The organism is Massilia sp. H6, assembly GCF_024802625.1.
Classification (GTDB): domain Bacteria; phylum Pseudomonadota; class Gammaproteobacteria; order Burkholderiales; family Burkholderiaceae_D; genus Telluria.
Genome location: NZ_CP103372.1, coordinates 1 through 57,671 on the forward strand (window position 1 = coordinate 1; position 57,671 = coordinate 57,671).

Annotated in this window: 50 protein-coding genes and 1 pseudogene (1 of these 51 running past the window's edge); 26 read left to right on the plus strand and 25 right to left on the minus strand. The window is 59.4% G+C overall.

All coding sequences use genetic code 11. The features are described from left to right. The first annotated feature begins 182 nt into the window (after positions 1-182). The 3 genes from NRS07_RS19090 (at position 183) to NRS07_RS19100 (ending at position 1,788) form a co-directional block, all read left to right on the plus strand. On the plus strand, positions 183-692 hold the full coding sequence (locus tag NRS07_RS19090; RefSeq protein WP_259213709.1) for a JAB domain-containing protein: 510 nt from the start codon (positions 183-185) through the stop codon (positions 690-692). A 248-nt stretch (positions 693-940) separates the two neighbouring features. Next, positions 941-1,393 carry a hypothetical protein gene (locus NRS07_RS19095; protein WP_259213710.1) on the plus strand — a complete coding sequence of 151 codons (453 nt, stop codon included), beginning with the start codon at positions 941-943 and terminating at the stop codon, positions 1,391-1,393. 95 nt (positions 1,394-1,488) lie between these two features. Further along, a complete protein-coding gene (locus tag NRS07_RS19100) occupies positions 1,489-1,788 on the plus strand; it encodes a hypothetical protein (protein WP_259213711.1) in 300 nt (99 codons plus the stop codon). Here the strand turns inward: NRS07_RS19100 and NRS07_RS19105 are convergent. Together NRS07_RS19105 and NRS07_RS19110 are read right to left on the minus strand one after the other, a co-directional pair. Further along, on the minus strand, positions 1,785-2,141 hold the full coding sequence (locus NRS07_RS19105; RefSeq protein ID WP_259213712.1) for a hypothetical protein: 357 nt from the start codon (positions 2,139-2,141) through the stop codon (positions 1,785-1,787). The two genes, NRS07_RS19100 and NRS07_RS19105, sit on opposite strands and share 4 nt — an antisense overlap. Positions 2,142-2,411: 270 nt before the next feature. Next, positions 2,412-2,801 carry a hypothetical protein gene (locus NRS07_RS19110; RefSeq protein ID WP_259213713.1) on the minus strand — a complete coding sequence of 130 codons (390 nt, stop codon included), beginning with the start codon at positions 2,799-2,801 and terminating at the stop codon, positions 2,412-2,414. A 1,375-nt stretch (positions 2,802-4,176) separates the two neighbouring features. On the opposite strand from NRS07_RS19110, the gene NRS07_RS19115 reads away from it, so the two are divergent. The 5 genes from NRS07_RS19115 to mobF are packed head-to-tail and all read left to right on the plus strand — an operon-like array spanning position 4,177 to position 10,775. Beyond that, the gene (locus NRS07_RS19115) at positions 4,177-4,581 is read left to right on the plus strand and encodes a hypothetical protein (protein WP_259213715.1); all 405 of its coding nucleotides are present in this window, start codon (positions 4,177-4,179) and stop codon (positions 4,579-4,581) included. Then, a complete protein-coding gene (locus NRS07_RS19120) occupies positions 4,571-4,966 on the plus strand; it encodes a hypothetical protein (RefSeq protein ID WP_259213716.1) in 396 nt (131 codons plus the stop codon). Before NRS07_RS19115 ends, NRS07_RS19120 begins: the two co-directional genes overlap by 11 nt. Next, positions 4,956-6,971 carry a type IV secretion system DNA-binding domain-containing protein gene (locus NRS07_RS19125; RefSeq protein WP_259213717.1) on the plus strand — a complete coding sequence of 672 codons (2,016 nt, stop codon included), beginning with the start codon at positions 4,956-4,958 and terminating at the stop codon, positions 6,969-6,971. Before NRS07_RS19120 ends, NRS07_RS19125 begins: the two co-directional genes overlap by 11 nt. A gap of 1 nt (position 6,972) precedes the next feature. Further along, the gene (locus tag NRS07_RS19130) at positions 6,973-7,461 is read left to right on the plus strand and encodes a hypothetical protein (RefSeq protein ID WP_259213719.1); all 489 of its coding nucleotides are present in this window, start codon (positions 6,973-6,975) and stop codon (positions 7,459-7,461) included. Continuing rightward, complete coding sequence (gene mobF / locus NRS07_RS19135) at positions 7,458-10,775, plus strand: MobF family relaxase (protein WP_259213721.1); 3,318 nt, start codon at positions 7,458-7,460, stop codon at positions 10,773-10,775. Before NRS07_RS19130 ends, mobF begins: the two co-directional genes overlap by 4 nt. A 591-nt stretch (positions 10,776-11,366) precedes the next feature. Here mobF and NRS07_RS19140 read toward each other — a convergent pair. Further along, positions 11,367-12,332, minus strand: coding sequence for a tyrosine-type recombinase/integrase (locus NRS07_RS19140; protein WP_259213722.1), 966 nt, complete (start codon positions 12,330-12,332; stop codon positions 11,367-11,369). Positions 12,333-12,633: 301 nt separating this feature from the next. Next, positions 12,634-12,804: a hypothetical protein gene (locus NRS07_RS19145; protein WP_259213723.1), complete on the minus strand. Its 171-nt coding sequence runs from the start codon at positions 12,802-12,804 to the stop codon at positions 12,634-12,636. Between the two features lie 265 nt (positions 12,805-13,069). On the opposite strand from NRS07_RS19145, the gene NRS07_RS19150 reads away from it, so the two are divergent. Continuing rightward, positions 13,070-16,048: a TrlF family AAA-like ATPase gene (locus tag NRS07_RS19150; protein WP_373889884.1), complete on the plus strand. Its 2,979-nt coding sequence runs from the start codon at positions 13,070-13,072 to the stop codon at positions 16,046-16,048. A gap of 80 nt (positions 16,049-16,128) precedes the next feature. On the opposite strand, the gene NRS07_RS19155 is transcribed toward NRS07_RS19150, so the two are convergent. The 3 genes from NRS07_RS19155 to NRS07_RS19165 all read right to left on the minus strand — a co-directional run bounded on the left by NRS07_RS19155 (position 16,129) and on the right by NRS07_RS19165 (position 18,252). Next, the gene (locus tag NRS07_RS19155; RefSeq protein WP_259213726.1) at positions 16,129-16,395 is read right to left on the minus strand and encodes a hypothetical protein; all 267 of its coding nucleotides are present in this window, start codon (positions 16,393-16,395) and stop codon (positions 16,129-16,131) included. Between the two features lie 152 nt (positions 16,396-16,547). Then, positions 16,548-17,651: an ImmA/IrrE family metallo-endopeptidase gene (locus NRS07_RS19160; protein ID WP_259213727.1), complete on the minus strand. Its 1,104-nt coding sequence runs from the start codon at positions 17,649-17,651 to the stop codon at positions 16,548-16,550. Continuing rightward, positions 17,644-18,252, minus strand: a complete 609-nt coding sequence (locus NRS07_RS19165; RefSeq protein WP_259213728.1) for a hypothetical protein — start codon at positions 18,250-18,252, stop codon at positions 17,644-17,646. The genes NRS07_RS19160 and NRS07_RS19165 overlap by 8 nt, the downstream gene beginning before the upstream one ends. Before the next feature lie 222 nt (positions 18,253-18,474). On the opposite strand from NRS07_RS19165, the gene NRS07_RS19170 reads away from it, so the two are divergent. Beyond that, positions 18,475-19,173: a hypothetical protein gene (locus tag NRS07_RS19170; RefSeq protein WP_259213729.1), complete on the plus strand. Its 699-nt coding sequence runs from the start codon at positions 18,475-18,477 to the stop codon at positions 19,171-19,173. 218 nt (positions 19,174-19,391) lie between these two features. Here the strand turns inward: NRS07_RS19170 and NRS07_RS19175 are convergent, their stop codons facing one another. The 7 genes from NRS07_RS19175 to NRS07_RS19205 form a co-directional block, all read right to left on the minus strand. Next, a complete protein-coding gene (locus tag NRS07_RS19175) occupies positions 19,392-20,666 on the minus strand; it encodes a DUF1173 domain-containing protein (protein ID WP_259213731.1) in 1,275 nt (424 codons plus the stop codon). A gap of 150 nt (positions 20,667-20,816) precedes the next feature. Further along, positions 20,817-21,686: a hypothetical protein gene (locus NRS07_RS19180; protein ID WP_259213732.1), complete on the minus strand. Its 870-nt coding sequence runs from the start codon at positions 21,684-21,686 to the stop codon at positions 20,817-20,819. 2 nt (positions 21,687-21,688) lie between these two features. Beyond that, on the minus strand, positions 21,689-22,048 hold the full coding sequence (locus NRS07_RS19185) for a hypothetical protein (protein WP_259213733.1): 360 nt from the start codon (positions 22,046-22,048) through the stop codon (positions 21,689-21,691). A gap of 18 nt (positions 22,049-22,066) precedes the next feature. After that, complete coding sequence (gene traN / locus NRS07_RS19190) at positions 22,067-23,533, minus strand: conjugal transfer protein TraN (RefSeq protein ID WP_259213734.1); 1,467 nt, start codon at positions 23,531-23,533, stop codon at positions 22,067-22,069. Beyond that, complete coding sequence (locus tag NRS07_RS19195) at positions 23,530-24,957, minus strand: hypothetical protein (RefSeq protein WP_259213735.1); 1,428 nt, start codon at positions 24,955-24,957, stop codon at positions 23,530-23,532. The genes traN and NRS07_RS19195 overlap by 4 nt, the downstream gene beginning before the upstream one ends. Beyond that, positions 24,954-25,475, minus strand: coding sequence for a hypothetical protein (locus tag NRS07_RS19200; protein ID WP_259213736.1), 522 nt, complete (start codon positions 25,473-25,475; stop codon positions 24,954-24,956). The genes NRS07_RS19195 and NRS07_RS19200 overlap by 4 nt, the downstream gene beginning before the upstream one ends. Further along, entirely contained in the window at positions 25,472-26,662 is a 1,191-nt protein-coding gene (locus NRS07_RS19205; protein WP_259213737.1) for a hypothetical protein, read from the minus strand. Before NRS07_RS19205 ends, NRS07_RS19200 begins: the two co-directional genes overlap by 4 nt. A gap of 145 nt (positions 26,663-26,807) precedes the next feature. Between NRS07_RS19205 and NRS07_RS19210 the strand changes: the two genes are divergently transcribed. The 4 genes and pseudogenes from NRS07_RS19210 to NRS07_RS19225 all read left to right on the plus strand — a co-directional run bounded on the left by NRS07_RS19210 (position 26,808) and on the right by NRS07_RS19225 (position 30,212). Further along, positions 26,808-28,274 (plus strand): GspE/PulE family protein, encoded by a 1,467-nt coding sequence (locus NRS07_RS19210; RefSeq protein ID WP_259213738.1) that lies wholly within the window; start codon positions 26,808-26,810, stop codon positions 28,272-28,274. Then, complete coding sequence (locus NRS07_RS19215) at positions 28,271-28,909, plus strand: thiol-disulfide isomerase (RefSeq protein ID WP_259213739.1); 639 nt, start codon at positions 28,271-28,273, stop codon at positions 28,907-28,909. Before NRS07_RS19210 ends, NRS07_RS19215 begins: the two co-directional genes overlap by 4 nt. Positions 28,910-29,158: 249 nt before the next feature. Next, positions 29,159-29,404: pseudogene (locus tag NRS07_RS20370) on the plus strand (DUF2726 domain-containing protein); the annotation flags it as partial. A gap of 121 nt (positions 29,405-29,525) precedes the next feature. Further along, positions 29,526-30,212, plus strand: a complete 687-nt coding sequence (locus tag NRS07_RS19225; RefSeq protein ID WP_259213742.1) for a hypothetical protein — start codon at positions 29,526-29,528, stop codon at positions 30,210-30,212. A gap of 604 nt (positions 30,213-30,816) precedes the next feature. On the opposite strand, the gene dnaB is transcribed toward NRS07_RS19225, so the two are convergent. From dnaB to NRS07_RS19240, 3 genes are all read right to left on the minus strand, one after another. Beyond that, a complete protein-coding gene (gene dnaB, locus NRS07_RS19230; protein WP_259213743.1) occupies positions 30,817-32,193 on the minus strand; it encodes a replicative DNA helicase in 1,377 nt (458 codons plus the stop codon). Positions 32,194-32,334: 141 nt separating this feature from the next. Next, a complete protein-coding gene (locus NRS07_RS19235; RefSeq protein WP_259213746.1) occupies positions 32,335-32,865 on the minus strand; it encodes a hypothetical protein in 531 nt (176 codons plus the stop codon). 269 nt (positions 32,866-33,134) lie between these two features. After that, complete coding sequence (locus tag NRS07_RS19240; protein WP_259213749.1) at positions 33,135-33,524, minus strand: hypothetical protein; 390 nt, start codon at positions 33,522-33,524, stop codon at positions 33,135-33,137. A gap of 611 nt (positions 33,525-34,135) precedes the next feature. On the opposite strand from NRS07_RS19240, the gene NRS07_RS19245 reads away from it, so the two are divergent. Further along, positions 34,136-35,545, plus strand: a complete 1,410-nt coding sequence (locus NRS07_RS19245; protein WP_259213751.1) for a competence protein CoiA family protein — start codon at positions 34,136-34,138, stop codon at positions 35,543-35,545. A 106-nt stretch (positions 35,546-35,651) separates the two neighbouring features. Here NRS07_RS19245 and NRS07_RS19250 read toward each other — a convergent pair whose 3' ends face one another. Together NRS07_RS19250 and NRS07_RS19255 are read right to left on the minus strand one after the other, a co-directional pair. Then, positions 35,652-36,392: a hypothetical protein gene (locus tag NRS07_RS19250; protein WP_259213752.1), complete on the minus strand. Its 741-nt coding sequence runs from the start codon at positions 36,390-36,392 to the stop codon at positions 35,652-35,654. Between the two features lie 352 nt (positions 36,393-36,744). Continuing rightward, positions 36,745-37,455: a TIGR02391 family protein gene (locus NRS07_RS19255; RefSeq protein WP_259213754.1), complete on the minus strand. Its 711-nt coding sequence runs from the start codon at positions 37,453-37,455 to the stop codon at positions 36,745-36,747. Positions 37,456-37,899: 444 nt separating this feature from the next. Between NRS07_RS19255 and NRS07_RS19260 the strand changes: the two genes are divergently transcribed. Beyond that, positions 37,900-38,625, plus strand: a complete 726-nt coding sequence (locus tag NRS07_RS19260) for a GIY-YIG nuclease family protein (RefSeq protein ID WP_259213757.1) — start codon at positions 37,900-37,902, stop codon at positions 38,623-38,625. A gap of 89 nt (positions 38,626-38,714) precedes the next feature. Here NRS07_RS19260 and NRS07_RS19265 read toward each other — a convergent pair whose 3' ends face one another. The 3 genes from NRS07_RS19265 to NRS07_RS19275 form a co-directional block, all read right to left on the minus strand. Beyond that, on the minus strand, positions 38,715-40,574 hold the full coding sequence (locus NRS07_RS19265) for a phage integrase family protein (protein ID WP_259213758.1): 1,860 nt from the start codon (positions 40,572-40,574) through the stop codon (positions 38,715-38,717). After that, entirely contained in the window at positions 40,571-42,433 is a 1,863-nt protein-coding gene (locus NRS07_RS19270; RefSeq protein ID WP_259213760.1) for a DUF4209 domain-containing protein, read from the minus strand. The genes NRS07_RS19265 and NRS07_RS19270 overlap by 4 nt, the downstream gene beginning before the upstream one ends. Before the next feature lie 66 nt (positions 42,434-42,499). Beyond that, positions 42,500-43,018 carry a hypothetical protein gene (locus NRS07_RS19275; protein WP_259213761.1) on the minus strand — a complete coding sequence of 173 codons (519 nt, stop codon included), beginning with the start codon at positions 43,016-43,018 and terminating at the stop codon, positions 42,500-42,502. Between the two features lie 244 nt (positions 43,019-43,262). Between NRS07_RS19275 and NRS07_RS19280 the strand changes: the two genes are divergently transcribed. From NRS07_RS19280 to NRS07_RS19300, 5 genes are all read left to right on the plus strand, one after another. Beyond that, positions 43,263-44,072 (plus strand): hypothetical protein, encoded by an 810-nt coding sequence (locus NRS07_RS19280; RefSeq protein WP_259213762.1) that lies wholly within the window; start codon positions 43,263-43,265, stop codon positions 44,070-44,072. Positions 44,073-44,592: 520 nt separating this feature from the next. Continuing rightward, positions 44,593-45,174, plus strand: coding sequence for a hypothetical protein (locus tag NRS07_RS19285; protein WP_259213764.1), 582 nt, complete (start codon positions 44,593-44,595; stop codon positions 45,172-45,174). Between the two features lie 482 nt (positions 45,175-45,656). Then, on the plus strand, positions 45,657-46,877 hold the full coding sequence (locus tag NRS07_RS19290; protein WP_259213766.1) for an integrase arm-type DNA-binding domain-containing protein: 1,221 nt from the start codon (positions 45,657-45,659) through the stop codon (positions 46,875-46,877). A gap of 287 nt (positions 46,878-47,164) precedes the next feature. Then, positions 47,165-47,359: an AlpA family transcriptional regulator gene (locus tag NRS07_RS19295; RefSeq protein ID WP_259213768.1), complete on the plus strand. Its 195-nt coding sequence runs from the start codon at positions 47,165-47,167 to the stop codon at positions 47,357-47,359. A gap of 172 nt (positions 47,360-47,531) precedes the next feature. After that, complete coding sequence (locus NRS07_RS19300; protein WP_259213771.1) at positions 47,532-49,835, plus strand: phage/plasmid primase, P4 family; 2,304 nt, start codon at positions 47,532-47,534, stop codon at positions 49,833-49,835. An 821-nt stretch (positions 49,836-50,656) separates the two neighbouring features. Here the strand turns inward: NRS07_RS19300 and NRS07_RS19305 are convergent. The 3 genes from NRS07_RS19305 to crcB form a co-directional block, all read right to left on the minus strand. Next, positions 50,657-51,643, minus strand: coding sequence for a site-specific integrase (locus tag NRS07_RS19305; protein ID WP_259213773.1), 987 nt, complete (start codon positions 51,641-51,643; stop codon positions 50,657-50,659). Between the two features lie 587 nt (positions 51,644-52,230). Beyond that, positions 52,231-52,737, minus strand: a complete 507-nt coding sequence (locus NRS07_RS19315) for a hypothetical protein (protein ID WP_259213778.1) — start codon at positions 52,735-52,737, stop codon at positions 52,231-52,233. Between the two features lie 336 nt (positions 52,738-53,073). Further along, positions 53,074-53,457: a fluoride efflux transporter CrcB gene (gene crcB / locus NRS07_RS19320; protein WP_259213779.1), complete on the minus strand. Its 384-nt coding sequence runs from the start codon at positions 53,455-53,457 to the stop codon at positions 53,074-53,076. Between the two features lie 679 nt (positions 53,458-54,136). Between crcB and NRS07_RS19325 the strand changes: the two genes are divergently transcribed. The 5 genes in view from NRS07_RS19325 to NRS07_RS19345 are tightly spaced (at most 11 nt apart) and all read left to right on the plus strand, a layout consistent with a single transcriptional unit that may run on beyond the window. Further along, a complete protein-coding gene (locus tag NRS07_RS19325) occupies positions 54,137-54,565 on the plus strand; it encodes a nuclear transport factor 2 family protein (RefSeq protein ID WP_259213780.1) in 429 nt (142 codons plus the stop codon). Positions 54,566-54,576: 11 nt separating this feature from the next. After that, on the plus strand, positions 54,577-55,095 hold the full coding sequence (locus NRS07_RS19330) for an RNA polymerase sigma factor (RefSeq protein ID WP_259213781.1): 519 nt from the start codon (positions 54,577-54,579) through the stop codon (positions 55,093-55,095). Further along, positions 55,092-55,892, plus strand: coding sequence for an anti-sigma factor (locus NRS07_RS19335; RefSeq protein WP_259213783.1), 801 nt, complete (start codon positions 55,092-55,094; stop codon positions 55,890-55,892). The genes NRS07_RS19330 and NRS07_RS19335 overlap by 4 nt, the downstream gene beginning before the upstream one ends. Beyond that, positions 55,889-56,323 (plus strand): DUF305 domain-containing protein, encoded by a 435-nt coding sequence (locus NRS07_RS19340; RefSeq protein ID WP_259213784.1) that lies wholly within the window; start codon positions 55,889-55,891, stop codon positions 56,321-56,323. Before NRS07_RS19335 ends, NRS07_RS19340 begins: the two co-directional genes overlap by 4 nt. Further along, positions 56,310-57,671, plus strand: partial view of a YncE family protein gene (locus tag NRS07_RS19345; RefSeq protein ID WP_259213788.1) — the 5' portion only. 60 nt of this gene lie beyond the right edge of the window; only the first 1,362 of its 1,422 coding nucleotides appear in the window; its start codon is at positions 56,310-56,312; its stop codon lies beyond the right edge, outside the window. The genes NRS07_RS19340 and NRS07_RS19345 overlap by 14 nt, the downstream gene beginning before the upstream one ends.

Consider the following 57,671-nt stretch of genomic DNA (forward strand, 5'->3'; position numbering starts at 1 on the left):
CCCTGGCTGATCGAGCGAGCAGGCAACACCGTCAGGGCCTGTTCCGGCCCCGACACCCGGCCCGAGGGCTCCAGGCTCCGGTATTACGGCGCTGCGCGCAAGAGCGAAAACACAACATGTACACTATTGACGGTCAATAGTTTTTGACATATAATAAATCCATCAACTGACCGGAGGACAACATGACCGATGTGACTACCCTTAGCTGCCGCGACAGCGGCGCCGTAGCAAATCTGACTGATCGCCGCCAGCAGGAAAATGCAGTCATTGCAGAAGCGATGAACATACTCCGCCGCCGGACATACCGCGCTAGCTACGAACGCTGCGACTGCCCAGCGGTCGTCAGGCAGCATCTGATGCTTGCGTATGGCGAAGCAGAAAGGGAACACTTCGGGGTCATCTGGCTTGACGTAAAGAATCGCATCATCAAGCGCGACGTGCTGTTTACCGGGACGCTCACGCACGTAAGCGTTTCCCCTCGCGAAGTGGTCAAGGCGGGATTGCAGCTGAACGCGGCCAGCTGCATCGTATTCCACAACCACCCCAGCGGCGTGACCGAACCCAGCGAAGCGGATCGGATGGTAACGAAGTCGCTTTCCGATGCGCTCCAGTTGGTGGAAATGCGAATTTTGGATCACATCATCGTCGCCGGCGCCGAAAGCTATTCGTTTGCCGAGCATGGCCTGATTTGAGCCCCACGGCGCCCAGGCGAAATGCCAGAGGCGCCGCCGTCGACCTGTCCGGTCGACGGCGCCCTCCGCGCCTAACGGCGCTGCGCGCTGCGCTTGCCCGCCCGCCCGCGCTGCCGCCTGGCCGGCCTGTTGACCCTGCAGCAAATGAGAATCGCCGCCGACCTATCTTCGAGGTGAAGTCATGAAGGTACATTGCCCCGTGTTGCGCCCGTTCGTACAAGTTCCCCTGGATTTTCTGGAGGAACGCCATGCGTTTTGAACGCCAACAACGATACGGCCCCCGTCCCCTGACAGATCGCCAACGGGCCGCATATGCGCGCAAGCTGGCCAAAGAACAGGCGCGCTACCCGCTGTTCGCGGACCACGTCGCCGCCGAGCAGCGGCCATTAGACCAGGAGATCAAACGCCGGGAAGAGCATGCCACGCGATGGGAGTCCGATCGGCGCCAGTTCCTGGCGGACGTGTGGCGCCGAGCGCGTGCTGCCTACTTCGCGCAGCCGGAAGAAATACGCATGCGGATCCGGCAAAAGTGGCGCACCTGGGCCGGTCCGTGCACCGCCACCTATTTCGCATCCATGGTCGATGTCGAAAGTGGGGAACAGGCGCGGCGACTTGCCCGTCTCGAGGCGGAGTTCGCCCCGGTCCGCGAGCGCATCTGGCGCCAGGTTTGCGCCGAGCGTTCTTCCACGCTGGATTTATAAGCGAGCGGCGCCGGCTTGCGCCGGCGCCGCTCCTCACCTTGCCGCGTTTCCGGTACTATTGCGGGCACCCTAGAACGCGACAGCCGCAGGAACCCATGCCCAGCCAGCCAGAATTGCCGCTAAGCGCGGCCCGACTCGTCGACCACGTCGACGCCCACGGCGGGACTGACGAAGCGATGCTTCTGCTGGAAATTGTGTTGGCGAGCTCGCATCCTGATTTCGTGATGTCGCTCGCGAGCGCACGTTTATTGCCGCTCGAGCTGCGCGAGGCTGTCTGCGATTTCGTGCGATACGTGCTGCTTGATGGTCTCACGGCCTCGCAACAGCAATCCCTGTTTTCCTGGGCCCAGCGCAAGATGCTGGTCGGGCCCGGGTCCACACGACCAAGCAGTTAGCCAACTGTCTCCAGCGGTGCTGATTCGGACGCTTTCGCTGGCTCAGGCGTTTTTTTCGAACTGTCCTTCGCCGCGCCGTTCTCCTGCACCGCCGCGCGCGACCCTTTGACTTCCTCGACCTTGAGCAGTCTGCGCAGTGCCGGTAGCGCTTCGGTCCACCTGTCCACCGGGACCATGTCAAGCTTCTCGGTCCGGAGGAAGGTGGTGATCGCCTTCTGATTCCGCTCCAGGTCCTTGCGCTCTTTTTCCCGCTTCTGGTTCATGAGCTTGGTCAGCCGTTCCTGGGCCGCCGCGATCTCTTCGTCGAGTGACTTTCCTTTCTTCCCTTGCGTGCCTTGCGTTGCTGCGCTCATCGTTTGGCCTCACTGGTTGGTTGTGCCGATCGGTGAAATTCACCTCGGCGTGCTTTTAATTCTAATCACATCGGTGCCGCTTGTGTACAGCCTGATATCAATACCTGGCGTCCTGTCGGTGCCGGCGTTTCGCTGTTGGCACCGCGTCGGTGCCAAGGCGTGGGCGTCTCCCTTCGGGACCGGGCTGTCGTGCTTCGCATCGAGCCCGCTGCGCGGTCTCGCCCCTTCGGGCTTCCATCCCTGACGCCTCCGCGCCTGCGGCGCTGCGCGCTACGCTTGCCTTCCATGCCACTTCCCTGATTGTCGCGGAATCCCGGTGCCGGCCAGCTGGCCTCGACCCGGCGCGGTGACGCTGCGCGCACCGACGCCTACGGCCAGGTCCGGGTCGTGGCGCGCCTGCGGCGGATATACGGCATGCCTGCCAGGTGGTCCCGACCCGAGCGCGGTGACGCTGCGCGCACCGACGCCTCTGGCCAGCGCCTGGCTGGTGGCGGGCCCGCGCCCGATCAAGGCAAAACCGACCGGATGCCCTGACCCGGGCGCGGTGTCGCTGCGCGCACCGACGCCTCTGGCCGGTTCCTGGCTGGTGGTGCGCCGACGGCAGATCGGGGCGAAGCCGACCAGGTGGTCCCGACCCGGGCGCGGTGACGCTGCGCGCACCGAAGCCTCTGGCCAACTCCGGGCTGGTGGTGCGCCTGCTTCCTATCGAGGCGAAACCGGCCAGGTGCCCGGACCCGGGCGCGGTGACGCTGCGCGCACCGACGCCTCTGGCCAGCTCCGGGCTGGTGGTGCGCCTGCTCCCGATCGAGGCGAAGCCGGCTAGGTGGTTCCGACCCGGGCGCGGTGACGCTGCGCGCACCGACGCCTCTGGCCAGTATCGGGCGGGTGGTGCGCCTGCGGAGGATCGAGGCGAAATCGACCAGGTGCCCAGATCCGGGCGCGGTGCCGCTGCGCGCACCGACGCCTCTGGCCAGCTCCGGGCTGGTGGTGCGCCTGCTCCCGATCGAGGCGAAGCCGGCTAGGTGGTCCCGACCCGGGCGCGGTGACGCTGCGCGCACCGACGCCTCTGGGCAGTTCCCCGGCTGGTCGTGCGTCTGCGCCGGATCGAGGCGAAGTCGACCAGGTGCCCGGACGCGGGCGCGGTGGCGCTGCGCGCACCGACGCCTCCGGCCCGCTCCGGGCTGGTGGCGCGCCTGCGGCGGATCGAGGCGAAATCGACCAGGTGCCCGGACCCGGGCGCGGTGACGCTGCGCGCCCCGACGCCTACGGCCAGCTCCGGGCTGGTTGCGCGCCTGCGCCGGACCGAGGCAAAGCCGACCAGGTGGTCCCGGCCCGGGCGCGGTGTCGCTGCGCGCACCGACGCCTACGGCCAGCTCCGGGATGGTTGCGCGCCTGCGCCCGCTCAAGGCGGAACCGACCAGGTAGCCCGCCCAGGGCGCGGAGACGCTGCGCGCCCTGACGCCTCCGGCCAGTTCCAGGCTGGTGGCGCGCCGGCGGCGGATCGGGGCGAAACCGACCAGGTGGCCCGACCCGGGCGCGCTGTCGCTGCTGATCCCGAAGCCTAACCAGGCAAGGGAGGGATGCGCCGCGGGTGGATTCGGCCGCGCTGTCCAGCGCACGGTCCGGCTGTCGCCAGCCCGTGCGGAGGTGGACGATTTGGCCTCGTTGCCCTCGGCCAAAATTTGAACGACTCCAGCGCAGGCGGGCCGGTTCCCGTCCCACCTGCGGAGGTTTTGAACGGCGGACGCTATCCGGTGAACCGGACCGCGTCCGCGGATGACGAACGTGTGGGGGGAGACCCCCCACACCCCTACGAAGAAGCACACACATTACGCACGTAACGTGCTGGCCCAGATTTCCGGCTAACTCATTGATCTTAAAGCGGAAAAGCTGTTAACACTTTGACCCCAAACCCGACTGCAAAACGTCTTGACCGACAAGACCTGCGCTAAATCAGCGCGTTACCTTGTTTTCAATTGCCCACACGTGGCCGAAAGTATAATATTTAATTTAAATTGACTTTTCGGAGTCCCAGATGAAGAGCATCCCCGTTGGAACCCGCCTCGACCACGAGCTCCATGAAGCTTTTCAAGCCGAGATGAAGCGACGCGGACAAGACCAATCCCAGCTTCTCAGGACCTTTGTCCGCGACGGCCTGGCGCGCTACGACTCGTACTCCGAACAGGTCATGCAGACGCAGCTCGCCATTCTGGAGCACCTGAAAAAGCTGCAGGAAATGATTGGGGCGGTCATGCATCTCGACGTGGAGCAAAGCGTGCTCGCGCTCCGCCAGAATGCAGACGAATCAGCAGAAGCGTACAAGGAACGGCTCACGGCAACGTATCGTAAAACGGTCTTTGAGGCACTCGGCAAGGGTGCCCGTATTGCTGCCGTTTCTGCCTCCAAACCCGCGAACGTGAAGGTTGGCCATGATCATTGATGTTCCTGACTTTGAAAGCCAGAACGCTCTGGCGGAGCTGCCTGCCGGTCGGTACATGATCATCGAGTCGCTGTACGCCCTGGAACGTCTTCCATCCTGCCAGGTCATCTTGAGCGAGATCGTCACCGCCGGCGAAAGCCGAACAGTGGGCGCCGATCTTCAAATCCTTTTCTCGGATGGGAGCTCGCTTTTTCGAGACTTTGCGGTGGCACCCGACGGCGGATGGCGTGACAGCTACGGGGCTAAAGCGGATACGCTGGCCGACCTGCTACCCCCGGAGGTTGCAAGCTTCAAGCTCATTAACAGGCTCGGCACCGTCGTCGAGCACGACGGCCGCGGGCACTTAATTGCTGTCGGAGACGAGGAGGCGAACAATGGCACGTAATATCGCCGCTACCAACGCCGGCGTGGGCCAGGCGAGTGTGTCGACCCGGATCAAGCTGACTATTCAGGCAGCGAAAAAATGCCTGTTCTTCGGTGCGCTGCCGATGTTCGTGACGCCGCTCGCGTATTGGGTCTCCACCTCTACACCTCAAGAGTACGACGTCGCAAAACTTGCGGTGACCCGGCTTGTCGTCGACGAGACGGTCCACCGAAAGTGGAGGATGCGCGACGCGGCGGGTATGCGCAGGATTATCAGTGTGGACACCGGAAGCGCCCCTCCTATCCAGTACATCGCAGCGAAAGATCTCCCCACGGTGCTGGGGGAAGGGTGGGCGCCGGCGCGTGCGCTAACGCGCACGTTCTGGATCGCGGTCGGCGCGGCTGTCGCAGGTTATCTCGGTGTTTGGCAACTGTTCGTCTTGAGAGGAAGGCAGCAGCAAGCAAACCGCCGTATCCGTGGTGCAAGCGACATCGTCGAGCCATCCGAACTTAGCCGCCTCGTACGTCAGCGCGGCGGGTCCGACTACCGTTTGGCCGATGTGCCTCTTCCCAAGGACGCGCCGATGCGCGGGATTCTTGCGGTCGGGTCGCAAGGCAGCGGCAAGTCGATTGCTATCCATGACTTCATGCAGCAGGTGTTTGCTAAGAGGCGGAAATGCGTGATCTACGACCAGAGTGGCGAATTCTTCCGTGCGTACTTCCGCCCGGGGAAGGATATGTTTTTCAATCCGGCGTTCGAGGGGTCGCTACCGTGGTCGATCTTTAAAGAGATGCGCAACAGGTATGACGCGAACACCTTGGCGCAGGCATTTCTGCCGCCGAAGTCGGCCGCCGGCGCCGTCGGGGCGAACAGCTTCTTCGAGGACGCCGCCCGCGCGCTCTTTTCGGTAATCCTGCTGCGCCTCACTGAACGGGGTGCGGTGAACACCAAGGATATGGCGCGTGCGATCCTGGAAATGCCGGACATCGAAATGGAGCACTTGATCCAGAAGTCCGTCGCAAGCTCTGCAATTGGCGGAGATTCGAAGAGTCAGCGGCAGGGCGTGATCAGCTCAATCTCGATTTACCTCGATGGCATCGCAGCTGTGAACGAAGGCTCATGGTCAATCGCGGAATTCCTCGACCGGCAGGACGATGCCCGCCTCTTCATTTTCGGAAGCGACGACACGAAGGCGATGTTTGCCCCTTTATATCGCCTAATCCTGCAGGTCGCGTTCTCGTCGATCGCGGCGCGACAGGAAGTCGTGCACTACGATCGGTACTGGTTCCTCCTGGACGAGGTGCACACGCTCGGCGATATCAAGATCGACGAGCAACTAGCGACGTTGCGCAAATACGGCGTCTGCGTGCTTGCAGGGACACAGAACGACAGCCAGTTCGTCACCTCAATTGGCAAAGACCGCGCTGAATCGACGATGAACGGGTTCAATACTTTACTGCAGTTGGCACTGAACGACGCGGAGGCTAAGGAGCGCGCAGCGAAGCGCTTCGGCAAAGTCGAGACCGAGACGATTTCGCAGAACCAGGCGGTTGCAGTGGTCGAGCAGCGTGACGGCGCCGGTCTCGTCATCAACGAGCAGGAGAAGTGGGCTGTGATGCCTGCGACGTTCGGCCAACTGGACATTTGCACCGGCTTCCTGAAGTTCGCGGGCAACTACCCGATCGCGCGCGTCGACTATTCGTCATGGCTGCGCCCGCGGTTCGGCTTCCTGCCGGCGCGGATCGCGTCATTCGCTCCTCGCCAGGATAATCCACCACGCGACGGACGATTCAAGATCAGTCGGCCCACGCTACCAAGCGGCGAAAGTGCTTTCGATGGCGTGCGGAGGGAGGCGGAGCTTGCGCGGGCCGAAGCGGAGCGCAAGAAAAAGGAAGAGCAAGAGCGGGAGAAGCAGCAAACGAACGAGCAGCAAACCGCAGCGGAAGTGATCGACGTATCGATGACGTCGTCTTCTACCGAAGTCGCTACACCGAACGCCAACCGTGATCTTGACCTTGGGCTCTGACATGCTTGCGAACGAATCCTCGCTGGTTAAACGCGCTGTCAACATGCTAATCCTTTGTGCTGTCTTCATGGCGCTCGGAATTTATGTGTTTCGCACCGAGATCGCCGATACCGCTTTGGACAGCTTTGCAGGTAATGACGTTGCGATCAAGCGCAAGTGGCTTCCGGGAACGCATGGAAAACTAGTGCTGCGCCCAGAACGGAATGATGAGGCCTTCCTCCGAGTCGGCGCACTTCGTTCTGGCTCCCCGTCGTCGATCGGTGTCCCGGTTTCCTTCGATCTGGTCAACCTCGGGGACGCGAACGATTTTCCGAACATCGCAGTGGTCATGATGGGCGCCGACGGGCGGCCTATTCGGCAAGTCCTGTTTTCGCCGGCTGACTATACTCACGACAGTCAGTTTGGGCACGAACGGATTGAGCTACTCCTGCAACCGAGGGCAAGCGAGCGGAGCTTCACCGTACACGCCTTCTATGGGGAGCGACCATGATCGGACTTCACAAGCTCACCAGCAGCGCTCACGCAGCGCGCTATCACGACAATGCCTTGAAGGAGGACGGTCCAGCGCACGACCGGGCCGACAACTATTACGTAAACGAGCAAGCAACCCTGACCTGGCATGGGAAGGGAGCCGAGGTCCTCGGCATCGCTGGTGAGGAGGTGACAAAAGAGCAGTTCGTTAAGTTCCTGGATGGGGAAGTCACCAATCCCGCCACCTGCGAGGTGCAGGACCTGTCTGCGAACTCGAAGGGCGATGGACGACGGCTAGGATACGACTTCACGATTTCAGCCCCGAAGAGTGTTTCGATCGTGGGCCTGGTCGGCGGCGACGAGAGGGTGGTGCAGGCTCATATCGAAGCGAACCGAACGGCCATGAATTGGTTGCAGGAGCATGGCGCACAGGCGCGGATAAAGGATGAGAATGGGAAGAACTTGGCGAAGGCGACTGGCAACCTTTTATATGCGACTGTTCAGCATGAGACCAGCCGGGCGAACGACCCCCAACTGCACAATCACAATGTCGTGGTCGCCATCACCTACGACGAGGACGCGCAAAAGTGGCGAAGCCTGACCAACGATGAGCTGTTCCAGATTCGCACCCAAGCGGACACAATCTACAAGGCAGAGCTGGCTCGCAATCTGCATGAAGCCGGGTACGAGATCGTCTACCGCGACAATGGCGTCGACTTCGATATACGTGGCGTAGAGGGCGCGCAGCTGGAAGCTTTCAGCCAGCGGAGCCAACAGATGCGCGAAGCGCTCCTGGCACGGGGCATCGATCCGGATGGGGCATCGCACCAGGCGCGCCAGACCGCGGTGCTTGATACGCGCGCGCGGAAGACCGATCATGATCGTGACTACTTGCGCGAGATCTGGAGCGAGAAAGCCCGTGAGGTGGGACTCGATCTTTCGGGGATCGTCGAGAACGCCAAGCGTGCAGGTCCGCAGATTGTGCCCGAAGAGACCCTGGCCAGGGAGGGCGTTACCCGGGCCATGAAGCATTTGTCGGAGCGCGAACAGGCGTTTGCCGTGTCACAGCTGGAGTCGGAATCCGTGTTCTTCAGCGGCGGCGCCGGCATCCAGGCCGTCAAGCAGGCGATTGATGACCGCAAGGAAGACCGCTCCCTGGTCGACCGGGCGGGCCCAGGGGCACCGAGGTTGACGACGTCGACGGCGGTCGCGAACGAACTGACGCTGCAGGACAGCATTCGGAAGGGAAAGGGCAAGGGCGTGGCGGTCGTGCAAACGAAAGAGGAGTTCGACCAGCTCCTCGCCCGCTTTGAAGCGAGAAAAACGACCGAGGTCGGTACTCCTTTCAAGCTCTCGGTCGAGCAGGTGAATGCAGCTCGCAACGTCCTGATGCATCCCGACAAGTTTCAAGGCATACAGGGGGATGCCGGCACCGGCAAGACGGCTGCGCTTGAGTTCGTTCAGGAAGTCGCCCGCGAGCGTGGATGGGAGACGCGCGGCATTGCGACATCGACTACGGGTGCACGCGAGCTCGAGAAAGCGACCGGGATCCAGAGCCAAACCGTCGCGGCATTCTTGACCGAACGAGATGAGCGTATCAGGATGCTGCAGGCCGAGCTGCGGCAGCTTGAAGTCAACTTCGCCCACACGCCGGGGACTATTCCACAGGTCAAAAGGGTGGCAAAGCGAGACCTGGACCTGGAGGCGGGCGGTTTCACGCCCGGCCGCTACGTCTTTGACTCGAAGAGCGGCGAGGTGCTCAAGTCGCGCACCGGTACGTGGCACCCTTTGAATACCCTGGGGGTGAAGCTTCAGGATGCTGGCCAGGCTCGCCTCGCCGGCGCCGAGACGCCGCAGGGCACTGAACGGTTCGCGGACCGGTTCCGAGCGCGCTCTACGCGCGCCGTCGGTACCGTCCAGGAAACCCTGGGGAGGAGCCTTGCGAGCTACGAAGCCGTCGACCGCGGGGAAGCCAGGGCGGCGCGCGCAGAGCACCGGGAGCGCAACGTGCAGGAAAGGGGACAACTGCGCTCCTACCTTGCCAAAACCGCACAGATCGAAAATTTACGGGCGACCGGGAATGCGGAGGGCAAGAGGTTCCTTCTCGTAATGGACGAATCGTCGATGACGGGAGCAAAGGACTCTGCGCGGATCTCGGAGATCGCGCGCGACATGGGCGCGCGTGTCGTCCTGCAGGGGGACACCAAGCAGCACGGATCGGTTTCGGCTGGCCGGGCATTTCTACAGACTCAGGAGGGCGGCATCAACCTGTCGAAAATCGAGGAGACGCGCCGCTTCGATAGCGCTACCGAACAGCAGAAGAAAGCGATCGCCGAAATGAAGCAGGGCAGATTTGCAGCTGCCCTGCAATCGCTCGACACTACCATCAACAACGACTTGTACGGGACGGCGGCCGCCCGCTACATCGAAAACCGACAGCAGTTGCTGAGCGAAGGAATCACCGAACCGAAGATCGGCGTAGTCACGATCACCAATCACGACCGCAAGGAGACGAATCAGGCGGTGCGTGGGGCCCTGCGCAAAGAAGACGTCATCACCGGCCCGGAGCATAGGAAAGAGCACCTCGACGATCCGAAGCTTACCGAGCAGCAGTATCAGCACGTCGCTTCGCTGGCAAACGAGAACGTCGACCGGCTGACGGCACTACGCGACTACAAAAGCCTTGGAATTGCCCGTGAGGAGATGCTGACGGTCGTGGATTATGACCTCAACAACAACCGGCTGGTCCTGCGCCGCGAGAACGGGAAGACGGTCGAGCTCGATCCGTCAAAGCACACGCGGTTCAGCTTCGCCCGCATGGAGGAGCGCCACTATGCTGTGGGAGACGCGATCGAAGCCAGGGCGAATATCGGCCGCCTCAAAGATCCTACGCGCGTGGCAAACGGCACCCGGGGCGTGATTATGGAGATCGATGGACAGGGAGCACGCGTTCTTTGGCAGGATGGAAGGGAGACCCAGATGTCGGACCGACAGCTGCGATACGTCGACCATGCCTATGCTCATACCTCCCATAAGGAGCAGGGCGTGACCACGCACCGCGAGATTTTTCTTGTGAGCGAGAAGGGCGCGCACTGGTTGAATCGTGAGGCAAGCTACGTGGCAGCCTCCCGGGCAAAGCAGAACACGGAAATTGTCACGACTGAGGAGGCATACGACAAAATGCTCGAGAATGCCGGCAAGCCTCCTCAGAAAACCACGGCGATCGATATCGGGCACAACCTCTCACTCGACCGTGTGCAGGTCCATGAGAGGACTCAGACCCCTGTGAGGGAGCAGCACCGCGACCGTTCCGGGCCCGAGCTTGGATTATAGGGAGCTATCGCGGACTGGTACTGGGCCGACACTTTCGCGCGCGAAAGTCGAATAGGACTACGGTTTGAAAGGTCATCTTTTAAATAGGGGCTTCTGGGCGCAAGGGCGGAGCCCGTCAGCAAAGTGTCCGCCGGCGACAACTCTGGGCCGGTTCGAGAGCGGCCTGCAGGACGCTCAGTCAGTGTGCGCACGTAGATAAAAAAGGCGGTCCCTGACTGGCCAGGAGGGCGTAGGAGCGGCGATCGCCCACCCGTGTGTATGGTCGCACAGGTCGTAGAAGTCGTTCGGCCATCTGCTAATTGCCGCCGCCTTCGCCGGTCGCGACTAGCTTAGCGCGCGGGCAACCTCGTTGCGTTTGTGTCTACGCATGCCTTCGTAACGCGATCCCGTTATTGTCTCCCAGATGGACGCGCGAACAAATTACACTGCATCCATGGTAATCGACCTGGCGGTCATCCTCCTGCCTGAAGTCGGCATGCAGGAAGCTGCGCTCATGTTACGCCGCCACAATACACCTTTCCGTATTGCTGCCCGAACACTCACCTCATTACGGCGCCGGCGCTTTGCCGAGGGCCCAAAACTAATCGATATTCAATAGGTGACCTTGAATGTCGGGCTCGCCTCGATGCGCGGCTGGCGACGGTCGTACATTCGCGTGGTGGCGATGTTTGCATGCCCTACCCAGTCCTGGACGCGACCGATATCCGCATCGTTCTCGAGCGCGTTGGTGATCGCCGTCGCACGCAGTGCATGTGGACCAAAACCGTCGACATCAATGCCGACCATCCCGGCGTACCTCTCCAGCACGCGATAGACGCCGTCGGGTGTGATCGGCTTTCCGGCGCCCCGGGTATTGTTGCTGACGGGCTGGAACAGCGGCGCCGCCTTGTCGTCACTACGGCCAGCCATCGTGAGGTAAGCCGCGATTGCGCCGGCCGCTGCTGGATGCAGCGGCACGTAACGGACTTTGCTGCCTTTGCCCTGCACGCGCAGATGGCGAACGCCGCGTCGTTCCTGCAGGTCGACCAAGTGCAGCGCGCACAGCTCGGCGCGGCGGAGCCCGTGGTAGAGCAGGGTTGCAAGGATCGCGCGATCGCGCAAGCCTTTCAGGGTCGCGCCGTTCGGCGCCGCCAGCAGTGCCCGCGCCTGGTCATCGCCGATCGCCGGCGTTGAGCCTTCCTGGCTGGCCACCTTCGGCCGCTTAACGCCGTCGACCGGGTTGCCCTGGACGGCGTTGGACTCGCACAGTGCATCGAAGAGCGACGACAGCGCCGACAGCTTGCGGCGGATGGTCGCGCCGCCCAGCGCGCGCTGCTCGAGGTCGCGGCGCCAGGCTAGTACGTGGCCGCGGCCGACATGGCGAAACGCGTGCGGATCCTCGATGCCGGCGAATGCCATGAATTCCTTGACGTCATTCTGGTAGGCGCGCCTGGTCTGCGGATTATCGATGTTTGCGAACCATGCCAGCGCAGGCGACACCTCGGCCAGCTGGTGAAAGTCGGCAGTCGTCAGGCCAGCACTTGGCCGGCGCGTTGTCGTGGTCAGGTCGTTGTTCACTGTAAAGCCTTTATCAATATGCGTGCAGCCGCAGCGACGAACGCCGGCCAGGTCAGGCGATCAATCACGAGAACCACCAGGCGGATTGGCCAAGGATCGTTCGGGAAGTAGTCCAGAGGCTGTTTTTTCATGGCTGGCGATGTGGCGCTATTGATGCTTTAATCGTCGCGCAAAAACGGGGTCTTGTGTCGGCCTGTCGCCCAATAAGTGGCCTGGCCCCTCCGTCACTTTGAGCGACGCGGTGGGAAAAACCGCTCCTCCGTGAGTGAACCGTTGGCAGGGTGGATTGGCAGTGAGGACGTCAAAGGAGCCCCTTTAGTAAAAAGGCCAGCCATTTCAGTTTATCGGACAGCCCCGAGAGCAAGCCCGCCAGTATCAGTAAAAAAGTCAGCCACATTGCCAGCACAACCAGACGTACTGGCCAGGGATCTTTCTGAAAAAATTCGAGAACATGTTTTCGCTGCTGCTTCATCGTGACGCTCCGGTATGAGTGGATACCACCATTCTGCTGTCACGACTTTAGCGCCTACTCAGCACTTTTCCTAATACCCCCCGCGGTTGGGCCTAGTCCTACCTTGGCCCGTTTTTACTCTTGATAATATATTTTATCAAGAGTAACCCCGGTCGGAAAAAGGCAGGGGCGTGACCTTGTGCTACTGAGAGCGCTTGAGAAAAACCTCTGCTTGTCATGAAAGCACCGAAACCCTACACTTGTTCTCCAGAAAGAGGATAACAAGATGAGCAGACACAAGATTGACACTTCCAGAGGGGCGTTATGGCACCGCTGGGATCCGCACATTCATGCCCCGGGGACGGCGATGAATGACCAATATTCCGGCACGGATCCTTGGCGCGAGTTCATCTCGCAGGTAGACAGACAGGACCCGCCGATCCGGGTGCTAGGCATCACGGACTACTTCCTCGTCGACACGTACGAGAAGGCGCTACACGCTAAGGCGGCGGGGAGCTTACCGGGCGTGGAGCTGCTATTCCCAAATGTTGAAGTTCGCCTGTCCCTGGGCACCGGGAGCAACTCGGCAATCAATGCGCATCTTCTATTCTCCCCAGAAGACAAGGACCACCTTGACCGCATCCGGCGCCTAATGGCGAGTTTCAAGTTCCGCTATCAGAGGGACGAGTTCCGTTGCGAGCGGTCGGAACTGATCCGCCTCGGACGCGCCCATAACTTGTCGATCATCGATGACGGTCCCGCGTTAACCACCGGCGTGAACCAGTTCAAGATAGACTTCGAGGTCCTGCGCGAGACCTGGGAGACGAACGACTGGTTCCGCAGCAACTGCCTCGTGGCGGTGGCCGCCGGCGAGCGTGATGGCACATCCGGTCTGCGCGACGCCGATAGCTCGTTTGCCGCGTTGCGGACTAACATCGAAGCTTTCGCGCACATCATCTTCAGCGGCAACCCCAAGCAGGCGGCGTTCTATGCAGGCAAGGGTTCGGCGACGCTGGAGGAACTGAGCATGAAGTGGGGCGGTGTGAAGCCATGCTTGCACGGCTCAGACGCGCACGACCACGCTAAAGTGGGGAAGCCGGCAATGGACCGGCTCTGCTGGCTAAAGGGCGCGCCGACGTTTGAGACGCTGCGCCAAGCCTGCATGAACCCCGACGGCCGCGCGTATATTGGCAAGGAACCCCCGTGCGGCGCACTGCCCAGCAACGCAATCCGCACGGTGTCGGTTAGCAACGCACCGTGGATGTCGCCATCGTCTATCGGGCTAAATCCGGGCCTAATTGCCATTATCGGCGCGCGCGGCTCTGGCAAGACGGCGCTAGCGGACTTCATTGCTATGGGAGGCTTGGGGGTCCAAGCACACTTGAGCGACAAGTCATTCTTGCGCCGGGCTGCCGACCACCTCCAGCAATCCGAGGCAAAGCTGACGTGGGAGTCAGGCGAAATTACGTCCAACTCGTTCTCCGGGATGGCATCGGAGGACCTCTGGGACGTGCCGCACGTGCAGTATCTGTCCCAGCAATTCGTCGATCAGTTGTGCTCATCTGAAGGGTTGGAGGACCCGTTAGTGCGCGAAATCGAACGCGTGGTTTTCGACGCGCACGGTGAAGGAGACCGCCTGAATGCAACCTCGTTCCAAGAACTCTTAAGCATTCGTCTGGAAGGCGCGCGCACTGCCCGGAGTCGCCAGGTGGAGGCCATCTCCCGGACGTCGGAAGCGATGACGACCGAGCAAGCTCGGAAGGATGGCCTCGCGGCGCTGAACAAGCAGCGCGAAGAAAAGGTCAAGGCGATCCAGAAGGATGAGACCGACATGAAGGCGTTGATGCCCAAAGGCGACGCCGAACGGGCTCTGCGCTATGACACGATGTCCAAAGCCGTCGAGGCCAAGCGGGCGCTAGTCCTTAAGGCCAAGGTCCGATTGGAGGCGCTCCAGCACCTAGCGGCGGACATCAAGAACTTGCGGGAGCGGGAGCTGCCCGACATGTTAGAGGCCTTGAAGGCCAACCGCGATGAGGCCGAATTGGAACCTGCCGACTGGGCCAAGTTTGGGCTGGTATTCGCCGGGGATGTGGATGAAACCCTCAACCGATCCCAGCAAGCGACACTAGAGCTACTGCGCACGTTGGAGGGCAACCGCCCACCTGGAGTGTCGGTCGCCCAATCCGATGCGACCGTGCCGCTCATCGCCGCGAGCGATGACCTGTCCAAACACCCCTTGCTGCTGCTGGAACGCGAACTAGCGAGGCTACGCCAGCTTGTGGGGATGGACGCTCAAAACTCTCGGCGCTTCAAGGCCATTAGCGACCGAGTTGCGACGGCCAAAGTCGCGATGACAAAGCTCGACGCCGAGATCGCAAAGGGACGGGGCGCGGAAGCGCGTATCCAGACACTGCGCCAACAGCGCCGCGACGCCTATGTCGCCGTGTTTCAGGCGGTGCTAGATGAGGAGCGTGCGCTTACGGAGCTGTACGAACCACTGAAGGCACAAATCGCGCAGGCGCGGGGCTCACTCGTCAAGCTGTCCTTCACCGTGCGGCGGAACGTAAACCTTGCTGCCTGGTGTGAGGCCGGCGAGGCGCTCCTGGACCTCCGGGCCGCTGGTGCCTTCAAGGGAAGGGGCAGCCTACGGCAGCTCAGTGAGGAGTCCTTGCTCGATGCATGGCGCACAGGCGACGCGGCGACGGCTGGCGAGGCACTGCAGCAATTCGTGAGTATCTACACCGCAGACCTGCGCAAGCATCGTCCTGAGGACATGGAGCCCAAGGAATGGGCGCGGCGGGTGTCAGCCTGGCTGTTCAGCACCGACCACATTTCCATAGGCTATGGGTTGGAGTTCGACGGAGTTCCGATCGAGCGCCTCTCCCCTGGTACCCGCGGTATTGTGCTACTGCTCCTATACCTGGCAGTCGACGCTCAGGATGACCGACCGCTGATTATCGATCAGCCGGAGGAGAACCTTGATCCTCAGTCGGTCTACGACGAGCTGGTCGTAGAGTTTCAACGGGCGAAGTTGCGACGGCAAGTGATCATTGTTACCCATAACGCGAATTTAGTCGTCAACACCGACGCCGATCAAGTCATCGTCGCGCGGTGCGGTAGTCATGAGCGAGGGAGCCTGCCGCGAATAACCTACATCTCCGGTGGCCTGGAGGAGCCAGCGATACGCGAAGCAGTGTGCGCCATCTTAGAGGGCGGTAAGCGCGCTTTCCAAGAGCGGGCTAAGAGGCTGCGCGTCATGGTGTGAGACGAGACAGCCTGCAGGGTGGCGGGAAAGCGAGCGATCGACGAAGGCCGCGTTGTACTGCTGGGCGTTTTCCGCGACGCTTAGTGTTTGTTACCGCTGGCGATCTCAACGCCAGCGAGGTCAAATTTCTTCCAGCCAGCACTTGCAGGAAAAGGTGGGTAAGTACTCATGTGATGCCAGACGTAGTACCTCGCAACGACCGTTCCATCGAGCGCAATCTCGTCGAAATAATCATCGTCATTATCCATGCCTTTAGCGATCTTCTGATTCGCTTCGGTGTACACCAAGGAATTGCCTTCGGTGACTGGCAGGAAGGCAAAGTTGGCGAGGTTAGCTTCTTTTTTCATTTTTCTCGTATTCGGCTGCCGGCCGGTGCGGGGCGCAAGCGCCAGTTCTGTCTTTATCCGGAGGGCCTTTCCGTGGACTTCACTTCTCGGGCAATATAACAATCATTGGCTTCTAATAAGCGCAGTTCACTGCTCACGACGCTCTGGTGGCTCTAGAACCCTGCAGTTGCGATGGATGCAGGAGCGCCTGCTCCCTGTTCACGCAATGCTTTAATGCCAACTAACTGCTCAACCAATGCAGGCGTCATCCCTATCTGCCGGGCGAAATTTGCCGGCGACGACGAAAACGCCTGGGCGTATGCAGCAATTGCACTGCGCAGGAGCTCCGGTTCCTCCATTGGGATGCGTTCATCAAATCGCTCAACCTTCGTTTGCCCTGATTGACTCAAGAATCTGTTGCCAGCTGCGTATTGAACTGCATTAAGTAAACCAAGATCGTGTGCTCGCCGGAGGATCGCCTTCGCACTGACTCGCCACCGCACCTTTAGCGAGTAAATTATCTGCCAATCAATACGGTTGGGCATTGAAGGGAAATCACTTGCAAATGTAGATCTTGGCATCAGCAATGCGGATGCAAATCGATTCGCTTGGCCTTCGGTGAGATCATCCCCTGTGGCCACACCTTGGTGGATCACCAAATGCCCGCATTCATGCGCGAGATCGAAACGCTGGCGACCGGGACTTGCTTTCAGCGAATTGCGGATTACGAGGGGCCGCGCGCGTGCCATCGACAATGCGTCGACTTCATGTCGATCGCCTTGGAAGAAAGTGACCACGGCGCCCGCATTTTCGAGCACGCGACACATGCTGGCGATTGGTCCCATTCCCAGCCCCCAAAGTTGGCGGCAAGTACTGGCCGCATGCTCGATGTCGTCGTCGGTGTGGACCTCAATTGATGGAAAATTAACCTTTGGGAGTGACAGCGTCTGGTCTAACAGACGGACAATGAGTTCGAGAGCAGTACCGTGCGAAATGATCTGGTCGGCCACCTTGTCGGGCATCGATTTCCGACCGCGAAAATGGCATTCCTCTTCCCGCACTTCGGTCGGCAATAATTCGAAGAAGAAGCTTGGTTGGACTTTGAGCAGGAGCGACAACGCCGCTATTAGCTCTTGGCTGGCAGGCTTGTCGCCTATTTCTAAGGTGTGGATATATTGCCGGCTCACCTGCAGGCGTTCCGCCAGATCAGCTTTCGTCCAACCGTTGAGTAGGCGGGCAATCCGAAGTTTTGCCCCCTGAAAAACATGTTCATTCATTCGGCGTTGCTTTTTTCTTAACTAATGGTACTACGACGGCCGGCGGGGGCAACTCGATCATGTCTTCATCACGCACATCCAGCTTCACATCGACATCAACTTTTTCAAACTGTATTTCCCAATGATATATGGCCGCCCCATCCTCTTTTGCTAGCGCAGCGAAAACAACTTTACTAGGTTCTCCCAAAAAATCCGTTTCGATCGCGAACCGCCAGTACAACTCCCGATGTTGTGCTTTATCCATAGGGAAGGCGAGCGATAGCTGGGTTAACTCTTGCGCGCTTTGTGCCAGAGTACGCGATGGCGGGCGCTTCACAGTGCCGCGATAAAAGCGTACTGGGACGTCACCGATGCCAAAAATAAAGTGCATGCTTGGATCGAGCACTTTGAACCATGGCCATTCGCCAGACTGGATCTTGCCTACCAAAAGATTGCGCCAGCGGGCAAAGCTACGGCATCCGAGCGCCCACGCGTCATCGCCAGCGAACGGATCATGCAGGGACGCTACGCTGCTGCGGGTATTCGCAAAAAAAGTAGCGAGGGCCTGGAGTCGTTCGTCAGTCAGATCGGGATGGACGTTGCTTGGACGCTCAGGTTGCATAAATTTCCCCAGAAAAATGTACTGAGTGGCATTTTATGGGAAATCTTTAATTTGTCAACCGCTTTTAATTCTGTCCACCTCTCCTCGATTTGTCGCGATCAGCCACAATAGGCCTTGATGCAAAAAAAACCAAGCCACTCTAAGGGTTGTACCGACATTAGGTTACAGGGCGTAAGGACGGGTTAGAATCAAAGTGCCATGTGGCATTTTTAAGGGAAAATTATGACATCTGCAATTTCACCATCCAAGGAGCGTATGCTGAGAAGCTGGAGAGCCGTTCAGCGCGTTTTAGAACAAGTGGAAGCCATCGAAGAGCAGGCATCGGGGGTATGGCGTTCACTAAATGCCTCACAACGCCGTGCTTTGGAAAACATTGAACGCTTCCACAAGACCATGGAAATTATTGACCGGGTCCGACGAGAGATGCACGTGGTACGGGTTGATGACCATCTTTTGCGTCGCGGTCAAAATGGAGCGGCCGAAACTGGCAAGAAGTCAACCTCGAAAAAGAGCGCGAAGTCGGCAAGCGGCAGCAGCGATGGGGGAGACGGCGGCGGCAGCGACGGCGACGGGCCCCCGCGCGCACCCTCCAAATCCAAAAAGCCCCGCTCCAAAACTCGCAGTATCAATTCTGCACATCCGCCGAGTATCCCTACTGGCGAGATCACATCTCCGCAGTTCCCTCCTCCGCAGTCTCCGTCTCCGTTGCCTCGTCAAGGCCGTGGCCTTATTACCTATCTGTCCTTATTAGGTGCGCTTTACATCGCCACTACCGCGCAAAACGAAGAAGTGGGGATCATTGTGTTCGGGATTATTGCCCTCTGTGTAACAGGGCATTCGGACGTGGCCAAAACAGCTCTGACTTCGAAAGCGATTACAGCCTTGATTGCCCGCTTGTCGGGCAAGGGAGGCGGCGAATGATCGCATTGCCCAGTAATTATCGTTCGCAGCAGGCCAGAAATATGCAGGTGATGAGTACGTGCTATGAAGTCAAATCCCGCGCTCCGCCGGTTAATCAGCGCCGTCGTTCGTGACGCCGGCACAAGGTCGCGTCGGCAGCTGGTCACTGCCGACCAGCACGTCGGCTAAGCCGCCCGCAATCGCGGCGAGCGGCTGCCAGCGCCGGCCAAATATGGATGTTAGCTTATCGCAGGCAGACTTTCCCCCGCCTGGTTGGGTTCCGAAGGCGCGGGCTGTTTCCGGTACGGCTTTGGCGCAGCTGCAGAGGGAAATGCGGGAAGCTCCGCAGTTCCTGGCTCCCACTTCCAGGAAGGCAGCTTGCTATTCTCGATGAGCTGATCCAGTTCCTGCAGATAGTCCTCCGACGCGCCGAAGGGCACGACGTATAGCGCAGTTGGATCCGGCTCGGTATCCGACAGCACGAGCGTCGCCAGAGGGCTGGTCGAGGCAAGGTTGTACCGCAGGCCTTTCACGTAGCGACGCTTTTTTTCTCCAAGCGTATTCAGGAGCATCAGCTCGAATTGGCTCTCGAACGGGACCCAGCCAGGCGAGACGGCCATCAGGGCGATCTCCTCGAAAGAGGGAACACCGGTGTGACCGACACCAACCGTTGCGATCGCCATCAGGTGAACTCCGTTCGCTGAGTTGGAATTCCACAGCTCGATCTCAGTAGCAAAGCGCTTCTGCAAACGGGTGTGCAAGTCCTCGTTCATCATGAAGTCGCAGTCCGGCACGTGCTTGAATCGAATCTTGAACCCAAAGCGGGCCTTGCCGATTTCGGCGACTTCGCCCACCACGATCATCAACTGGCGCGTCGCTCCCGCAGGCGCAGACGCTTTCGCCAGCCGCGCCATGCGGCGCTGCGCGATCTCCGCTTTTTTGTCGGCAGTGAACGGTTCGGGAACGTACAGCCGCTCGAGCAGAGCGCCTCCCTTGGCCATCTTGTTCTCGGCGGCCAAGAGCAGGTATTTGCGGACCACGGCCCAGGACCGCTTCCCCTCCATCGCTGGCGACCTTCGGTTGAAACCAGCCTGTTCCCACAGGTAGTGCAACGTCCCGCGGAGGGTAAGCTTGTTCCCGTCCGTCTTGACGCTGTCCTTTTCGGACGTGCCAGGGGAGGGCGCGCTCTTGCCCGCGACCTTTGTCAGGGAAAACCCGAGCTTTAGTGTGGTCAGGCCTTCCTCGGCGTCTTCGTCGATCGCGTTTCCGACCAGCTGACCAAGTCCCGAAAGCTCGGCTGGCGGCTCGTAGGAGTCGCAGTCGGGCGCGTGGTCAGGCCCGGTGTTGGGCATGCGCTTTACCGCATATTTGCCGGAGATCTTTGCGATGTACATCTCCACACCGCCCGTTCGACAAATGCAGACCGGGCGCACCTTGGTACCGTAAACGGAGGCCAAGGCGGTGGCCAGGCCCGGGTCGGAGAGTTCAAACAGCTCATCGTGGATCCGCAACATTGTCTGCTCCTCAATTGGTAACCGCGATGCCGATAAAAATGAACAGGATGATGAAGGCGGCCCAGTTGAGGACTCGTGCACCCCGCGACGCGGCGCGGCGGAATTTACCTGTGTCGTTGGTCATGTCTGTCTCGCTTTCGCGCGCGAAAGTCATTGTTGGACGCAGCCGGGTGTCGCTTGGCACTCCGTCCAGATCGAAAGGCGCTGCGCGTAGTCTGCGGCGCGCGCGGTCTCAACCTCCGGTGGCGTGGTGCCGACACCCCCAGCCGCAGCAATCGCCTGTGCCAAGGCAGCTTGCTCACTCGCTTCCGTTTTCGGCTTGCGATACGCTATGACGATCTCTCCGATATGACCCGCGTTGTCCGTTACCCGCCTGACTTCAATCTCGGCGAAACCTGAGAAGTCGAAGTCAGGTAGCGGTACGGGTAGCAGGGCTGCGCTTGCCCCTCCGGCCAGATTTGAAATGTCCGAATACAGGGTGCTGTACTGTGACAGGTTGACTGCATCGCCCAGCTTGTGCACGCCGAATCCGGCCAATGCAGCCGTCGCCAAAACGCCGGCCGCCTGTTTCGCGGCGACCCGAGAACCCATACTTGCGGGATCGCCTTGCTGTACCACCGATGCGCGATACAGCTGGTTTTGCGCGCGCGTGAAATCGGCCATCTGGCCCGGCTGCAGCCTGATCGGACCGCTCACGAAATACACGTGCGAACCCTTGTTACCGAAACCGTTGGCGACCATGATCTTGAAAACTTCGTCGGACAACGCCGTTGCCCGCTTCTCCCTGAACATACCGCCGGAACTGGGGACGATCTTCGCACCCGAAGCGTCTATGTATTGGAAGCCGAAATTCTTGGAGCGAATGCTGTCGAGCGAGTACGAGGAAGTTGTCTTGTTCGGGTCCCAACTGTCGACGGGACGGACGACGATGATGTGGGCGTCCCCGACATCGAAGTGGGCAGGAGCGCAGAAAGCGACGGAAGGAAGAATACCAGCGACCAGGAGAGCGAAAGCACGCATCGTTAGCCTTTCAGGTGGAGTTTTTGCCGGATGACTTCGCAAGCTGCTGCCTGCTTCGCGAATGCCGCGACTTTCGACGTCTCGGCAGCGAGATTGCTTGTGCAACTGTTAACGGCCGAGCCGGTAGCGTCAAGTTTTTCCGTCATGTTGGTGAGCTTTGTCTGCAGCTCCGCTGCGTTTGCCTGCGCAGTGGCCAGGTCCTGATTGGCCTTTTGGAGCTGGTTTTCATAGCTCGTGTGTTGGTAGAAGAGCCCGCCACCGAGCGCGATGCAGGTCGCACACGCGATCGCGAGGGCGACGGCGATCCAGCGGCGCCGCGGCTGTTCTATCGTGAGCCCGGGGGAAGAATCGAAGACTTTCATCGGGTGCCTTTCATTCGACTAGGGGGTGGTCGGTGGCGGCGGCGCAACGGGTGCGGCGCCGGGAGGATACGCCAGGCCGTTGCCTGGATTCTGCAGCGCGCCTTTGTCGGTGTTCTCGACGACAGGGGTGTAGTTGCCCTTGACGTCAGTTGGAAGACCGGCCTGTGCTTCATCGAGCAACTTGCCTGTGAACTCGCTGAAGTCGATTTGTGTGAAATCGAGCTGGCTGACCTGCTCCGGCGTCAGGCCAGAGCAGTCCGCGACGTCCTTCCCCATTTGCGTCTTGCCCTGGATGTTGATGATCTTCGCCAGCACCGAATTAAACGAGCAGTGATGCTGCGTATGCTCGACACAACCACCAAGCACGCTGCTCGTGCATTCTTCGCGCACGAAATGGGTCAGGTTCGCTCCCTTGTGCATCTGGAACATCATTTCGTCCTCGCTGCACTGGGCGAGCGACATGAGATACTGGATGACGAGCTGGGCGGCGAACACATAGGGGTTGAAGGTGACGAAGCCTTCGCCGGCGGACATGCCGAACGTGCTGGAAAGGTCGATGGTTCCAGGGAGCGCCGATCCCATGTTGAGGGTGCCGGTACCGTAAGTGAAACCATAGGCGCTCAGGGTGACGCCCTGGGTCGCGAAATTGGTACCGACTGCCTGGCCGAAACCGGTTCCCATGTCCTGAAGTACGACGCTCTCGGCTGTTTGCACCGACATCAGGAGGCCGGTCGAGAAGTATTCGACGTTCTGGTACATCGCATCGAATACATAGGGAGAGGCGGTATCAATGAGCTTCTCCCCGGCGTACTTGGCCACACTGAAGGCTGCGTTCCCGGCCATCTTCTGCATGAAGCCGCGATTCGATGTGGCACCGGGTATGCCAGTGCAGCAGTTACGGAGCCCAAAATAGCCTTTCGTGCATGTTTCAGCGACGCCGTTAAAAATGGTCTGGTTGGGCTCCGCATACACCTGCGTCTGGCGCGCGATCTCCATCGCCAGGGCCGCCTTTACGAACGTATTGTTTTGATTGGCCGGCGCCGTCATGGAGCTCGTGTCGAACAGATCCGATGAGCATTCCAGCTGGGTACTTGTCTCGGCCGCGCTCGTCAGGCACTTGTAGGTAAAGTTCCAGGAAGTGCACGCACCGTTTTCTTCCTTGTGGTCCGTGCACAAGCTCGTAATGACCGAGCAGGCCGAATTGTTTTCATAGGGGGTGCACGAGGTCGCAGGAACGGCGCCATCGCAGGCGTACTCGTAGGTGTACTTCCAGCAGGTCTGGGTAAGCGGTAGCGCCCCCGCCGGCAACGTCGCTCCGGCCAGACACACCATGCGGCCGTCGGTCAGGGTTTTGCACGGCGTCGCGTCGACGCATGTTTGCGATGCCGGCACCAGACTGCACGCACCAGGCGGATAGCTTTCGGCAGCTGCACTCAAAGGGAGTAGCCAGGCGGCCGCGATGGCGGCGACGATCGGTCGGATCATTTCGGATCTCCCAGTTTAACCCCGGCACTTTGCTCGTAGGGGGCGCAGTTGTTAATCCAGCTCACTTGGGTCGAATAGGTGATGCACTGGTCGCCGACAGGACTGGCGCCGCCGGGGCACGAATACACCGTCTCGGGTGGCGTATTCGTGGTGGTCACGCACTGGCTGCCCGAGAGGGTGCCGGAGGCGCATGTGTAGGTGACGCTGGCCGGCGTGCTGGTGTCCGTCATGCAGCTGCTGCCGGACAGGGTGCCGTTATCGCACTTGTAGTTCAGCGTGGCCGTTGTCGTGGTCGTGCAGGTATCACCGGAAAGCGTTCCGCCGCCCGGACATTGGTACGTGAGCGCTGCGCGAAAGGAAACGAAACCGAACGGATCGTCGCGGTCAGTGGGATTATGCGAGCACCAGGCGACGTTGTTGGAGTCGTACGTCAGTGTCCAGATATCTGCCGGCGTGTAAGACCACTCGGGTGGTGGGCATGACGGGACACCGTCGGCCGGCGCCGATGTCACACAGCGATCCCCCTGTAGCTCACCAGACTCGCAGGAGTGGTAGGGCGTTGCCGGTATGCTCGTTTGCGATACACAACTGGTCCCGTTCAACGCGCCACCGTCGGGGCAACTATAGGTCGCCGTCGCCGGGCTAGTGGTCGTGCTCACGCAATACTGCCCCTGCAAGACCCCACCATTGCATTTATACGAGACCTGCGCCGGCGTGTAGCTGGTGGTCACGGCCACCGCCAGTTCCTGGCTGCAGACCTTCAGGTTGGTACTGACAATTTTAGAACAGGTATTGGTTTCGTACTGCGCGGGCTTGGTAACGATCGGAGTCGAGACGCAGGTCTGCGTCGTGGTCGCGGACGCGTTGTGCTGGGCGTTTTGGGTGAGGCCGAAAACGGGATCGGCGGCGGAAATGGCTTCGCGGTATCCGAAGTTCGACTGGCCGGCGCCGTAAGTGTCCGTGCAGTTGACGCCGGTGGGGCTCGGCACGCCCACTGTACCCGTGATCTGCGCCTGCGCACTGGTGAGCGGCACGCAGTCCTTGTTCATGAACTTGACCGCTGCGCATTCCTGGTCCGCGATGGGGTCGCCAGTTGGCACATAATTTTTGCAATTTTGGATCTTCGCATTGGCAAGGCCTGAGAGCGCGCCTTGTGCTGCCGCGGTCCCGTAAAGCGGAGAGCTGGTCAGCGGCGACGAGAACGCACCTAGTCCCGAGGGCATCGTGGTCGGCATCGCCGTTGCACCCGCCGCCCACGAGGACGGATTTACGCCGGCAGGATTGACGATCTGACCTGGTGCCGTCGGGGCCATCGATTCGGCAAACGCCTTGCCATCCGTTAAGGTCTGTGCGTTTTGAACGAGGAGCGAGCCGTTCGCCGCGAACGACACGAACAGGCCGGCCAATATCCGATTACTCATCATTTTTTCGCCTCGTCTTTCTTCGGTCGTCCCCCGAATTTCGCCTTGAACTGTTCGCCAGTCAGGCTCCCGTCCGCGACCGCGCGCGCCATCGCCGCCTGCACTTCTGGCGTCTCTGCGGGCCATGAGCCGTCCTTGCACTGGGCGTTTGCAGGTACCAGGACAGCAGATCCTCTGCACAACCGAAGCGGAGGGTCGCCGTCCTCGCAGACGTTCAGCTGGCCACCGAACTGGCCCCATGCCGTGGTGCTGGACTTCTGGTACAGGGTGTAGCCGACGCGGCCGCAGCGAGGCTGCTCGGTAAAACGAACAATGCGGACGAACTCGACCGTAATATCCCCCTGGCTCCCAGTTCGTTCCTTAATCTTCCGAGCTACCAGTTGGGCGCCCTGTGAGCCGTGCAAGGCGGTACTGGCGCGCCCCTCCCTCAGCGAAACGATTGGCGGACTATCCGGAGCCATCTGCGCAGCAGCGGATACGGGAAGCAGCACAGCAAATACCCATGTAAGCGATCGCATCATTTAGCTTCCTTCATGACAGGTTCGTAAAGGTCGACGTCGCGCTGTGCGAACGGCAGGTAGGGGACACTCCATGGATAGTGAAAACGATTGGTCTGGCGCGACTGCTCCAGGGCGCGGACCTCAGTCATGGCGAAGGAGGCGATCCCCTGAACGGCAACGTCCGCATTCCTTCCACCTGGATTCGCCGTGCTGCTTTCGTAGCACGTGCGCGCAAGCGCCTTGGCGTCCGCCCGGCCCGAGGAGGCTCGGAGCTGATTGACCAACCTGTATTTGCAGTAGAGAAATTCGCGGTCCGGTTCCGCGCGCTGAGTTATCTGTTCGAGCCAGCGGTAGCCGTCAAGAGCACCCGTGCCTATTGAGTCGCGCAGCATCTTGATCCGCTGGGTGAGCGGCAGCTGGTTGTTGTAGGCCGCGTTCGGGATATGTGCGAGTCCCGAATAACAAGATTGCCCTAGCCGTAGCGCGGAGGCCTGGTCGCCGCGGCGGTACTCGATGAAGCTGGCCAGCCCGCAAACCCTGCCAGAGGACTCGGCGCCGATCGCGAACGCCTGATGCACGAGTTCGCGTGCCGTGTCGACGTCCTGTGCTTGCCCCTTACCGACATAGGCCATGTTTGCCAGGTTGAAGACGGCGGGTTGATAGCGCCGGGACGCCGCCGCGCGATAGTGCTCGCGTGCGAGCTGCAAGTTTCGTCGTGCGCCGAACAGGCCGTACTCGTACACGAATCCGCTGAAATTCTGGGCCTCGGGTACCCCCTGGCGGCTGAAGTTCAAGAGCTTGCCAAGGATCTCGTTGCGATCCTTCCCAGCGCGCATCGGTACGGTGCGGATCAGGCTGATCACCTCCGGCCCCTGGGGCGATACGGCCGAGAACGCCCCGTACTTCAGTGAATTGCCGAATTGGTCAAGCGAGGGGAGGGACCTCTTGACCCGGCTGATCATCGAGTCGTCGACTGCTGCCTCCGCCGCCTTGTTGTGTTGTGCCATCGAGCCGGCAAGCTGCTCGATCCGTCCGGATCCGAGCAGGTCGCGGTTCCATTGAACTTCCGGCGTCACTGCCGGGTGCGCGGGCCCTGTCGGCTGTTGGGCAGATGCCGGCAAAAGTAGCGTGGCAAAGGTCAGGAACACGGGGCCGGCAAGCTTCACGGCGCTGAGTGGAGCGGACTGGCGAAGGATTACTAGAGGCATGATCGGGTCGAAAAAGTCAATCAGTATTAAGAATTATACGCTTGCTAACGCAGCAAAATTTAATTTAAATTGACTTTTTTTCTCGGGCTGCGTACGCTTGTTGTGCAGTTATGTCAACTTTCCTAGACGGACTTGACCAACTCCCATGAGCAATTTCACCCTACCTGACTATCCGGAGCTGTACGGCGACCGTCTGACCGAGGACGAGCGGATGGCCATGATGCCGATTACCAGCGGCGCGAATCGTGCTGTCGAGTCGACGCTGTTGAACGCGTTTGCCTACGCGGTGATCAGTGGCGCCTCGGACGTCCATATTTCCGGGCATGAGTGGCAAGGACTCCATGTTGAGATCGGTATCCGTACTTCGGTCGGCATGGTCAACCTCCGCTACGACCGCGACAACAATGGCAAACACTTCCGCACGAAGATGCTCGAGCTCACGAATACGCCACAGGGCGGGAGCACCCCCGACCTGTTGTCGACTCGTTTCTCGTTGAGCTTTCCTGCCTGGTGGGCTGAACAGCACAACCTGCGCAACTGCAACGGACAGCCTTACGACATCGATGTGCGCGTCGAGTACGCTAGAACATTCGATGGCTGGAAGTTCACCAGCCGGATCATCAACCAGCAGACCGCCCCCAAGCTTGAACAATTGCGCCTGCCTTACGCCCTCGAGGCCCTGATCCGCCGGGTTATCTGCGAGCCGAGTGGCCTCATCCTCGCGACGGGGCCGACGGGTTCAGGCAAATCCACGCTGCTCAACGCGATGATCAATTACCTGATCAACGGGCAGAACGCCATCGTCACGATCGAGAACCCGGTTGAGTATCGCCTCCGCGGCCCGGGGCCGATTACGCAGATACCAGTACGCGGCGAGGTCACGTTCGCCAAAGCGCTGCGCTCGGTCTTGCGCCAGGATCCGGACATCATCCTGATTGGCGAGATCCGTGACGTGGAGACGATGGACGTCGCACTCGATGCTGCCTCTACCGGCCACCTGGTTCTGTCGACACTGCACGCAAACAGCGCGACCGACGCCGCGTCCAGGGCGCTCGACCTGCTGCCGGATCGCACGCGGGACGCTGTGCGTTTGGCCGAATCCCTCAAGCTGATCATGGCGCAACGCCTTGTCTACAAATTCGAGTCGGAGACGGCGCCGCGCGAACTCGGCATTCACGAACGCTCCTGGCTCGAGGACAACGGGCTCAGCGTCGTTCGGCCGCTGCAAGAAACGGTCTCGCAGACCAAGGTCGGCAAGTCTGCACTTATCGAGGCGATCGACATCGACTACCCGATCAGCCAGATCATCCGCGGCGACCGGTTCGACCCAGACGCAATGTACAAGCTGGCATCACGCCAGCTGCAGTACGAGACCTTGGTAATGGCCGGCTTACGGGCGGTGGAAGAGGGGTACGCAAAACTCAGCGACTGCCGCACCAAGCTTGAGACCAACCGCTCGGCCGGTGCGGCGCACCCGCTTCGGACAGAGCTGGCCAGGCGCTTCGGCTTGACTTACAGCGAGGTGGCGCGCGGCATTGACAAGTTCGTCACCGAGCAAGAACTGAACCACGAAACCACTCTTGATGCCGTTTTCGAAAGGATGTTCAAGTGATCAAGCGACTCATTGCCATCTTGGCGCTCGGAGTAACGTGCTCCGCACAGGCCGCCCCGTCGTCAGCCAGCCCGCTGGTCGACCAACTGCGTCCGTACTTGCAAGTCAAAACTGTCGAGGGGGATGAATTCCGTGTCCGCGCCTTCTTCTCACCATCGTGCAGCTTCTCGAAACAGTACTTACCCTTTTTTCTGAACCTGTCGAATACGCTTCCTCAAGACAAGCAGTTTGCGTTTACGCCCGTCGTGAACAAGGCAGACGGCCTCACGTACGCATTCGCATTCGCAGCGGTCCAGCGCTTTTATCCGCGACACGTGAATAACTTCGTCGAGGCATCGCTGCGCGGCGTGCAGGACATGGGGCTCTCCACGCGCAACTGGGTAGGCATCGAACGCATCGGCAAGGCAGCTGGCATCCCGGTGCCAATGGGCCGCCTGGTCGAAGACAACCTGCCCATCTTGAAAAGCGACGTCGAGCAGTTGATGACGCTGCGGAGCAAGCTGAAGATCACCAATACGCCCAGCGTTTCGGTCGCGGGGACGTATATCGTGACCCCGGAATTCACCGGCGGCGACACGAATCAGTTCAGCACACTGGTCAACGCGGTCGTCTCGATGGTCACGCTTCACGAGTAATCCCATTCGCAGCGAAGCACGTTTGGTACGCGACCAGGTCGCGCCCGCTTTCGCGCGCGAAAGCGCGGTTCTTGCTGCGCCCCAAATCAATTCTTTCGCGCGCGAAAGCTTAAAGGAACTGTCATGCCGGAACTACCGTCTTGGGCTACAGGAGCTGCCCTTATTGTCGCGTTATCGCTTGGCGCGATAGGCGTCGTACTCAATTTTGTCTTCGGAGCACGGGTAGGCAAGTACCGCGCGCGTGCACTAATGACAGACAACGAACTAGAATTTTTCTTCAGATTATCGAAAGCGCTCCCGCACCATCTGGTCTTCCCCCAGGTTTCGCTGCAGGCGCTAGTCGAGGCAGCAAGCTCCGACAAGAAAACCGCGCATGCCGACCGTCTCAGGATAGCCCAGCAGCGCGCCGACTACGTGGTCTGCAATCCCGCCGGCGCGGTCATCGTTGTGGTTGAGCTGGACGACCGCACGCACGATGCCAAGAGGGATGCGGTTCGGGATGCGCGGCTCAAGCAGGCCGGAATAAAGACGGTGCGCTACCACTCCAAAGCCAAGCCATCATTGGCGGCAATTCAACAAAGATATTCTCGGACTGAGCAAATAAGGAGAAGGAACAATGAATCAACTACGGAACCTGCGCCGCAGCGGCGCTATGCTTGGCTTCGCTGTTACCTTGGCCTTGGTCGTTGTTATCGTGCCTCTTTTTGGTACCGTTGGTGGGGTGGTTGCAGGCTTTGCAGGCGCCGTAGCGGCCTGCCAGCGACGTGCTTACATGGACGATCTTTCAGCAAGGATGTCGGGCTGTGTTGACGCTGTATGGGAGGTCGAGTTCGAGGGCGTGACGATCGGAACGCTGCGCGACGCTGACTACGCACGTATCTGCAGCGAAGTGCATGGGGACTGGATGCGTTACCTGGCTCAAGCACAAGCCTATGGCGGCGTACTTATGAAGTTGACTGGAATCTTGGCTGTCGCTATCCCGACATCGGCGTTCTGGATTGTTGTCATAGCAGGCCTCGCAAGCCCGGACCTGTACGCGTCGACGATCCAGGACCTGATCGTAATAACGCCTGCGCATGTCGCGGAGACCGCAAAGACCCTGGTGCCAGTTTTTATGATGGGCGCGCTCGGCCTGGCCGCGTTCTCCCGGGTATTTCGCGCCACGAATGTCTTCGACGCCGGGATTGCCGACAAGGTACGCAGGCACTTCCGAGTCCCGGTCTCTGGGCGCATGACACTCACGCGATTCCGCCAGGAGGAGAGGGCAATCTTCGCGCATAGCCCGTCAGTGAAAGGGTCGTAGGTTTATGCGGGGCCCGCGAACACAGCGATGCTTTTTCGTCGATACATAAATCTTCGCCGATTCGGCCGAGAGGACCCGAAGCGTGCTGTCGGCGCGCAAGCGGCGGCCAGTCTCGGCGAAAGCGGTAGTGGACACGAATTCCTTGAATGCCTGAACTGGGTTGGCATTCCACGAAGTCAGGGTGTGCATGGCGAGGCCTACCGGTTCGAGTGATCTACCTGCCATAAAACGTAACTAACCGATGCACGTAAGCAAACAGGAAGAATTGCCAAATGTTAACAACTTCGAAAAAAATCACACTACTCAACCAAGGCATCCAGGAAAGAGGGTTGGAGCCGGTTCGTACAGGGACCAACGGACTCCAGCCGAGCTGTGCTCGTTTCAACAAACAAGCCTACAGGCACGATCCCGATCGCTGCTCCTGCGACCATCTGTCGCGTCCAGAATGCCTTATTCGAACCGCTCGCGTCCGCCGTCATGCCAACGCGGAGCTGGAGCGCTCGGGTGACCAGGTCCAGCGCCGACACCGGCCAGATCTAGCGCAGCGTCCGCCCGCACACCCGGGAAGCGCTTGAGCTCGTTCCGCAGCACGCTCTCTCCAAGGTCAGCGGTTCCCGGCGTAGTTCACGAATTTCGTGTATTCCCCGATCCAGGTCAGGCGCACCGTTCCGGTGGGGCCGTTACGCTGCTTGCCGATGATGACTTCCGCAGTCCCTTTGTCCGGCGAGTCCTCGTTATAGACTTCGTCCCGGTACAAAAATATGATGACGTCGGCATCCTGTTCGATCGCTCCCGATTCCCGCAGGTCCGACATGATCGGCCGCTTGTTCGGCCTGTTCTCCAGCGTACGATTCAGCTGCGAGAGGGCGATGACAGGGCACTGGAGCTCCTTGGCCAGTGCCTTGAGCGAGCGCGATATCTCTCCCACTTCGGTTGCGCGATTATCTCTGTTGTTCTGACCCTTATTGTCCGACACCATCAGCTGCAGGTAGTCCACTACGATAAGCCCTGGCTTTCCATGCTGGCGTGCCGCGCGCCGTGCGCGTGACCTCAGCTCCATGGGGCTAAGGGCTGCAGTCTCGTCAATGTAGATCGGCGCCCCGTTCAACTTCTGGATTGCGTGCGTCAAGCCCACCCAGTCTTTGTCTTGCAGCTTTCCCTTGCGCAGGCGTTGCTGGTCGACCTGGCCTACGGACCCCAGGATCCGCCTTGCCAGCTGAGTTCCGCCCATCTCCATCGAGTACACCGTCACTGGTTTGCTGGTGGCGAGCGCATAATTCTCACCAATATTCACGGCAAAAGCAGTCTTGCCCATCGATGGCCGCCCGGCGACGATCACAAGATCCCCGGGTTGCAGTCCCGAGGTGATCTCGTCGAGATCCACAAAGCCGGTGGCAACCCCGGTTATGCCGGCATCGTCGTCGCGTGAGCTCAATTCGTCGATCTGCTCGATCACCTGCGCAATTAACGGTTGTAGCGGGACCGCTTCCTCAGACCCGCGCGCACGTTCCGCAGCGATGCTCAGGATCCTCGCCTCGGCCTGGTCGAGGACTGCGGCGACGTCTTCGCCCCGCAGCTTGTAGACGTCCTCGCTGATGTCGTTCAAGGCAACGAGCAGCTCCCGCATCACGCCGCGGTTCCTCACTATCTCGGCATAACGCCTGATGTTCGCCGCGGACGGCGTGCTCTGTGCCATTGCATTCAAGTAGGCCATGCCGCCGCAAAACTCATCCTTGCCGGATTGTTTCAGGCGCTCGCTTACGGTAATGACATCGGCGGGCATTCCAGTGCTGACGAGATGGATGATCTCCATAAAGATCAGGCGATGGTCATGGCGATAGAAATCGGCGGCGCTAACCATCCCGCTTACGCGGTCCCATGCGGAGTTATCGCGAAGCAAGCCGCCCAGGACTGATTGCTCGGCTTCAATTGAGTGGGGTGGAATGCGAAGATCGTCGACTTCAGAGTCCTTTTGTTGCATAGATTTCTTTACGAGTTGTTTGCTGATCGGTCATCCCGGATGGGTCGCGCCAAACGGTCCGCGAGTGGAGCACTGTACCGTGCGCCGTCGTGTGCGGCAAATGCCGGGAACGGGCGGACGTGGCCACCGCGGCGACTGTGCTCAGATCAGTGGCGATGCCTGCTCCAGAACTTGATAGATCCACGTTACATTCCCTGGGAACTGCACAGTAACCTTCTGTCCACCCTTCAACCACACACGCTTCGAAATGACTACGGGAGGCGGTGCCGATCGGTCGGTGCACACGACCAGACCGTTCTCCGAGCCAAATTGGTTGCATGGCTGGATGCTGAATTCCATCTCTGTCTCACGCCCGAAATTTTCGTCGAAACCACCGGCGGGAAGGTGCCGACGGATGAGTGCCTGCTGGCCGCCAGCCAGGATCACCGTGGTAGTGAGGGTGTAGGTCGACTGGCGGTTCGCCTGCAGCAAAGCCGCGGCCGCAACCCCGTTGCGCTCTTTGAGGCTGCTGCCGGCATAAAGGCGCGCCGGGCCTTGAGTCACCAGCTCGCTGTACCCTAGATACTTTGCCGTCGACCGTGGTGCTTGACTCGACGCACAACCCGCTACAACGACGCTCGCTGCGACGCCGGCGACAACGCTAATGACTTTCTTCCAACCCGAACTGTTCATGCCCAACCCTCTTGATTGCGGTTGCCCCATGGCAACCTCTGTAGACATGATACGGGACGGCATTGCAGATTGTCGGCTGGCAGATGGAAAAGTGGCAAAAACTTGAAATTTTTGTGCGCTTTCTCGACGACGGAATCGTGACCGTTGTCTTGGCGTGGTGAGAATGGCAATCAGGCCGTGACGACTCTATTCATTGCACCAAGCGCTTCCCCACCGGGACAACGCAAGTGCTGACCGGCCCGCGCAGCTGCGCGGCCCATTGTGTCCTGTTAAGCACTTCCGCCGGTAGTGAACTTCAACTTCTGGCTAAACAAGACCTTTAGCATCTCGTTTTCTGTAACGTCCAACGGCGCGCTTACCCTCGCCGGCAGGAAGGAATGCAATTCAGGTGCAAATTTTCGGAATTCTGGTACTGCATACATGGCCTTTGCTAATGCGTCCGAAAATTCCGGATCGTTGTGGGTGTACGAGGTGCGCACGAAAAACCCGCCAACAATGGCCTTGGGATCTGAATTTCGTCGAGCTATACATACGGCGTACACATTGGGGAGCAACTTTAAAAGCTCAGGCTCGGTCGTAAAGGTATCGTGCTGAATCGAATCAAACTCGTTGAACGTGCACCAATTTAATGGAACAACCACACCTCCCTTGGCAGCCATATGTTTCTCCTAAAAGAATTGTTGGATTGAACCCAGGGCTGCATCGGATTTCCGAAATGTCCTACTTGCATCGTGGCCAGTTGTGCTTGCCAAGCATCCGAAACGGCAGCATGACGAACTTTCTTTCTAGTCTAACGAACTTTGTTTTCGTAGTCGTGCGCGAAAGCCTGGCCGGCGCAGACGGCAGGTTCTGCTACTTTCGCACGTGTAAGTCCCTCAAGGGGTTCCCCTGGCTACGGTACACCTGGCAGCGCTTTCCTCAGGCTGGTGCGTTCGGCTGTTCCGATCATCGTACTGGTAACAATGACGCTCGGATCCGGAGCCTCGGTCGGTATCGCACGAGGTCACTGATAATCGACATGAACTAGAGGCCGTTCATCGCTTACTCGCGCCCAGACTGTCTGGTACTTCCGCAAGAGTCCTGCAGGCGCTCGTGACCGCGTGCGGTGCGCCGCGCGTATAACCGCCGGCCCCGGCCCCGGCCCCGGCCCTGGCCGTAAAAGTCATTGTTTTCGCCCGTTCCCTAATCTAGAGTAGGGGCTCTGCCGAGGTTCTTCGCAGCAAACCTACTGTTGACGGAAGATGAGGCCGGTCCTGCACTATGGTAATTTATGGAAAAGTCTAACGAGATCTCGAAATTCCAAGCGCTGATGAGCCTCGCGATTGAACAGCGGGACGATCTAGCTGCGGAAATCCGCTATCAAAAGAGCGTGCTCAAGTCTCTGGGCTTAACCGATGGCGAACTCCTTGATTTGATTCATGACCGTCATGCTCGAGCACCTATCTCCACGGGCCGGGCTCAGATTGCCTTGGCAGCCGTCAGGCATGCGGCTGGTTTGCCAGCTCACTCGAGCCCGCTGACGGTCCGGCGATCATGGAGTCCAACTCAGGCGTTCGATGAGCGCACGGCGCAATACATGCGCGCGAGTGGAAGGGAGCCGCGGTCACGCCCCCCGGCCGAATCTGGCCAGGCGCCGCAAAAGCACGCCGCCGAGGCGCAAGAGGCTACGCCGGCACCAGGAGCTACGCCAACCGCGGCCAAGCAGAGCAACGCTCTGCAGCCCCCGATCGCGCTTCAGGTTCCATATGGCGTGTCTCAGCACGGAGATCTGGTACCCGCGCGTGATGCAGATGCAGATGCAGTGTATGCGTGCCCAGGCTGCGCAGGGCTGCTGGTCTTGCACGCCGGCGTCGTGCGGGCGAAGCACTTTGCCCACAAAGCGAACACGGCGTGCGATGGCGAAACGCTCTGCCATATAACGGCTAAGCTCCTCGTGGCGAAAATAATCAACGAGCATAGCGATTCCAAGACTCGCATTACGCTGCAATGCACCTGCAGCAAGTGCGAGTCACCGGTGCAACGAGAATTGCCCCACTCTGCTTTTACCAACTCCGAAATTGAGGAGAGGATTGGGCCGTATGTTTGCGACGTCGTCGCTTTCAAAGAAGGCACGCCTGTTTTAGCCGTCGAGATTTTCAACTCGCACGCCGTCGGCAGGGAGAAGGCCGAGCAGCTCGAACTGCCGTGGATCGAACTCGAGGCCGCCGAGGTCGTAGCGGATCCGTTCAATTGGCGTCCCGCCCAGATGCGTCTAAAACCTACGTTGTGTTTCGATTGCAAGGCGGAGCGTGCGGAGTTGGAACGGGTAGCCGCGCACTGGAAGCTGCCGCTATCTGAACCGTTATATGTCGCTTCCGTGGCGCCCTGCTGGGGGTGCAAGGAAAAAATCATATGGTACTGGTGGCGGGGCGTGCCGTTTGCCCAAGAAAAACCACCTGAGCCGGTTCCACGCACCCTGCAGTTTCGATTCTCGAAGATGTATGGCGGAAAATACTGGATGAATATTTGCCCAGGTTGCCGCGCGCCGCAGGGCGATAACTTTGTGTTTCTCGCGTTGGACTCCCCATTTAAGGGGCTTTCCGTTAATGAAACACCAGAGATGAAGACGAATCGCCAAAATCAGAACGCTGCGGTCGTTTCGCAATTTATGGACGTTATTAAACGTAATATCGGAGGCTAGTTAACGTTTGCTGATACGCCGGAATTCGTATCCGCTGCCCACGACGCTACGAACTTCCTGACCGAACTGCCGGTCGATTGATTCTCGCTCCGGCGCCGCCTGACTATTAAGGAACATCGGATCCCGCGCAGGCCACCACACTGTTGAGGTGCGCGACCGCCGCAGCGTGGCGAAGTCGCTGCTCGCACAGTTTCGATTCAAGAGACCAATGCTTCGCATCAATGCTCTCATTGTAAAGATACCCGACCATTTGCCAAAACTCCGCGATAGCGGTGACGAGGCGCGCCAGCAACTCTTTGCTGATTTGCATTTGCTCGATCGGAGAGGGAACGTCCGAGTTCGCTGACCGGGCACTACTCGGCCAAAGCTCTGGATGCGACCGCCAGAGGGCGTTAGCAGCTCGGCCCTCACCATGGCGGCAGACATTGCCTAGTTGCGCGAGGAGATCGAGATCTGGGAAGCTGAGGAATGCCCTGAATGGCAAGCCACGAAGCTGGTGGAACAAGATTTGTAGCCGGCCCCAGTTTACATGCTGCAAATCGTGTCTCAGCTTCGTATCCGTGGATCCGGCGCAGCTCAACAGGTAGGCGCGCAGTTGGCGTTCCCAGATTGACTGCAGAGACAGACACATGGCCGACGCAGTGACGAGTTGCTGGTCGACCACTTCGCTATGGACGAAGACGGCGGCACCTTCGTCGTTGTTCGCCCAAAACGCTACCTCCGTCTCTGCATGGTGCAGCGCGGGCAGGGCCACCTTCTCCCAATAGGCGATGGCTACGGCGTCGAAGCGGGCGCAAATCACGTCCGCGAAGCAGTTGCGCCATTTGAAATGTGGGAGCTCGTCCATTGCCGCATTGTCGGGTCAATCGCGCCAAATGTACAGGCTCCAAAGTTAATAGCGCCGCCCATGCCGCGTAGAACAGCCGCAGCAGGTCTACCCGGTACAATGCTGCGTTCAACACTCCGATAACACCATGAGCGCCTTTAACAACCTCGTACACGTCACAATCGACGGCTCCTCAGCGCTCCTCGAGCGCGTGCCCCTCACCGCCGTCGTGGGTGGCCAGAGTACGGCGAATTGTGGCTGCAGAAGTTTCTGTTCGATCACCCGACGGCGTTGCCGATCCGCGAGATCGATCCGCATGTAGGTGTGCTCGTTCCCGTCTGCATCTAGGTGCGCCGTTTGTCTGGCGAAAAGATCAAGGTGTTCGAAGCTCGGCTTCTGCAACTCGGCGCACGATCAAGCTGGCGAACACGAGGTATTCGGCAGCTTTTTTTTCGTCGAGATCGTGTTGTAAAGAATGTGCTTTCGGATTCCGGATGCCGAGATACATTCCCTGCATGATTTGCATGAAACCCTTCTGGTCATTACGGCCGGATTCCGTCTGGAGCTCGCTTAATACAAGTCGGGCTCTCTCCATAGCGAAAGCTTCGGTCACGAGGTTGGCGCCATCCTGTTGGAGCCCGGTGCGGTCCCGGATCAAATCGAAGATTGCGGTGATTGAGTTGAGGACGGCCTCCCGGTAGTGGCCGCTGCGATAAAGCGGAAGTCCGACCTGAAGAACTATCGGATGCAACAGCTCTTCGAATCCGACTGAAGCCTGCCGGCCAGTGCTTTCTATGGCGTGCTTCTCGGCCAGTTTCTCCACCTCTGCGAGGTCGCGAGACACAATGTCGCGATAGTCCTGGAGCTCACCAAACCCGATGTGGCGCGTAAGGCTATTAAACTCGCGGTAATTGAAGCCCTGCTGCTCCCAAAGATACTGCAGGCGAGTTAAGTCGTCGCGCAGATAGCGCTGTACGTTTGCAGCCGTTTTAGCATCCCCAGTTTCGAGGTGGCTCGAGGCATCAATTGCTTTTGTGCGCATTTCGCGCACCAGCTTGGTTACTTCGATAAACCATTCAAGCATGTTTCCCTCTTTTCTTTTTTATCGTAACGTTTCAGACAGCGCCGCTCTCTATTTTACCGACATGCCAGCCGAGCACCGCGACCGGTAGGTGACGAAGTCGGGGCCGGCGTATGGTCTCCGCTAACGCTACTTTCGCGCGCGAAAGTGAGGAAGGATTCGAAACGTGGCCATGGGACAAGAATTTCGCGCTGCTCGCTAACGCGGTTGCTTTCTGAGAAGAACTCGTCGTACTGCGTAGCGAAAGTGCGTTCCTATGCGGCTTTCACTGCCGTGCACGAAAAGCCTGCATTCCTTGGCTTGAGGCGAATGCCACCCCTGGATCCGGGCCATTCGTCACGCTAGCTCTGGCGACAAGATGCATAATAATTAGGCGGCCGTTCTGTTTAGCGGATTGTCATGCAGTTCGTATGCCAGGGACGACGGAAACGATGAAGGAGAGGTTTTGTGGGTACGCCAACAGTACGAAATATCGGGCTTGCTGAGGTGGCCAAGACATTTGATGTCTCGCCAGCCACCTTGGAGCGTCAGCTCGCGCTGCTCGGTTGGGGAATAGTTGTGAACGAGGCCGAACGATTAGCTGCTAGCGATGCATTCGGCAGAGGTACGGCACAGCCGAAGGTGGGAACGGCTGCCGGTAACATAGGACAAGACTTGCCGCTAACGGAATGGAAGCATATGGAGGCTGCGTTTCGGGCGCTTGTCCCGCAGCTCGGCGCACTTCCGCCTGAGAAGTCTCGGCCGCCAAAAGATAGGCGTGCAGGGGCAATCTACGTGTTGCACGACGGGGTCACGGGCCTCAGCAAAATCGGATGTACAAGCGGTACGGGCCGACGCCAGCGGTCGCAAATGGCATCCCACGGGACTGTCTTGGTGAATTTATTGAACGCCACGGTTGCAGATATGCGCGCAGCTGAGGCGCAGTGCCATGAACATTTCAAGGCCCATCGTCGCAACGGAGAATGGTTCGACGCGCCCTTCACGGACATCCTTAACTACATTGCGGTTGAGATCGAATGGCAGGAAATCGATAGGGAGAATGATGCGCGATTGGTACAGTATTTCGCAGCTTGCCGCCTTGGCGACATGAAGGCGGCCAAGGCAGCGCTCACGGAGCCGAATCATCCCTTTGCGCCTCCAGGCGCTCCCATTGTCGTTCGGAGCGGCGCGTGAACACTCAGCGCGCATTGACGGCGGGACCGTACACCGGCAGCCATGCCTGCGGCGAGGCTACGTTGCAATAGCGTCATCACTCATTGTCCCTAGCTGATGTCACCAGCCCCCGAGACATGGGCTTCCAGCGACACTGCGTTCGGCCGCGCCGCCGCGTCGGACTGGGACAACGACCCAAAATACTCGCCTGCCGCTGCCGCGATCCGCTTTTCGCGAGCACGGACATAGATCCGGGTCGTAGTCACACTGGCGTGCCCCAGGATCTCTTGGGCCAGCTCGAGCGGCATCTTGCTTTCCACTGCCAGCGTGGCGAACGTGTGCCGGAAAGCGTGTGGCGACGTCTTCGCGAGGCGCAGCAGCTGCTCGGTGGTGAACGGCGGGCTTTCACCATGTCGAACGGCGTCGGCGAACGCGCGCACGCGGCGCAGCGCGGCGTCGACCAGGTTATATAACGACGCCGGGTGGTAGCCGTTCTCGTTCGGCTCCTCGTGCCGGCTTGTAGCTGTCTCTGTGCCTGGTACCACGACCGGTCCCAGCAGCGGTTGTTCGCCACCGGCGTCATCGAAGTTGAGCCCGCGATCGCGCCAGTGTGCGCGCAGGGCGTCGATGGTGCGCAGGCTGACCGGCACGAGCCGCTCCTTGTGCCCCTTGCCAACCACGGTGAGCAGCCACACGTCCGGTGTGTTCCGGCTCGGCTCCAGCCTGTCGCGGCGTGCCGCCGCCGCCTCGCTGCGGCGCACTCCTGAATCGCCCATGAGCAGCAGCGCCGCCAGGGCCACGCGGTCCTGGCGATTGCCCTCCACCTGTCCGCGTTGCTGCAGGATGCCAACGACGTTCGCCCACGCATCTTCCTCGAGCGCGCGTTCGATCTTGATGGGGTCCGCCCGCTTGGCCACCTTGGGATCCTTGACTGCGACCCAGGGGTTGCCGCCGAGGTAGCGCACCTTGACCAGCCAGTCGAATGTCGCCCGCAGGACAACGACGGCGAGGCGCTGCGAAGCAGGCGACAACGGCCGCTCGGCGAACGGTCGCCAGCGTCGGGTATGGCGTGGTGCGCGCGGCCCACGGAAGGCTGGCCAGGGCGCGGCAAGGAATGTTTTATAGGCCAGGCAGTCGTCGACCAGCAGCGAGGACAACGGCTTGCGCGCCACCAGCGCGCACCATAGGACCAGGCGTTCCAGTTCCTTGCGGTAGGAGCGCTGGGTCTCTTCCTGATCGTCGTAGCGCGCCAGGAAGATGTTGATCGCCTCAAGATCGTGGCGCGCGCCGATGAAGCAGAACGCCGGCGCGCGGTTCGCGCCGTCCGCGCCGGACAGGTATGCCGGCAATCGGAAGGTCCCGAGCGGAGCAATCGCGTCCGGCGATGTCGGATCGAGCGCCGGCAGCTGGTCCACGTCGACGAGGGCGCCCGCTGCCCAAACGGCGTCGTCGATGTCGCCGAGCTCACGCGGCCAGTGCCGCAGCCATCGCAGGATCTTGTCCGCTCGTCCGCGACCGATACGCGGGATAGGCCGCCACCAGCCTGGCCCGCGGCGCTTGATCAGGTCGACCAACTGCCCGAGCGTGACGACGCCTTCCTCACGCAGCGGCTGCACGGTCTTCGGTCGCATCCATTGGCTGATGCGCTGATCCCGGTGCGGTACCAGCTTGGGCGGGTCGGCCGCGCGCACCAGGATGTCGAGGGCGCGGCTGGTGATGGCGCCCCCCTGTCGCGCACCTTTTAAGATGTCGGCGAAGGCTGGGTTGTGCTCGATCGCGCGTTCGATCATGTCGTTGCGCATGCGGATCAGGAAGCGTTCCAGGCCCTGCTCGACCTGCGGGCTGTCCTCCGAATAGTAGAGGTCCGCGATGCGCTCGATCGGGATCTTGCAGCAATACGCGCGCAGGGCCGTGTAATCGCTGCGGTCGTACGCCAGATCGGGCAAGGCAATTTCGGTATGCTGGCTCATCGCGGCTCCCTGGCGCGCTGGTCCGCCATGGTGGTGCCGGCCATCGCCCATCGCACGCGGAATTGCTCGACGATGACGCGCAGGATGAGCCACCAGGTATAGCGGGCGTAGGGGCCCTGGCACAGTTCGCTGTTGGCCAGGCCATGCGCCACCACGTTGCGCAGGTTCGGCCCTGGCTCCACGCACATCATTGCACGGACGGCGAACGCCAGGTCCTCGCCGAACACGGTCACCATCTCGGGCCGCTCGGTCAAACGCGACAGCCCGATTTCCATGTCCAGACCGTCCTTCGGTTCGTGCGTCGTCGTCAGCGCGCCTGCCACCTTGAGCACTTCACGCACGATATGTTCGAATTGTGGCATCAATACGTGCAGCGCGTGCTCGAGGTCGCCCATATAGCCGGCGTACAGGGCCTTGCCAACCATGGCCGCGCGATCCTGCAACACCATGCCGCTTTGCTCCACGATCGACCGGAAATCGTTCGACGTGATTACGTGGTCGAAATGCAGCTGGTCGAGGGCCGGCGCGATCATCCCGGCCGCCATCTTTCCCGCGTAGTCGGCGAAGTCCAGCATCGCACGGGCCTCAATTTGCTCCGATGTCGGGGCGTTGCCGGCGCCGCTGCCGGCGTGACGGGCGACCACGCGGCCGTCCTCAGCGAGGGTTGCGCCCCCCATCATCCGCATCAGCACGGCGTCGTTCAGGAAGGCCTCTGCGCCCCGCATGTAGTCCGCCTTCGCCGGCAGCCGCTGCAGCGAGCAGAGCGCGAATAGCGCGACCAGCGGATCGGGCTGGCGCACCCGCTCGACGGCCGCCTCGGCAGCATCGGTGAGATCGATTTCAGGGCCGCGGAAGATGAACATTTCGCCGATCGCGTCACCTCCGGCCTGGTTGTACTTGTGGCGCACGCCCTGCAGGGCGGCGTCGACGCCGAGCGCGCTACGGAATCTCGCCGACACGGCACGGTACGCGCGGATCGCGTCGTTATAGAAAACGTGGCGGGTTACCGCATCCGCCGCCGCGTCGGCATGCGCTTCCCAGGTCCTGGCCAGCAACGCCTGCATCTCGGCGGCGCGATCGAACTGGCGCGCGCGCTCGAACCAGGTCTTCGCCGCCTCCAGGTGCGCGGCGGCCGCGTGCGCGTCGTGCGCGGCCGCGGCTGCGCGACCCCGGCGCTCGAGCAGCGCGGTGACGCGCTCGGCGTGCTGCAGCCCGAGCCGTTCCTCGGTCAGTGGCCGCAGGAAGTGAAGCGCGTTGTACCCGGGGTCGTTTTCCGCGCGCTCGGCCCGGTCGACCAGGACGTCTTCGATCTCGGCCAGGCGAATGCCGGCAGTGCCCTTCAGCTCCTTCGCCAACTGCAGCGCGCGGTGCCAGTGGGCGTGGCCGCCCTCGTACCAGGTCGCCGGATCCGGCGGTACCGACCGGTAATCGTCGATGGCCCGCAACGGATAGGCGTGACCATGCCGCTTCGCGCGCAGCCACACCAGGTCGGCCAGCCGTGCGCGCAACGGGACGTGGTCGACCTGGTCCACCAGTTGCGCGAGCAGGTCGAGCTCCTGCCGCTGCAGGTGGTCGGGATCGAAACTGGTGGTGCCGTCGGACCAGGCTGCCATATGGGTCAGCGGCGCTCCGCGATTCGATGGCTGCAGGACGATCGAGCAGATCCTTCCGAGCAGGATCAGCATTGCCGCGAACGTGGTGTCGCCGGCGGTCTGTGCTGCCGCGCCTGCCTCAAAGAGCAGCGGCGTCAGGGCGTGCAGCGGCGCGTCGGCGTGCCCGGCGATGATGCCGGCGGCGCCGGACCGGTGGAAGTCGCGCAAGGTCAGCGCGACAGTGGTAAGGGGAGGGGACTGGGTCATGCGTTAAACGAAGCGGGGGTCAAGGAGGGCACCGGCGGCGCCGGCACAGGGGCATCGACGGTCAGGTCAGGCGCTGCACAACAGTGGCCAGCCGTTGCGCGCGCGCCAGGCCTGTTCGCCCAGCTTCAGCAGCAGATCCTGGCCCGATGCCGGCGCCGCCAGGCGGTCGAGCCGGATGAAACCGAAGGTCCAGGTGAAGCTGGCCAGCTCCGGGTAGCGGCCGAGCGCGAGCCCGATGGTGCCGGGATCATTTGGAAACGTATGTTCGCGGGCGCGGTCTTGCAGGCTTTTGGCCAGGCCGGAATAGACCTCGGTCGTGTTCCAGTACGGTTGCATGTCGTCGGTAAAGCGCGCGGCGCGCGCAGCGATGTCGTAGCGCCCGACCTTTTTTTCCTTACCGCCCTTGGTGACATAGGTCCTGGGACACAGCGTCTGGCCTCGCAGGACGTTGACGGGGGCGTCGGTGCGGATGAAGTACCAGCCCGGTACCGCGCCGATGTTCCGGTTGAGGTGCCAGCTGGGGTTGGTCAGGTCGATAGCGACGCAAGAGGCATGGCTGTCGAGAAGGTCGAGGAGCGGCTGCATAAAGCTGGCTTTCTTTGCGAAAAAGCCATCCTAACCGTGTTTCACGCGGAAAACAAGCATAAACGCTTACATGATTACAGCAGTAATCATGTAAGGAAGCGGGCTCATCAGCCGCTTCACTGCCGTCCTGTTCACATCTTCCGTACATTTCAGATTGAATGCGGCGCCCCTGAGACGGCGTCGACAGCACCCCCAACCGGTGCCATGACATATTATGGTGGCCTCCCTGCTATCGGATCTTTCTATGTTGCTTGCAGCCGCCACATTCGAGGAACTACACGATCGCCTACCCTACCTGAACCAGGAGGTGCCACCGCACCCAACGCCGCGTGGCAACACTCCGGAGTTCTACACGATGGTCCGTCTCCTTGCATCCATACCGTTGAGCACGGCCGATTTCCCGCTTCGGCTCACCAAGGACGAGAGTCCGGATTTTGCATTGCAGCTTGGCAGCGTGTCGATCGGCGTCGAGCACACCGAAGCGGTAGCCGAAAACGCGGTACATGAGAGTAAACTGCGTGCGGCTCAGGGTAGGGGCGCATATCTCGTCCAGCCTGCGGTGATTGGCGAGCCCAGAAAATCGCGTAAGCAGCTGCTGAGCGAGATCAGTGCGAACCGGTTTCCGGAGCCAATGGTGGGTGATTCCGTGGAACGCGGCTGGGTCGACGCCATGCTCCATTTCATCAAAAAGAAGGCCGACAGCGCACAAAGGCCTGGCTATGCTGCGCACGACCAGCAATGGCTCGCAATTTACGACAACTGGACGGCGCCGGCCTTGAAGCGCGACTACGCCTTATCGCTCCTGCAGGAGGCTCTGCAGGCTAACGATCCTTTTACCGTGTTCGACCATGTTTTTATCCTCACCGGACAGATGGTGGTGGAGCTGACTCGCGGGCGGGCGTTACTGCACGTCCTGAACCACTGTCGGCGAGCCGAGGACGGGCCGGCCGGGGCCGGCGCCAGAATCAGGCGCGCGGCGCGCTACTTGCCATCGGGCCTTCGCTGTCGCTTTCACCGACCGGCCGATCTTGAGTATGCGGGCGCCGGCAACTGATTTCCGGCACAGTCACACCCGTGGACCCACATCTCCTTGCGGCGCCCCGCACGGCCGTCGCAAGAATGCGCACCCGGTCTCAACGTAAACATTTATTATCAGGCTCTTCTGCAATCCCGTGGCGCGTCTTGAACGTCGCTCATTGCCCCTCTCATGACAACCGAACAAACCCCTGATGAACCTTTGAGCATTGCAGACTTCCAGGCGAGCGGCTATGAAGCGCTGCCGGGAAGCGACAGCGAAAAGTGAATCGGCAGCCGGCGTCTATGCATGGTGGCTGGCGTTTTCCGTCATGTTCAGGTCGTTCTGGATGGAAACGCAAGCCGCCCCGACACCTGACGCCGCGCCGCCGCCTGCACCGGCAGAAGAGGGCGGTGCATGAACGGCGCGCCCGCCAGGCGGCAGCTTTCCAGGCTCGCGTGGGCATCGGCGAGAGCATACTGATTTCCAAGAATGTCCGGCTGCTTCCGAAAACGGACGCACCAGTGATAAGGTGCCGATTCAACCACGATCCTCTTGTATGCGCTTATATTCCTACGCCTGCACGGCCATCTCGGCATGCATGTTCGCCTGGCCTGCTGCAGCGCGAGCCGACACCTGGTACTACGTTAGCTTAAGCGCGGACGCTAAGCTAGTCGACCAGCAATGCGTCAGATTGCCTGGAGATACCACGCCGGCGGCGTCGTTATCCCAGCACGCCGGCGCCATCTCGATACTAAGTGACAAGACGACGGCGGACCAGTCCCGCGTACTGGTCCTGTCAACCCGCAGCGGTAGCAAGTACGCGTTTACCAGTACGATGAAGGCCTGCCAGGCGTTCAGGGCGCCCATCTTGGCCGAAGCGTCGCGTCGCAAGGTGGTCGACACGCAGCAGTGGTTCGTCGCCCAACTCACGCGAGGCGACTGCATTCCAATGCGCGAGATGTTCGGCGGAGTCGCCACACCTGAAGCATTGCACCGCCAGATGACGAAGGATGGGACGCCGATGTCGCTCGAGCGCCGCGGAGATAGTATCAGGTTGATTTCATTCGACAGGCAGAGCGCCCCACCGCTCCACCTGGTGAAAGGCGAAGCCATGTGCGGGGACTATGTCGGGAATTAGTTTGAGGCTGCCGAAAACGTCACTCGTATCCGGTCGCGGCCTGGCACCTTTCGCGCGCGAAAGTGCTAGCCGGCGCTGCACTGGCGATCGGCCAAGTGGCTCCGGAGGGGCGATCCGATGCCCCTGAGCGCGCGGTCGGCGAACGGCGTTGTGTCGCTCGTAGGAATGGACCAGCTAACGCTGGAAAACCTAAAGAGCCGGAACCGAACCGAAAAGCTCTTTACCGCGAAATGCTGCGGGGCGCCGGTACAGGTTCGGACCCCGGCAGGAAAAGTTGCGCACTTCTACCATCTGAGCACGACGCCGGGTTGCCAAGGCAGCAGCGGTGTCAGCCACATGCACGGCCACTAGCGCTTGTCGATGTCCACTGTCGATATCGGCTTGGTACGAACGCCAATGACAGTATGCCTTTCTCTATCCTCCAAAGTGCATGATGGTGCAATCGACGGCCACCGACATCTGATACCATTTTGTAGGTCGGCTTGATTGTCGCGATTTTAGGAGCCCAAGAAATGGCTGGAACAATCCACCGATTGAAAGCGTTAGTTGTGACTCAGAACACTACACCAGGGCTCTACAGTGATGGTGGAGGACTTTACCTTCAGATCATGAAAGCCGGTTCTAAGAGCTGGCTTTTCCGTTACATGCGCCAAGGGAAAGCCCGAAGCTTAGGGTTGGGCCCTGTACATACAGTTAGTCTTGCACAAGCCCGCCTGGCTGCCCACACGTGCCGAGAGCAATTGCAGGCTGGCTTGGATCCGTTAGCCGTAAAAAAAGAGCTGCGACACGCCAAGAATATGGACGATGCTCGCGCACTCACCTTTCGTGACTGTGCGACGCAATATCATCTTGCGCACAAGGATGCATGGAAAAATAAGAAGCATGCTGACCAGTGGACTAACACGCTCGCGACCTATGCCTATCCAACTTTCGGCCACTTTCCCATTGCGGACGTTGATGTAGAACTCGTCATGGCAGTACTCAATCCTATCTGGAAAGAAAAAACCGAGACGGCATCACGTCTTCGTGGCCGGATTGAGTCAGTGCTTGACTGGGCTACTGCACGCGGATACCGGCGCGGGGACAATCCGGCGCGGTGGAAAGGCCATCTGGACCATTTGCTCATAAGCCGGTCGGCCGCAAACAAGGTCGTGCACCATCCTGCACTTCCCTACAGCCAGCTTCCTGCGTTCATCTCTGCTCTACGGAATGGCCTCGGCATCTCACCACTGGCACTCGAGTTCACGATCCTATGTGCCAGCCGAACGAGCGAAACGATCAAAGCCACGTTCAATGAGTTCGACCTTGAAGCCAAAATATGGGTAATACCTGCGGCTCGGATGAAAGCCGACCGCGAACACCGTGTGCCGTTGAGCGACCGGGCCTGCGCCATCGTCAAAAAGTTGGCGGATAACGCAGAGAACGACTACGTCTTCCCTGGACGTAAGCAGGACTCACCGCTCTCAAATATGGCAATGCTGGAACTAGTGCGGGGGATGAACTTTGGGGCGATAACGGTGCATGGCTTCCGCTCAACGTTCCGCGACTGGGCAGGCGAATGCACGCACCATCCACGAGAGTGCATCGAGTTCGCCCTAGCTCATACGCTCAAAGACAAGACCGAAGCAGCCTACTTTCGGGGCGATCTGTTCGAGAAACGCCGACTGCTCATGAATGACTGGGCTGCCTTCTGCCGGTCCTAATCCTACGGCCACAGGCATGCAGAGCGCGCCCTAGTAGCGCTCGCACGTTTGAATCTTCTTCGCATTTCCCGCAATCTGATGTACGCTTGCTACTCAGACGTATCGTAAGCCTAGCAACATCACAGGTCAGAGAACGTCTTGCGAGGCCACTCCCAACGCCTTGCTCCCCTACCCCTAACCAAATTTAACTCTGCATAGCCATTGGCCCCGGCCGATGTTTAGGCGAACTTCGTTCGTCTACTCATTACGCTCAATGGCTCCAATTATTTTTGTGTTTTGGAGGTGTCATGTTTTCAAAGAAGCTCATCAGACTCAACGACGTCCTAGAGATCACCGGTCTTTCCAAAAGTCAAGTATACGCCCTAATCGCTGAACGAAAGTTTGTTCGTCAGGTCAAGATTGCGCGTTCAAGCCGCTGGTCGCTCGACGCGGTAAATGCTTGGGTTGACGCCCGTGTCGCTGAAAGCGAGGTACCCAAGTAAGTCTGCAATTGGGCGCGTCCTTACCTTCCCGCTCAAAGTAACCGATAACCGACTAAGCCGCATGAGTAACTTGAGTTGATTTTATATGTTTACTTTTTTTAACAAAAATAAAAAGTATAAACAATATAAATCGTACGCAATTGACTCACTAGACAATCATTGAAAGTAACCTATGAAAACTAACGTTAAACCTACTGACTACGATCACAGCCTTATGCAAGCTAGAGCCCTCTGCCACGCGGTACACGGTGAAGAGGGTAAATTTGGCTTGCTCTACATGATGCGTTGCAACCAGTCCCGTGTAGTTAAGGCGGTCGAACACAGCTACGGAACTTTCCACCAGCATGAATCTACTCTCGCTAGCCACGCGGCGGCGGGCTGGGAACCTTACATGATGGTTGCCGTTACGTCAGAAGCTGGTCATTCCTGCAGTGTCGTAAAGCATTCGTGGGCTGTTGCGGCGGATTTCGACAGTGGGCTGCCTGAGCTGCTTGAGTCGAATGAGCTCATTTCCCCCAGTTTCGTTGTAACGACGTCAACTGGACGCTGCCATGCCCTTTGGATCCTCGACGCCGTGTGCACCACAGAGCAGATGCAGTTTTTAGCAACTGTAATTCAAGAGCGCTTCGACGGCGATGTGGCATTTGCCCGCATGAATCAGGCAGTACGATTGCCTGGCTTCCTTAACCACAAGACTGGCGAAAAGGTGAAGTTGTACGACAAGCACTGCTCGGGAAAGCACCACACCTACGACACGCTTTGCCATGCGTTCGATGCCCCTCTAGTCGCAAACTTGGAGCGCATGCTAAATCCCCGCATGAACGACAGATTGACTATCTCGAAGATCCACCACACGTCTGCGGATATGGTTGAAGACGCAGCAAGTGCCTTACCATATTTGAGCCACTTGGCATCTGATTACGATAGCTGGATTCGCATTGGCCTCGCCTTGGCGGGACTCGGCTCTGAGGGAGAAAAGCTGTTCCACACATTTTCAGCATACTCTTCTGACTACGATGCAGACTCCGTGGCGAAAAAATGGCCGTACCTGCTCAAGGCTGCAGATTTGTCGTCGATTCGTCCGCTGTTCTACGCTGCGCAACGAGAAGGATGGTCAAACCCTGGCTTCCGCAATCGAGATGCCACCCCCAGCGTGCTAACCGACCGTGATTTCGGTGCGATGTGTGCTGAGGTCATGCATGCGGAGTTCGCTGTCATCGAGCATCCCGGGCAAAAGGGATCGCCACACTTCTTGAAACAGGACGGCGGCAGCTATCGCCTTTTGACAGAGATTGAGCGCCGCAGCGAGACTGAGAGCGTATGCAAGGAGGTCATCGCCAGGTTCACTTCTGACGGTTTGAAGACGGCGTGGCTGAAGAAGATCGGTACTATTAAAGGCCTGAACGACGTATGTGATCACATTGCGGAAGTCTTGATCCGCAAGCACGAGGGCAACAAAGTCCGATCCTTCCCGTATTTTCCGTTCAAGGGAGGTGTGCTGAACATGCTGTCACTTGAGGTCGTTCCTAAGAAGTACCGACCGCTGCCCCTTCACGCATCTACTGTCGTTTACGACCCAACCGCCGAAGCGCCTTTGTTTACACGCGTCGTCAACGAGATCTTTGAGAACGATGAGGACATGGTGCGGTTTATGTTCCAGCTTTTCGGCCTCATGTTGCTTGGCCGCCCTGAGCAATATTTCTTTGTTTGGCTGGGTCGTTCGGCAAACAACGGTAAATCGCTCTTGGTGAAAGTCATGAAGAGTATTCTGGGGCCCTACTTCACCTTCCTACCCACAGCGGCGCTGATGGTGAAGTCACACACCTCAGACGGCGCAAACCCCGCTATCGCGCAATTGGCAGGGAAGCGTCTCGCTGTTGTTTCGGAACCTACAGCCAAGCAGTCGCTCGACTCTAGCTTAATTAAGCAGATTACTGGTGATGGCCACATCAACGTCCGCGACAACTATGGCTCACCCAAAGATATGCCGGTAGAAGCCGTGATTTTGATGGTCGCAAACTACATGCCTGCCGCCATGGATGATGACAACGGCCTATGGCGCCGTGCCCTTGTCGTTCCATTCAACCGCACGTTCACGCCGGAAGAGGACGACAAAGACCTTGCGGGCAAGCTCGAGAGGGAGCGGCCCGGCATTTTGAACATGATGCTTGAGGGCGCGCACGACTACTTACGGCATGGCCTGGTTGTGCCCGAAAAGGTCCGCGACTTTGTTGCTCTCCAACGTCACGAGGTCGATCCGTTCGAGGCATTCCTTGCCGAATGCTTGAGCGAGTCACCCGGAAGCGCGACTCTGCTCAAAGACATTTATGCCGCCTACCTGACTTGGTACAAGCAAAACACCCGGCTGCGTCGGATGACTAAACCTGAGCTGATCAAACGCCTTCAGCGGCTGTTCCTTAAAGGTGCTCGAGGTCACCTTCCTTTGTTTGAGGGCGTGGTAGTGGTTGGCGCATAAACCGAGGCTGGCGCACGCCAAAGCAGGCTAGTCGCAGCCGCGAAGCGCGTGCGCCAATTCAGCAGAGACGGCAATTTGCATTGATATACATCGTATATTAATCGTTCAGGGAGTAAGAACATGACCAAGATAAACCGTTGGGGAAATAGTCTCGGGCTACGCCTGCCGAAGGAAATAGCGGCTAGTGCCGGGTTAATTTCGGGAGCTTACGTAAGAGTCCGGTTATTGGACTGCGGCGCATTGCTGGTCACGCCTGTTGCGGTTCCAATTGCTATCGCCACTCCGGCCATTGGGGTCAAGTCACCGAGAGAAGTCGTGAAGTGGTGATCTAATCCGATCTCGCTCAGACTGGCAACCCGCAACACATCACTTGAGAGCGCATGTCCACATTACTATGTAGTTGTCGGCCCAACTACAGCGCTGGCTGGCCTAAATGCTGAAACAGCCACATGCCGCACTTTGTACTTCGGAGCGCCACTCCCAATACGCGGCAGGTGAAATTCGCCTACGAATGCCAGCCCTAGGCGGCGACTGCAGTCGGTTACCTGAAGTCCATCATACTCAGTCGACTTCGCTGCGAACTCGGTTCGCCAGTTCAGCATTCGGCCGCTACAATTGTCACGTTGCACATAGATCAGCAGAGCACCTGCATTGTGATTCGGCGTACCTCCGCTTAAGATGTTCAAAGTAGATCAACTGTGGCCTCCCAATTGCACATTGAACAATTATTGCACAGGTGACTCTACTTGCGGCAATTGCGTCATTGCTTCGACGCCGCGTTGACTCTCTGCAACATCGCTTCCGCTTTTAGAACACCGGAATTACAGCAGAGTAGGTATCTTCCTTTGACTAGCAGGCCTGATGTACCGTGCAAGCGAAGCTGAGCTTCTATGACCGGTCTGGCCGGAGATAAGGAAAGTTGCCATGCCTGCTTCCGCTGCTTCGGTGCAGAAGCCGGCACGCAGGCTATGTCCGGCCACGTCCTTGGCCGCTTGATCGCCGGACATCGTTCGCACTGCAGCCTTCACGATCAACGCTACTGATTTCGGCACGAGCGCCGCGTCACCGACAATATGGTCATGACGACTTATTTGCCGAAAGAGCGGACCTGCACTTATCTCAGAGATAGCGAGCCAGTGGCGCAGTGCCTTCACCGGGCAACGAGCCCCACGCGCATGAGGAATAAAGACCGTGCGTCCGACTCCTTCCTGGTCAGTTTTCGAGCGTCGAATTAATAGCTCGATACCGGTATCGTATGCAGTTACGTCCTCGACGCGCAACGCGACTATTTCTGAGCGGCGCAGAGCGGCGGCGAAACCACAAAGAATCAGAGCCGAATCCCTGGCTCGACGCATCGGCTTGCTTTTGTCGATATGGACCATCAACTCCAGTAGGTCATCCTTCACGAGGGCTCTAACCTGCCGTTGCTTGACACCAATGGTTCTTCGTATGCCAATCATTGTTTGCTTGACCATACGGTTCATGGTTGGAGACTCAAGACCTTTGTCGGTATGTGCACGGTGTATAGCAATGAGGCGATGTTGAAGTGTAGCGATGGCCAGTGTTCCTGCAAAGCGAGCCAGATATTCAGCCACAAACTCTGGCGTCGCTGGCACACTGCCGCCGTGCTGGTAAAAGTGCCGCATGTCGTCAGCGTACGAGCGCAGCGTCGCTTTTGATTGTGCTGCAGCAGCGTAAGTGGCCGCGAGCGCTGCCGAGCTGCCAACGGCGGTTTCTATCGACCTGCTCGAGACAGAGGTTGACGGGAAGGGGACAACGAGTGGTGTTAGCCGATTTGAAGTTTTCATGGCTGGTTTAGTGACTCACAATAATAGATTAGAGGCATCTGACGAACTTGAAAAAAACGGCGGCGCAATGGCCGCCGGTCATAGGGAAGTTAAACCTCCAAGTTCAATACTCTTCCGGAAGAAGTAGCGTTGTACATGCACGGTCGCCTTCTGTAATCACCCATAGCCGTGCGCTGCCCAGGTTGAAGGACGAAAGGATACGTTCGCCGTCTTCGATGGCGTCTTTGTTAGCTTGGGCATCTTGCGCTCCGACAGTACCAAAGTCACCACGCTGATGTCTGTCCAAAAATAGTGCAGCGGTCGTCCCGGTGCGATCAAGCAGGTCAAGTGCCCCAGGTGTGGCACGGATGCACCCGAGTTGGAATAGCGCAGGGCCATTTTGAGCGCAGTGTTCCCGTCTGGCAGATGCCTGATGGTTTAAGCTCATTTTTTACCTCATTGTGAAGTGACTGCCACGCCGCGACGACGCTCGGCCATTCGGCCGTGCTAATTAACCATGAGATTCGGGTTGAAAGATACTGTGCAATGCCGACGGCGTGCGGAGGTTATGGCCACGACCTGTCAGGTCGTGGCGGTCCTGAAGAACCTTATTTCTTAGGCGTCGTTGCCTTCATCGCGTGTACGCCGATGTACCAAGCTGGCGCTAAAACGTCTACGTCAGTTCTTACCTGCTGCTTCGGATCGGCTGCCCCAGGCAACATTGCATAAATTACCAACTTACCATCGTGACTGGCTTTAGCCCGATGGAGAACTGCAGCCTCACCAGTCTCATAGTCAGCGTCGTACCGTACTAAGGCGATTGCAAGGTCGGGAAGGTTTGCGATCTTCGTCACCTCTTTCCAGACAGTGAAAACTAGCCCAAAGCTGGCTCCAATGCTGGACAAAAGTTCTTCCGTCAAGTATTGGTAATATGGACCAGTCTTGGGCATGCCAAGTGCCTCCGCGGCTTTGAAAACGTCTGGCAAGGTAGTGCGCGCCACTATGGCAATCGCGCAGAAGAGATCCGCGTGCCTGTCACCTTGGGTGCTCACGTGACCGTAAGCGGGTTCAAAACCTGCAGCTGTTGACTTGAGAATTGCTGGGATTGTGGTCATGTCAAACTCCTGAATTGATAAGGAAATACGCGCAGCGGCGCCCATCCGGCGATGAGCCGGTAGCGAAAAATGTTCTAAGGTTTAGTTCGGGATACGGTCGTATCAGAGCTGAGGGTCGACCATTTTGAGATGCGCTGCTGCGCGTTGGTCAAGCACGTTGGCTATTCGCCGTCACATTGCTTGCAACTACAGTATACCACCGAATGATGTCAAAAAAATAATTGAATAACTTTACGTCAGGCAGAAAAACTCTCCTCGCTGCCACCTTGGTGACGGGAACGGCCGCTCTTCATGCGGGGACTATAGTTATTTGCGTCGGCTATCGACCCAATGCAGTCATCTGTTGAAGTCATGCGTAGCGCTAAAACCAGCCCATAAGGCTAGCAGGCTGCAAATGAGACTCAAAACAACATAGATCAACGCTACACCTACCTCATCTCGGCGTAGCAAATGAAATGTCTCAAGGCCGAACGCTGAAAAGGTGGTGAAACCGCCTAGGATTCCAGTCATAAGAAAAAGTCGGGCATGTGGTGTGAACGAGCTATCCCTTAGTGCGAATCCAGCAAGTAGCCCCATCACACAACAGCCGATAACGTTGACTAAAAATGTTCCCAGAGGAAATCTCCAAATCACTGTTTGCTGGAGTATCCAGCTAGACAGTTTAAATCTCAAAACCGAGCCTATCGCTCCTCCAGCAGCTACAAGTAGTACAGATTTCATCCCTCGTTCCCTAGAATTTTCGTTGCGCCTCAGGTTCCTAAAGCATTCTCCGCTTTTGGCCGAACCCGGCCGTTAAGCTCAGCATAGCAGCTCACCGCAATGGGTGGACAGCCGGTCCTACCAGAGTTAGTAGCTCAATCGGACACGCTAGCATCGGACTGACCCGACGGTCGGTCTGATGGACGCATTCGAGCTCTGTATGTAACGCCGGTGTACAGCATTCGTACCAGCACACTCACAGGTATTCCTAGTTTAAGCCGGCGCCGACATCCGCTGGACTTGCGAAAGCCGCCGTGTACGCACCCCGTGTCCCCTTTAGTGCCACAGATGGTCGTTAAACTTGCGTTGAACGCTGCAATATACAGCGCTGTGATGGCTCGCCCGCTCACCACCGTAATGTCGAAACTGTTGGCCGCTGCGGACCTGCATGCCCGACTGTTGGCGCGTCCAGCGTGACCTTGCGGCGCGCACGTTTTCTATGCTGCGCCATGCGGAGCGCTACCGTAGCCGTGCCACCGCGACGTTCGAAAACGTAATTCGTGCACGTGAAATCACGGCAGGCTGCTGCTCTAGCGGGCAGACGAAAAAATAAATGCGCTGAAATGGAATAAAGCAGCTGCAGATCCGTTCACCCAAGTAGGAACAGCTCGTTCTATCACATCCACCCAGGGAGCCCACCATGAAAACTGCACCTCTTGCCCTTCTACTTGCCATCACTGCTGGTGTCACACATCCGGCCTTCGCAGGACCGGCCCTCGACGCCGCCCAGGCACATATTGCGGCAGTCGGCGCCAGCGAGCGTGCCGCCATCGTGCGCGACTACGCCGACGACGCGCGCTTGACCTGGGTAGGCGGCCCGCTGGACGGCACCTATACCGGCCCCGTAGCCATCGGCGCGGTTTGGGACAAGTTCGGCGCTGCCGCCGGGCCGGCCCGCGTGACCGTCATGGGCATCGACGAAACGGCCAACCCGAAGGGCGCCACAGTGGTTGCCACCGTACGCTTCGACGGGAAAATCCAGGTCAAGGTACGCTACGTGCTGACCTACCGCGACGGCAAGCTTGTGAACGAAACCTGGCAGGTCGATCCCAAACCGGCCGCCAACTGATCCACGAAACGATGCGAACCTTGCCACCTGACGCCGGCGAGCAGCTCCTAGCCTGTATCCCAAGGCTGCGGCGCTATGCCCGCGCCTTGGCCGGGGATCGCGCCGACGCAGACGACCTGGTGCAGGACACGGTGGAACGTGGCTGGGCCCAGCTCGCTGCGTGGCAGCCGGGCAGCGACATGCGGGCATGGCTGTTCTCGATAATGCATAACGTACGTATCGACCAAGGGCGGCGGCGTAAAGTGCCAACCGAGCTACTGGACGACGACACACCCCAGCCCGCTGCCCCGGAACGTGTCTCTGCCGGCCTCGAACTGCGCGACGTGGACGCCGCGTTGCGCCTGCTGCCGGAGGAGCATAGGGAGATTCTGCTGCTGGTTGGACTCGAAGAAATGCGCTATGAGGACGTGGCGCTGACCCTAGGCCTCCCCGTCGGAACCGTTATGTCGCGGCTGTCGCGCGCCCGCGAGAAACTGCGTGTCTTGATGGAAGGCCGTGCCCCCGTCGTTGCCCTGAAAGTCGTCAAATGAGTATCCTCCCCATTACTGAAGCCGACCTGCACGCCTATGTCGATGGCCGCCTCCCTTCTGCACGCATGGCCGAAGTCGAAGCCTATCTTGCAGCGCACCCGGATGAAGCAGATCGGCTGCAAGTCTACGCGGCCCAGAACGCAGCCCTGCACGCCCTGTTCGATCCAGTGCTCGAGGAAATCGTGCCGTCGCGCGTTAGTGCGCCAGTGCGCCCTGGGTGGCAGTGGCGGTGGCAAAACCTGGCCGCGGGGCTGGCTATCGCCGTCCTCGGCGGCGGCGCGGGCTGGGGACTGCGCGGCGCCACCGACTACGACCCGCGGCTCGCGTCCGATTACACCCGTCCCGCCTTCAGCCAGCCAGCCAGGGGATTGGCGCATCAGGCCGCTGTTGCCCATGTGGTGTACAGCCCCGACGTGCGTCGCCCGGTTGAAATCGGCGCAGAACAGGAAGACCAGTTGGTCGCATGGCTATCGAAACGGCTTGGCAGCAAGATTCATCCACCGCGTCTCGGCAAGCTGGGCTACGAGCTCATCGGCGGACGCCTGCTGCCTGGTACCAGCGGCCCGGTGGCCCAGTTTATGTACCATGACCGCACTGGCCAGCGCCTCACGCTGTATGTTTCTAACGAACAGGCGCACAACCGCGATACGGGCTTCCGTTTTGCTGCAGAAGGTCCCGTCAACGTGTTCTACTGGATCGACGGCAAATTTGGCTATGCGCTCTCTGCCGGCATCGACAAGGGAGAACTAGCGCGGGTGGCAAGCGCCGTCTACGAACAACTGGAGACACCCGTATGAAATTCTCGCAACTGTTGACCGCAGTACTCTGGAGCACTGCAGCGGCGGCTCAGGGCCAGCCAGCGCCACTTCACAATCATGGTGGGAGCGCACCACCTTACTTCGTCGCCAGTAGCGACAGGCCCTACGCGGCGCTGGCGGGTGACGCCATGGCGATTATGGACCAGGGCATGCGGCGCGCGAATACCAATGGGGTCCCAGAGCACGACTTCGTCACGATGATGATTCCGCATCACCAAGGCGCCATCGACATGGCCAAAGCCATCCTGGTGCATAGCAAAGATCCAGGACTTCGTAACCTGGCCCAAGGAATTATTGTCGAACAGCAAAACGAAATCAAGATCATGCAGGCCTGGCTACAACGCTACCAGGCCTCCCGTAGCAAGCCGCAAAAGACCTCCACCGAAAAGGACTCACATGTACACCAATGAAATTCGCCGAGCGAGCACAAGCGCTTCAATTGCTATTGCCCTCGCTTCTCTCGTCGCGCTGGCAACGCCCGCATACGCGCTTCCCGGCCCCCAGGATCGTGTCTACACCGCGGACCAGAACAGCAATACTGTCTCGGTCATAGACCCGTCCACGAATACCCTGCTGGGCCAGATCCGCTTGGGCAACCAGCGCCCCGACGTGCTCTCGCCACTGTATAAGGGTGAGATCAACGTGCACGGGCTGGGCTTCTCGCCTGACCACAAGACACTGCTCGTCGTGTCCAATGGCTCCAATTCAGTCACCTTCATCGATACCGCGACCAACAAGGTCAAGGGCGTGACCTACATCGGCCGCTCGCCGCACGAGGGCTTCTTCACGGCCGACGGGCGTGAGGTCTGGGTCGTGGTGCGCGGCGAAGACTACATCTCGGTGATCGACCCAGCCACGTTCAAGGAAAAGCGCCGTATCCAAACAACTGGCGGACCCGGGATGGTGCTGTTCCATCCGAACGGTAAGCTCGCGTTCGTAGTGTCGAGCTTCAACCCGACCGTCGACGTCATCGACGTCAAGTCGCACAAGGTCGTCAAGCGCATTCCGGTGACGAGCCCGTTCTCACCCTTCCTGCAGTTCACTCCGGACAACAAAGAAGTCTGGATGACCCATAAGGACGTCGGCAAGGTCACCCGCATTGACACCGCTACGCTTGCTGTGAAAGGCGTGATCGACACCGGCTTCATCACCAATCACCTGGCCTTCGTCAAGACCGCCAGCGGCACGCATGCCTACGTAACGGTGGGCGGCGAAAACGTCGTTAAGGTCTTCACTACCGGCAACGCGCCGACACTGGTGGCGAGCATCCCCACTGGCGCGCTGCCTCACGGAATCTGGAGTTCAGATGATAGTAGCCGTCTCTACGTCGGCCTCGAGAATGGCGACGCGGTTGACGTCATCGACAGCGCCAGCAACAAGGTCATCGCGCGCGTGCCGGTTGGACAAGCGCCACAGGCACTGGTCTATGTTTCGAAGGCAGCACCCGACGGGGGGGGCAAGGCCAATCTCAGTCCGCGCGCGAATAGCGAGCCACTCAACATCGCGCTCAAGCCGGCCAACGGGGATGCGGCAGGATCGGTCGTGGCACGCAACTTGGGTGTCACCGATGCGCTAGAGGTAACGCTGCACAAGCTCAAGCCGGAAACTGTGTACAAGGTGTACGCCAGCGGCCAGGCGACGCCGGTAGCCAGTTTTAGGACAAATCCGAAAGGCATGGCCAATGGCACGGCCATCGGCCCAATGCGCGAAGTCGTCGGAAGCCTTTCCGCCAAACAGGGCACGGCCAGCCGCATTCTA

Coding starts and splice junctions, on each gene's coding strand:
- NRS07_RS19195 (WP_259213735.1), bottom strand. CDS start 24,957: ATGATGAGTAATCGGATATTGGCCGGCCTGTTCGTGTCGTTCGCGGCG.
- NRS07_RS19265 (WP_259213758.1), bottom strand. CDS start 40,574: ATGAGCCAGCATACCGAAATTGCCTTGCCCGATCTGGCGTACGACCGC.
- NRS07_RS19180 (WP_259213732.1), bottom strand. CDS start 21,686: ATGCGTGCTTTCGCTCTCCTGGTCGCTGGTATTCTTCCTTCCGTCGCT.
- mobF (WP_259213721.1), top strand. CDS start 7,458: ATGATCGGACTTCACAAGCTCACCAGCAGCGCTCACGCAGCGCGCTAT.
- NRS07_RS19275 (WP_259213761.1), bottom strand. CDS start 43,018: ATGCAGCCGCTCCTCGACCTTCTCGACAGCCATGCCTCTTGCGTCGCT.
- NRS07_RS19185 (WP_259213733.1), bottom strand. CDS start 22,048: ATGAAAGTCTTCGATTCTTCCCCCGGGCTCACGATAGAACAGCCGCGG.
- NRS07_RS19225 (WP_259213742.1), top strand. CDS start 29,526: ATGAATCAACTACGGAACCTGCGCCGCAGCGGCGCTATGCTTGGCTTC.
- NRS07_RS19105 (WP_259213712.1), bottom strand. CDS start 2,141: ATGAGCGCAGCAACGCAAGGCACGCAAGGGAAGAAAGGAAAGTCACTC.
- NRS07_RS19175 (WP_259213731.1), bottom strand. CDS start 20,666: ATGTTGCGGATCCACGATGAGCTGTTTGAACTCTCCGACCCGGGCCTG.
- NRS07_RS19210 (WP_259213738.1), top strand. CDS start 26,808: ATGAGCAATTTCACCCTACCTGACTATCCGGAGCTGTACGGCGACCGT.
- NRS07_RS19315 (WP_259213778.1), bottom strand. CDS start 52,737: ATGACCACAATCCCAGCAATTCTCAAGTCAACAGCTGCAGGTTTTGAA.
- traN (WP_259213734.1), bottom strand. CDS start 23,533: ATGATCCGACCGATCGTCGCCGCCATCGCGGCCGCCTGGCTACTCCCT.
- NRS07_RS19335 (WP_259213783.1), top strand. CDS start 55,092: ATGAGTATCCTCCCCATTACTGAAGCCGACCTGCACGCCTATGTCGAT.
- NRS07_RS19240 (WP_259213749.1), bottom strand. CDS start 33,524: ATGGCTGCCAAGGGAGGTGTGGTTGTTCCATTAAATTGGTGCACGTTC.
- NRS07_RS19160 (WP_259213727.1), bottom strand. CDS start 17,651: ATGAATGAACATGTTTTTCAGGGGGCAAAACTTCGGATTGCCCGCCTA.
- NRS07_RS19285 (WP_259213764.1), top strand. CDS start 44,593: ATGCGCTTATATTCCTACGCCTGCACGGCCATCTCGGCATGCATGTTC.
- NRS07_RS19165 (WP_259213728.1), bottom strand. CDS start 18,252: ATGCAACCTGAGCGTCCAAGCAACGTCCATCCCGATCTGACTGACGAA.
- NRS07_RS19200 (WP_259213736.1), bottom strand. CDS start 25,475: ATGATGCGATCGCTTACATGGGTATTTGCTGTGCTGCTTCCCGTATCC.
- NRS07_RS19270 (WP_259213760.1), bottom strand. CDS start 42,433: ATGACCCAGTCCCCTCCCCTTACCACTGTCGCGCTGACCTTGCGCGAC.
- NRS07_RS19255 (WP_259213754.1), bottom strand. CDS start 37,455: ATGCTTGAATGGTTTATCGAAGTAACCAAGCTGGTGCGCGAAATGCGC.
- NRS07_RS19100 (WP_259213711.1), top strand. CDS start 1,489: ATGCCCAGCCAGCCAGAATTGCCGCTAAGCGCGGCCCGACTCGTCGAC.
- NRS07_RS19250 (WP_259213752.1), bottom strand. CDS start 36,392: ATGGACGAGCTCCCACATTTCAAATGGCGCAACTGCTTCGCGGACGTG.
- NRS07_RS19245 (WP_259213751.1), top strand. CDS start 34,136: ATGGAAAAGTCTAACGAGATCTCGAAATTCCAAGCGCTGATGAGCCTC.
- dnaB (WP_259213743.1), bottom strand. CDS start 32,193: ATGCAACAAAAGGACTCTGAAGTCGACGATCTTCGCATTCCACCCCAC.
- NRS07_RS19295 (WP_259213768.1), top strand. CDS start 47,165: ATGTTTTCAAAGAAGCTCATCAGACTCAACGACGTCCTAGAGATCACC.
- NRS07_RS19125 (WP_259213717.1), top strand. CDS start 4,956: ATGGCACGTAATATCGCCGCTACCAACGCCGGCGTGGGCCAGGCGAGT.
- NRS07_RS19235 (WP_259213746.1), bottom strand. CDS start 32,865: ATGAACAGTTCGGGTTGGAAGAAAGTCATTAGCGTTGTCGCCGGCGTC.
- NRS07_RS19325 (WP_259213780.1), top strand. CDS start 54,137: ATGAAAACTGCACCTCTTGCCCTTCTACTTGCCATCACTGCTGGTGTC.
- NRS07_RS19340 (WP_259213784.1), top strand. CDS start 55,889: ATGAAATTCTCGCAACTGTTGACCGCAGTACTCTGGAGCACTGCAGCG.
- NRS07_RS19090 (WP_259213709.1), top strand. CDS start 183: ATGACCGATGTGACTACCCTTAGCTGCCGCGACAGCGGCGCCGTAGCA.
- NRS07_RS19095 (WP_259213710.1), top strand. CDS start 941: ATGCGTTTTGAACGCCAACAACGATACGGCCCCCGTCCCCTGACAGAT.
- NRS07_RS19155 (WP_259213726.1), bottom strand. CDS start 16,395: ATGAAAAAAGAAGCTAACCTCGCCAACTTTGCCTTCCTGCCAGTCACC.
- NRS07_RS19130 (WP_259213719.1), top strand. CDS start 6,973: ATGCTTGCGAACGAATCCTCGCTGGTTAAACGCGCTGTCAACATGCTA.
- NRS07_RS19280 (WP_259213762.1), top strand. CDS start 43,263: ATGTTGCTTGCAGCCGCCACATTCGAGGAACTACACGATCGCCTACCC.
- NRS07_RS19305 (WP_259213773.1), bottom strand. CDS start 51,643: ATGAAAACTTCAAATCGGCTAACACCACTCGTTGTCCCCTTCCCGTCA.
- NRS07_RS19150 (WP_373889884.1), top strand. CDS start 13,070: ATGAGCAGACACAAGATTGACACTTCCAGAGGGGCGTTATGGCACCGC.
- NRS07_RS19120 (WP_259213716.1), top strand. CDS start 4,571: ATGATCATTGATGTTCCTGACTTTGAAAGCCAGAACGCTCTGGCGGAG.
- NRS07_RS19170 (WP_259213729.1), top strand. CDS start 18,475: ATGACATCTGCAATTTCACCATCCAAGGAGCGTATGCTGAGAAGCTGG.
- NRS07_RS19115 (WP_259213715.1), top strand. CDS start 4,177: ATGAAGAGCATCCCCGTTGGAACCCGCCTCGACCACGAGCTCCATGAA.
- NRS07_RS19205 (WP_259213737.1), bottom strand. CDS start 26,662: ATGCCTCTAGTAATCCTTCGCCAGTCCGCTCCACTCAGCGCCGTGAAG.
- NRS07_RS19330 (WP_259213781.1), top strand. CDS start 54,577: ATGCGAACCTTGCCACCTGACGCCGGCGAGCAGCTCCTAGCCTGTATC.
- crcB (WP_259213779.1), bottom strand. CDS start 53,457: ATGAAATCTGTACTACTTGTAGCTGCTGGAGGAGCGATAGGCTCGGTT.
- NRS07_RS19300 (WP_259213771.1), top strand. CDS start 47,532: ATGAAAACTAACGTTAAACCTACTGACTACGATCACAGCCTTATGCAA.
- NRS07_RS19145 (WP_259213723.1), bottom strand. CDS start 12,804: ATGAAGCAGCAGCGAAAACATGTTCTCGAATTTTTTCAGAAAGATCCC.